The following is a 41384-nucleotide window of genomic DNA, read 5'->3' on the forward strand; positions in this document are numbered from 1 at the left end:
CGTCACCGCCGTGCCCGTAGCGGCCCGTGATTTCGCGAGCGTTTCTCAAATGAGGCATGCACCCCGTTTCGCGAGCACTATTGGTGAGTCTCGTCGGGCCATTGCGCTCAAGGCCGCCCCGCGGCCATAGTGGTGGGCATGACGAGTGCGAGGACCGGGCAGCATCCGCCACCGTCAATACTGGCGGGCCCGGCCCGCCGCCGGGGTTAATCCGGTGGCCGGCACGCTCCGTTCGTCGTGGACCATCATCGTTCCGCTGGCCGGCCTGATAGTGCTCGCCCTGACCTGGCAGGTTTCGCCGGGGCCGCTTCTGGCGGCCGGCATCGCGGCCGTCCTCGTGGGCGCTGTCCTCTCCGCTGTTCATCACGCCGAGATAGTTGCCCAGCGCGTGGGCGAACCGTTCGGATCCCTTGTGCTGGCTGTTGCCGTCACGGTCATCGAAGTCGCCCTGATCGTCACCCTGATAGCGTCCGGCGGACCCGGCAGCCATTCCCTGGCGCGCGACACTGTTTTCGCTGCCGTCATGATCACTGCCAACGGCATCGTGGGACTGGCACTGCTGGTCGGGGCAATCCGCCACGGCGTCACCCGCTTTAATCCTGAAGGAACCGGCGCAGAACTGGCAGTCGTCGCCACACTCGCCACCGTGACGATGGTGCTGCCGACCTTCACGTCCTCCCGGCCCGGGCCGGAATTCTCGCCGCTGCAGCTCGGATTCGCCGCCATTGCGTCGCTGGCCCTGTACGGCGTATTCGTCCTGACCCAGACCGTCCGCCACCGGGACTTTTTCCTGCCGGTCGCGTTACCGGGCGAGACCCCGGAGGACGTCCACGCTCCCCCGCCTACGGTTCGTGCCACCGTGACCAGCCTTGGCCTGCTGTGCGCAGCACTCATCGCCGTCGTCGGCCTGGCGAAAACCGTGTCCCCGGTAATCGAGGCCGGCGTGACCCAGTCCGGCATCCCCGAGTCTTTCGTGGGGGTGGTCATAGCGCTGCTCGTGCTGTTGCCGGAGGGCCTGGCGGCCACGCGCGCGGCCGCCGCGGGCCGAATGCAGACGAGCCTGAATCTGGGCTACGGCTCAGCGATTGCCAGCATCGGGCTGACGATTCCGGCGATCGCCGTGGCCACTGTGTGGCTTGAAGGGCCCCTGACGCTGGGGCTGGGCGGGACGCAGATCGTCCTGCTCGTCCTGACCGTGGCGGTGGGCATTCTGACGGTGGTCCCGGGGCGGGCCACCCGCCTGCAGGGCAGCATTCATCTCGTGCTGTTCGCCGCCTTTGTCTTTCTCGCCATGTTTCCCTAGCGCCTCTACCGGCCGTTCCGGGTGCGGCGACCCAGTCGGCAGGCGATTTACTGCGCCTTTCGGACGTACTGCCCCTTCCGGAGATAAAATGTGGGTGGCTAAGGAGCAGTCGGAGATGGACGGCAAGGTTCATCATTCGGGGCTGGTTTTCCCCGCGTGGAACATCGGCAACTGCCCGGTGCCCGCGGCCGGCGAGCGCAGGCGGTAGACGTAATGGCGGCATCGGCGCGGCGACTCCTGACGGCACTCATTGTTGGCCTTGCCCTCCTCCTCGGTTTCGTTCCCGCGGCACACCGCGCGCAGGCCGTTCCGCTGAACGGTCACGATATCTCCTGGCCCCAATGCCCGACGGCGGTGGGCGGCTTTGGACTCCCCCTTCCGCCCGCCTCGTCACGGTTCGTCGTTATCGGCCTGACGAAAGGGCTGCCTTTCACCGAAAACCCGTGCCTGGCCAGCCACGTGGCCTGGGCAAGGACGAACGGCAAGCCGGCGCAGGCCTACACCATGGCGGCCTTCCCCACCCCGGCGCAGCTTACCGCCTACCGGGCCCAAGGGCCGTGGGCTTCCGGCACCCGGGCCGGACAGCTCTCCAACGTCGGCTACGCGGAGGCGCGCTTCGCGGTGGCCAGCCTTACGCGGGCCGGCTTTGCGCCGCGGATGGTGTGGATCGACGTAGAGCCCCGGCCTGCCCAGCCATGGCCCACCGCCACGGCCCTGCAGCAGCGTGAAAACCGCTACCTCATCGAGGGCCTGATGCGGGGCCTGCGCGACGCCGGATTCTCGTACGGCGTCTACTCGTTCGCCTCCGGCTGGGCTGGCATCACCGGCTCCTGGCGTCTCTCCGGCATCCCGGTCTGGGCCACCGCAGGCCGCCTCGATTTCCCCTCTGAAGCCTTGGATCTCTGCCGGAAAGCCAGCTTCTCCGGCGGCCGCGTCTACCTTTCGCAGTGGTACGACGACGTGCGGGACTACGATCTGACCTGCGACCCCTACGCCTTCACTCCGCTGCCCGTTCCGGCATCCACTCTGTCCAGGGCGACGGCAGACTTCAACGGTGACTGGAAGAATGACGTCCTCGCCCGGGTAACCGCCACGGGCGATCTGCGGATGTATCCCGGGACAGGGCTGGGCGGCAGGCTGCCCGGCGTCCGCATCGGCAACGGCTGGAACGTGTTCAACTCACTTGAAACACCAGGCGACTTCAACGGCGACGGTCCGCTGGACATCCTTGCCCGGGAGACATCCACGGGAAAGCTGTGGCTCTACCGCGGCAACGGGACCGGAGGATTCCTGCCCCGCGTCCAGGCGGGCAACGGCTGGAACATCTTCAGCGCCATTCTGGGTCCCGGTGACTTCAACGGCGACCAGCGCGTGGACGTCCTTGCGCGGGAGAGCGCTACGGGAAACCTGTGGCTGTACCCGGGTAACGGCACCGGCGGATTCCTGCCCCGCGTCCGGGCGGGCAACGGCTGGAACATCTTTAACGCCCTCGTGGGTCCCGGCGACATGAACAACGACGGAGCCGCAGACGTGCTGGTACGGGAGGCGGCCACCGGCGTTCTCTGGCTGTACCGCGGCAACGGCACCGGAGGCTGGCTCCCCCGTGTCCAAGTGGGCAACGGCTGGAACGCCATGACCGCCGTCGTGAGCCCCGGCGACTTCAACGGCGACCGCAACCCCGACCTTCTGGCGCGCGACGGCGCCGGCATTCTGTGGCTCTACCCCGGCAGCGGATCCGGCACATTTCTTCCAAGGGCGCAGGTGGGCCCCGGCTGGAACGGCCTGGCTCCGATTTTCTAGGCCCGCGGGGGGTCTTAATGCCCGTCTCATTGAGGGGTATGCGCCGTTACGAGGCAATGTTTTTCCAAGCCCTGCCCTCCACAGTTGTTGCGCGGGGCAACGACAAGCGCAGCCGACTCCCGCAAGGCAAGAACGTCCCGGTGCAGAAACTGCCGGGCAGGACCTTCAGGAGACAGAAACCCGGGGCCAGCAGGCCGTCTTTATTGCCCCGTGAAGGAGGCGCATTCCCATGCGAGAAGAATCCGCAGGAACAAACCATGTGTCCCGCCGTGCCCTCTTGCGGCTGGGAGCTGCCGGAGGAGCCGGAGCCGCGCTCGTGGCCGCACAGGGCTGGGCCGGTCCGCTGCTCGCGCAGAAGGGCCTGCTGTCCCCGGACGGCGCCTTCGCCGCTTCGTCCACGGCACTCGGTGATCTGCTGTTTTACATCGAGGCATTCCCCACGAGCCCCCTGATCCTGACCCCGTTCCAGGACCGGCTGCCCATTCCCTGGGCCCTGGCCCCGACGCCCAAGGTGGGCGACAACTTCGTCAAGGGCTACACCGAGTGGAATGATCCGCCCGGACCCGGGCAGGGCCAGCAGAACTCCATGCGCAACGAGCGGCACCAGATCTGGCCGGACCAGATCGGCTCGCCCGACCCCCTGGTGTACAAGATCGACCTGCTGCTGAGGCAGCATGCGTTCACCACCTCGCAGGTTCTGCCCATCGACGCCAACGGCCGGCCCGCCGTCTCTTTTGACGAAAAGCGCAAGACGTACCCCGCAGGCACCAAGCGGACCCTGCCGCTCAGCACGATCTACGGTTTCAACGGGACCTTCCCGGGGCCCATGATCAACGCCGAGTACGGAAAACCGGTCCTGGTCCGGTTCGAGAACCACCTCGACGAGAACCCGCTGAACCTGGACCGCCAGGACTTCGGCTCTCCCGACTGGTCGTTCCTGACCCACCTGCACAACGGCCACACCGCACCCGAGAGCGACGGCAACCCGCACTACTCAATGGCGGCCGGACCCAAATACGAGGGCTGCCTGCCGCAGACCTTCTGCGACAACCTTTACCTCAATTGGCCGGCCGGCAACGACGACCGCGAGAAGCAGAGCTTCTTCTGGTTCCACGACCACCGGATGGACCACACCGGATCCAACGTCTACAAGGGCATGGTGGGCCTCTACCCCATCTATGACCCGAAGAACGGCATGGACATGGGCGACGAGCGGCAGGGGCTGCGGCTGCCCGGCGTGCGCAAGGACAACCCGGACGGATCGTTCGACGTCGACTACGACGTTCCGCTCGCCTTCTACGACTGCCGGCTCGACGACGGCGTCACCATGCACAAGGACATCCACGATGTCCACGGCGAGTTCCCGGCCGCCAAGAACCCCGCAAAGCACCCGGAGTGGTGGGGCAAGACCTTCCACAAGCACTTCCCCAACCACGGGTTCGTGGGCGACATCTTCACCGTGAACGGCACCGCCTACCCGGTGATGGAAGTGAAGCGGCGCAAGTACCGTTTCCGCTTCCTCGACGCCTCCCTGGCCCGGATCTACGAGTTCAAGCTGATGAGCTCCACCAAGGGTCCCAAGACCGCCGCGTCCCCAGCTACAAGGGCGACGAACTCGAGGGCCAGTACAGGATCCCGGACGGCCAGCAGTGCATGCAGTTCACCCAGATCGCCTCGGACGGCGGGCTGCTGCCGTTCCCGATCAAGCGGAATTCCTTCGAACTGTGGCCGGCCAAGCGCCGCGAGGTGGTGGTCGACTTCAGCAGGTACCAGGACGGCACCCCGACCACCAAGGGCGACGTCATCTACCTCACCAATGTCATGAAGATGCCCAACGGACGGATGTGGACCAACTCGTCGCGGTTCTCGCCCGACCCGGCCTACAAGGTGCCGGTGCTCAAGATCGTCATCGGCGACGACGCTCCGGACGACAGCGTAATTCCGACCAAGATGCGTGACCTTCCGCCGCTGCCCGGCAACTGGCAGAGCATGCTGGACAACCGCCTGATCTTCGAGGTGGAGCGCGGCAGCGCCGGCGGTGAAACCGAGTGGCTCATCAACGGAAAGCCCTTCACGCCAAACACGGTCTCCACAAGCCTGAAGAACAGTGCCGGCCGAACACCCCTGGCCCAGCAGAAGAAGGGCAGCTTCAACCTTTGGGAGATCCGCAACGGCGGCGGCGGCTGGGTGCATCCGTTCCACCTGCACATGGAGGAACACCGGACGGTGATGCGGAACAGCCGTGACGTGACCCGGGGCGACGCTTCCCATCCTGACGACGTCTCCAGGGAAGACCTCGTGGCCCTTGACCCGGGCGAGTCGGTGATCATTTACCGCGGCTTCCGGGACTTCGTGGGACCGTACGTGGCCCACTGCCACAACCTCGCCCACGAGGACCATGCCATGATGTTCGGCTGGGAGATCACGCCGTGACCACGGAACACGCGAATGCCGCGACCGGAACCCGCGCCGCCACCCGGGAGCGCCCGGCCGTACCGTGGCCGGCCGTGGTGCTCCTCGCGGCGGCAATGTCCTACGCCGACGGCTTCTGGATAATGTCGCTGCGGGGTGCCGTCGGTGCCATTGAACGCACGCAAGAGCCGTTCTTGAGCTGGCTGCGCGAGTCCACCGCCGCCTTGCCCGTGTTCGTGCTGGCGGTGCTCGCCGCACTGGCCTTGGCCCTGCGCTGGTTCGGCCCGGAGCCGTCCAGGCCGCGGACCGTGATTGCCACCGGGCTCCTGGTCGCGGCGGCAGGCACGGTGGCCGGGATCGTGGAGACTGCCGCCAGCTCGGCGTGGGACTACGTCCTTCAGCTGCGGCTCATGGAGGCCATGCACCACAACTCCACCGGGGACGCCGTGGCTGAGCTGGGGCAGGCAACGCTCGGCCTCCAGTTGGCCGCCGTCGGCTACGGCGGCGCGATCATCCTCGCCACCAACGTGGTGGTGGTCGGCTGGCTGGTAGCCATCCGGGGCGGCCGCCTGGAAGCCGGGGCCGCACCGCGTGCGGCGCGCAGGCCGGCGCTTGACCACCGCGTGCTGATTCTGGCTGCCGCGCTCCTTGGCGCCGCCGCCATTCACGCCGCCGTCATCCCGGAGCATCTGGATCATTGGGCGGCCGCCAGCGCCTTCTTCCTGGTCCTAGCCGTGTCGGAGCTTGCCGTCGGCCTCATTCTGCTGCGCGGCGGGCGGCATCCCAAAGGCCTCTACGCCGCTGCGGCCGTCTCGATCCTGCCGCTGGCTGTGTGGCTGTGCTCCCGCACCATCGGGCTGCCGTTCGGTCCCGACGCCGGCATCCCCGAATCAGTGGGCCTGGCCGACGCTGCCGCCTGCACGCTTGAGCTCGGCACTGTTCTGATAGCCGCCGCCCTGCTGCGCCGCACTGCCCGGGCCCACCCCGGCGGCAGTTCGGCCGGACCAACGCCGGCCTCATCCCACATCCGCTCGCTCGCAGTGGTGGCCGCCATCGCCGTCGGCGTCATCGGCCTGACAGGAACGGTGCCGGGCTGGTTCGGCGATGCGGGAAGCTCCGGGGACATCACGCACAGCGCCTCGCACTAGCCCCCGCGGACCCCCACAGACCCCCGCGAACACGCGGCGGTGACAAGCATTTTACGTACTCGAAACCCACCGCAGTTTCCCGCGCTCTATGTTGTGTGGACAACGGCATTCGTCGGTCTCAGCAAGATGCCTACCCCGATAACGAGTGGAGTTCCCGTGAACGCTGGAGATGTTGCCTGGATCCTCGCAAGTTCCGCCCTGGTCTGCATGATGATTCCCGCCCTCGCCCTTTTTTACGGTGGCATGGTGGGATCGCGCCGGATCCTGAACATGATGATGATGTGCTTTGGCGGGGCCAGCCTGGTGGCAGTGCTGTGGGCCCTGTTCGGTTACTCGATGGCCTTTGGCAATTCCGTGAACGGCATGGGCCTGATCGGGGACATCACGCAGTACGCCGGCCTCGAACCCGTGCTGGCGGATGATCCCGAGGCGGCCCTTCCCGTGGCGCTTTTCACCGCCTTCCAGCTGTTCTTTGCCTGCGTCACCACCGCACTGGTCGCCGGGGCCGCCGCGGGCCGGATGAAGTTCGGCGCCTGGATGGTGTTCGCCGGCGTGTGGGCCACGCTGGTGTACTTTCCCATTGCCCACTGGGTCTTCGCCTTCAATTCCGCGGACGGCTCTGTGACGGGAGGCTGGATCGCCAACGGAATCAAGGCGATCGACTTCGCCGGCGGAACAGCGGTGCACATGAATGCCGGCGCCGCGGCGCTGGCCCTGGCCCTCGTTCTGGGCCGGAGTTCCGGATGGCCCAAGATGGAGCACACCAAGCCGCACAGCCGGCCCCTGGTGCTGGTGGGCGCAGGCCTGCTGTGGGTCGGATGGTTCGGATTCAACGCCGGATCCGCCCTGAGCGCCGGGCACTCCGCGTCGGTCGTGTTCCTGAACACGGCCGTGGCGGCGGCGGCCGGCCTCCTCGCCTGGGCAGCGGTTGAGCGCATCAGGCACGGCGCAACCACGAGCATGGGCGCGGCCTCCGGACTTGTCTCGGCCCTGGTGGCCATCACGCCCGCCTGCGGCGCCGTCAGCCCGCTCGGAGCGGTGGCCATCGGCGCCATTGCCGGAGCTGTCTGCTCGCTGGCCATCGAATGGAAGTTCCGCCTCGGGTTCGACGATTCCCTGGACGTCGTCGGCGTGCACCTGGTTGGCGGCATCATCGGCACGCTCCTAATCGGCGTTTTCGCCACCGACAGCGCGCCGAACGGGGTCAGCGGCCTGCTGTACGGCGGAGGGCCGGGGCAGCTGGGCATCCAGGCTATCGCCACGGTGGCCGTGCTGGCCTATTCCTTCGGCCTGACGTGGGTCATCGCCAAGGTCATGGACGTCACCATGGGACTTCGCATCCACGAGGCGGACGAGCTGCGCGGCATTGACCTGGCCGCCCACTCCGAGTTCGCCTACCTCACGGACGAGGACCCGGTGAACCTGGGTTCCTCCGCCCGCACCTGATCAACTGCCCGTTCCGGATGCCCGTCTCAGTTGCCCGTCCCGGCTGGCAGCGGCGAACTACGGTCCGGTTGAAGCCAATGGCGGATACCGATAGTTTGGTCTCAGCCCCTCCGCATTCCCCCATGTGCGGAGTGGCCACCCAGGAGAACCCCGCGCAGGACTATTTGCGCGGGGTTCTTCGTCTCTTTACGTTGACGCGGCGGACGGACGAGATCCGCCGTCAGCCCGCCAGCTCCTTCGTGAAGGCCAGCGGCCCGATCGTTTCGGGGTCGGCCTCCAGGTCAAAGCGCGGCGTGTACCCGGTGTTCAGGTACAGGTGCCTGGCCTCGGGCTGGCGGGGGCCCGTGGTGAGGTAGACGCTCCGGTACCCGCGCGCTGCCGCCAGGAGTTCCAGCTCGGCCAGGACCCGGCGGGCGAGGCCGCGCCGCCGGTGGGCCGAATGCGTCCAGATGCGCTTGAACTCGGCCGTCTGCGCGTCGTACCGGCGGAACGCGCCGCCAGCCACGGACTCCCCGTTCTCCTGGATGATCAGGAGCGCCCCTGCCGGCGCCTGGAATTCCGCCGCAGGATATTTGCTGAGTTCCGCGGCGGCCGAGCCCCTGCCGAACAGGTCGCCGTAGCGGGAGTCATACTCGACGGCGAGCTCGTCCAGGAGCGGCCGGACCCGCGGGTCGTCCATGGGCAGTTCCAGGACCGTGAGGGCGGCGGCGGCCGGCGGCGGCGGTGCGGTTTCCAGGTGCATGATCAGGCCTTTCCGACGGCGGCGGTAGCGGTTCGTGACGGAGAAACGTCCGCCAGCACGGTGAGGATCCTTCGCGCCAGGGCATCGTTCTCGCGGAATGGTGCGGCGTTGGTGCCCGGCCGCGCGAAGGCACCGGCACCCCACCCGGAGGTTCCGGGCCCGACGCCGAACAGCCGGCTCTGGGGGTATCCTCCGCGCCCCACGAGCAGGTGCGCGGAGGAGACGAGGAGCCGCCCCGTGGAATGCGCGCCGTCCGCCGTGAGCAAGTGCTGCTCGGTGCCGAGCCCGGCGGCATGCAGGGAGCGGAGCAGCGGGTTGGCGGACTCCGCCACAGAGGGTGCAGGAAGCCGGGCCTCGATGAACGCCTTGGCCCGTACCGTGACGCCGGACTGCGGGGACGTGGCCACGAACTTCCCGGCCTCTTCGTCCGCTGCGAGGCTCAGCCCCGGTCCGAGGAACTGCAGCAGCCCGGCCCGGTGGACCGCCAGCATCTCCCGCAGCCGCCGGGGCGGCGGGCCGGAATCCACGAAGCTGAAGAATCCGTGCCACCAGCCGTGCACGTCCTGCTGCGACCTGGCGTTGAGCCGCTCGGGGGGGACGAGCCGGCCCACGTCCATGTAGACCTTGAGTAGCGCGATGAACAGGGCCAGGGTCTCCGGATGGTCGGGGCCTGTCCGCAGCTCAAGGTCGTGCTCGATGTACGCGGTGACCGCGTCCTGCACATCGCGGTGGCCGGTGAACTGCCGCCCGCCGAACGGCCGGTCCAGGCGTTCAAGGTCCAGGTGCAGTTCCTGGTCCGGGACCGCCTCCGCCACCAGTTCCCGGCGGCCGGTGCTGTACCAGTCAAGGGCGGAAAACCGGTCCGAAAACTCGGCCCAGCCCATGGCGGCCCGCCCGTCCTGCCCGGCGGACACAGGGCTGCCGGTCAACAGTTCGCGGTAGTAGCCGTAGCCGGCGTCCTTGGCGATGAGCGGCCACAGCTGCGTGCGGAAATCGAGCTCGCCGTGGAGCGCCAACAACGCGTCAACGGCCTCCGCCGTGAAGAACCTGGGATTCCCGGCAGGTTCGCCGCGGAGGGCCGTGGAAATCTTGGAATGGTAGGGAACGCCGCGCCGTGACCCGGCCCAGAGCCGCGGTTCGGCCCCGGACGGAAGGTAACGGAGGCCGCCGTCGGACGTTTCTTCAAAACGGCCGCCGCGCCCTTCCATCAGCAGCACCAGCAGGTCCACAAAGGCCAGGCCCATGGCGGAAACAATCACGTCCTGCCCGGGGGCAATGGCGGAATAGTCGACGTCGGTGGTGTAGCTGGGTGCCGCATGGAACCCGCCGTGCCGGGCGGCGAAGGCGGACCAGCCTTTCGAGCGGGCATCCGGCTGTGAGTCGGTGTGCCCCAGAGCGGTAACCACGACGTCGGCGAGCAGCGTCCCGCCGCCGGCCAGCCGCACGCTGTACCCGGCGCCGTCGGCTCCGCCGCTGCCCTGATTGGCGATTGCGGGTTCGGCGATTGCCGGTTCAACGATGGCCGGTTCAACGCTGACCGCCGTGTCCCGGTGGACGGTGACCATGACGTCGCTGCCGAGGGCGCGGACTGCCCGCCGGTAGAACCACTCGAGGTACTTGCTCTGCAGCTGCCGGGTGGGAAACGTGGTTCCCGACAGCGAGCGCAGGTGCTCCAGCAGATGGGGCGGCAGCGGCGGAACATCGGTGATGGAGCCGTCCAGCACTCCGGCGGCCCAGCCGGCGAGCCCCGGGCCGTCCACCGCCGGGCCCTCGCAGAGCACCGAGGAGTCGGTGAACATGGTGACGTCCGCGGCCGCCGAGTTCAGCATGAGTCCGGGATGCTGGTCGAAGCGCCAGATCCTGCCGGAACCGGGCTCGTACGGCTCCACGACGTGGATGGCCAGCGGCCCGCCAGCCAGCTCCGGCCTGTTCGCGGCCAGCCGCTCGAGGATTCCGGCGGTGCGCGGACCGCCGCCGATGAAGACCACGGACGGGTGCTGCGCTGGCATCGGGAACTCCTGTTCGGGACGGGCTCGGAGCCCTCAGGCTAGGCGGCTGACGGGGCGCCGGTCGAGGGCCTGGTCACGGCCGTTCACCCCGCGTCACGGCGCGTAAATCCGCGCAAAAATTCGTCTCATGACGCCCCGCTAAGCCGGATGAACGAATGCAACTGGCCGCTTTGCCGGACGTTCCCGGCGCACCTAGATTGGCAGCCATCCAACCCCCGAAAGACCTAAACGAAGAAGCGAGGTGGCGTATGAGTTCAGCAGCAACCACGGTGCCGCAGTCCGCACCGGAGCCGGCGTCTGCTGCGCCAGGCGTCGCCCAGGGCGCAGGACCGGACGCTAGACAGAGCGCCGGACAGGGCGCCGCAGAAGCAAGCGCGGCCCCCGCCGGAATCACAGCGGGCCCCGAACCCGAAACCGGAACCGCGGCCGCGGGTGCAGCCGGCCCGTCCGGCGGAGTGCCCGCATCACGAAAGCCCGCCGCCGACTACGCGGACTACCCCCTCGTCCCGGCTCCCCGGCCTTGGCGCTGGGTGGGGACGGCAGTGGTGGCGCTGGGAGTGGCCGCCGTGGCGTGGTCGCTGGCGACGAACCCGCGCTGGGAATGGGGCGTGGTGGCGCAGTGGTTCACCGCCCAGTCCGTGATAAACGGCCTCGTGGAGACGCTGAAGCTCACGGCCATCTCCGGCGTGCTCGGGTTTGTCCTGGGCTTCATCCTGGCCCTTATGCGGCTCTCCTCCTCACCGCTGCTGCTGTCCGTGTCCTGGACGTTCTCCTGGATCTTCCGGTCCACGCCGCTCCTGGTCCAGATGCTGCTCTGGTACAACCTGGGCTACCTCTACGAGAAGATCAGCCTGGGCATCCCGTTCACCGACGTCCGGTTCTTCGAGGTCCAGACCACCACACTGATCAGCCAGTTTGCGGCAGCAGTGCTCGGCCTGACCCTGAACCAGGCGGCCTACTCCGCGGAAATCATCCGCGGCGGCATCCTGTCCGTGGACCAGGGCCAGCTTGAGGCAGCGGCCGCCCTGGGCATCCCGGCGTGGCGCAGGTCCACCCGGATCGTCCTCCCGCAGGCCATGCGCGCCATCCTTCCCAACGCGTTCAACGAGATCATCGGGCTGGTCAAGGGCACCTCCATTGTCTACGTCCTGGCCTACTCGGAGCTGTTCTACACGGTGCAGGTCATCTACAACCGCACCCAGCAGGTCCTGCCCCTGCTCCTCGTGGCCACCCTCTGGTACGTCGTGATCACCTCGGTGCTCAGCGTCTTCCAGTACTACATCGAGCGGCACTACTCCAAGGGCGCGGTGCGCACCCTGCCGCTCACCCCGCTGCAGAAGGCACGGAAATTCTTCGCCACCCACGCCCCCGTCAGGAGCCTCCGATGAGCACGGCCACGCTTGCACCGCCCGCCACCCGCGGGCTCGTGGAAATCACCAAAGTCCGCAAGTCCTTCGGCGCCACCGAGGTCCTCCAGGGCATCACCCTGACCGTGGAACCCGGCGGCGTGACGGTGATCGTGGGCCCGTCGGGTTCGGGCAAGTCCACCCTGTTGCGCACCATCAACCACCTGGAAAAGGTGGACGGCGGGTTCATAGCCATCGACGGCGAACTCGTGGGCTACCGGGTCCGCGGCAACAGGCTCCACGAACTCCGCGAAAAGGACATCCTGCAGCAGCGCACCGAAATCGGCATGGTGTTCCAGAACTTCAACCTGTTCCCGCACCTCACGGCCCTTGAAAACGTGGCCGAGGCGCCCGTAGTGGCCCAGCGTCCCGGAAAACCGCGCCCCTCCAAGGCGGAGGCCCGCGAGCGCGGCCTCGAGCTGCTGGACCGGGTGGGGCTCAAGGACCGCGCCGGCGCCTATCCGCGCCAGCTGTCCGGCGGCCAGCAGCAGCGGGTAGCCATTGCCCGGGCACTTGCGCTGGACCCCAAGATCCTGCTGTTCGACGAGCCCACGTCCGCCCTTGACCCCGAGCTGGTCAACGAGGTGCTGGACGTGATCCGCGAACTGGCAAAGTCCGGCACCACCCTGATCATCGTCACGCACGAAATGGGCTTCGCCCGGGACGTGGCGGACACCGTGGTGTTCATGGACCAGGGCCAGATCGTGGAACAGGGCGCCCCCAAGGACATTTTCACCAACCCGCAGGAAGAACGCACCCGGAGCTTCTTCTCCAAGGTGATCGAACCCGCCTTCAACATCTAAGGAACTCCCATGGCACTCTTTCCCCGCCAGTCCGCCGTCGTACTCTTCGGTGCAGCGGCGCTCATCGGCACCGCAGCGCTGGCCGGATGCTCCGACCCGGGGGCGGCAGCCGCCGGCGCCTCGGGCTCCGCGGACAAGCCGGCAACGACGGCGGCCCGCAACGGCGTTGTCTACAACACCTCGCCGGACCAGCAGCGGATCCGGGCCGGGAAGGATGCGGCGCTGGCCGCGAAGGTCCCGGAGCTGATCGGCAAGGACGGGAAGCTGACCGTCGCCACCACGGCCGGTTCGATCCCGCTGTCCTTCCACGCCACGGACGACAAGACGCCCATCGGTTCCGAGCTGGACATCGCCCAGCTCGTGGCGGACAAGCTGGGCCTGGAGCTCGACATCCAGGTCACGTCCTGGGAGAACTGGCCGCTGAAAACCCAGTCCGGCGACTTCGAGGCCGTCTTCTCCAACGTGGGCATCAACAAGGACCGGGTGAAGCTGTTCGACTTTGCCAGCTACCGCGCCGCCTACATGGGCTTTGAAGCGAAGAAGTCCTCGTCCTACGACGTCAAGGGCGCCGATGACATCTCCGGCCTGAAGGTTTCCGTGGGCTCCGGCACCAACCAGGAAAAGATCCTGCTGGCCTGGAACAAGGAACTCGAGGCCAAGGGCAAGGCGCCGGCCACGCTCCAGTACTACTCCTCCGACGCCGACACCATCCTGGCGCTGTCCTCCGGCCGCACCGACCTGAACATCGCGCCGTACCCGTCCACCACTTACCGGGAGAACACCCGCGACGACCTGAAGATCGTGGGCAAGGTCAACGCCGGCTGGCCGTCGGAGACGCTCGTGGCCGCCACCACGCTGAAAGGCAACGGCCTGGCCCCCGTCATCACGGACGCGCTGAACTCGGCCATCAAGGACGGTTCCTACGCCAAGGTCCTGGAGCGCTGGGGCCTGTCCGAGGAAGCCCTGCCGGAATCCACGACTGTCACCGAGGCCAACTTCGGGGCCGCGAAGTCCGGGGGAACGAAATGAAATTCCAGGTCCTGGATATCATTCCGCACCTGAAGAATCCGGTGACGGGCGGGATCGTCTCCACCGCCGACCGGCTGAACCAGGTGGTGCGGACCGCCCGGCGCGCGGAGGAGCTCGGCTATGACAGCTTCTCCGTGGGCGAGCGGCATGCGGGTGAGTTCATCTCGTCCTCGCCCACCACCGTGCTGGCCGCGATCGCCGCCGTCAGCCGCACGATCCGGCTGCAGAGCGGCGTCACGGTCCTGTCCGTCCTGGATCCGGTGCGGGTGGCCGAGGACTATGCCACGATTGACCAGCTCAGCCGCGGACGGCTGGAACTGGTGGTCGGCAAGGGCAACGAGGTGCTGCAGTATCCCCTGTTCGGCCTGGACCTGGCCGATCAGTGGGACCTGCTGGCCGAAAAGTATGCGCTGCTGCGCCGGCTCTGGCGCGAGGAGGACGTCACGTGGTCCGGCCGCTTCCGCGCGCCTTTGAGTGCAACCGCCACCACGCCGCGGCCGTTCGCCGGGGCGCCCCGCGTGTGGCACGGTTCGGCCACCACTCTGACCTCCGCCGCGCTGGCGGCCCGGTGGGGCGATCCGCTGTTCACGGCGAACGCCATCCAGCCCCGGGAAAACTACAAAGTGCTCATCGACCACTACCGGGAGGAATACGCGCGCCACGGCCACGATCCCCGGCACGGGTACCTGGGTTCAGGCAGCGGCGCCGGCGGCGTCTTCCTCGCGGACACCACCCAGGAAGCCAAGCGCCAGTTCGGCCCCGTGTACGAGGCCCTCACGGCGGCCCGCAACGTCCCCGGCAACAATTCGCCGTTCCGGGACATCGACCACGCAGTGGCCGAAGGCCCCTCGCTCGTGGGAAGCCCGGAACAGGTGATCGACAAGATCCTCAGCTACCACGAGCTGTACGGGCACGACCTGCAGTCCATTTCCCTCCCCACCACCCTCCCGTTCGAGCAGCAGCTGGACATCCTCGAGAGGTTCGCGCTCGAGGTCATCCCGGTTGTGCGGGCCGCAGCACCCACCACCTTGTGGGAGTCCGCGGACCCGTTCGGCGGCCGTCCCGAGTCCGCGGGAGCCACTGAGCCGGACGCAGCCTCCACCGTCAGCGCCGACCACGACAACTACAGGAGCGACCATGCCCACGTCTACGCACACTGAAAGCAACGGCCGCTGGTCGAGCTTGTCGAGACCGGATCTCGACAAGCTCGATCAGCGGACAGCCGATCAGCCGACGGCCAGCCAGCGGACTTCTGCCGATCACCGGACTGCCGTTTTCGCCGCCGAGTGGAACGAGTGGCATGCCGCCCACGAACGCCACCGGGCTGACCCGCACGGCTTCCTCGCCGTGACCCACCTCCACTGGCTGGGCGCCGAGCCCGCCGGGCTGGACGGCGTTCCCGGCACCTGGAGCGTGGCGGACGACGCCGTCACCGTCGTTCTGGAGCCTGGCGAAAGTCTCCTGCGGGACGGCAGGGAGCTGAACCCTGACGGCGGCAGCGTCACCGTCGCGTTCGGTCCGGTCGCGGAACGGGACGGCATCAGCCTCACGGCCGGTGCCGCCGTCGTCGAACTCGCCAAGCGCGGCGGCGAGTACATCGTCCGGCCCCGCCACCCGGAGAACCCGCTGCTCAGCGAGTACCGCGGCACGCCCGCCTACGCGCCGGATCCGCGCTTCGCCGTCCACGGCACGTTCGCGGCCTTCGACGAGCCGCGCCCCACCACCGTGGGTGCCGCCGTGGAAGGCATCCGGCACGTCTACGAGGCCCCGGGCGAGATCCGCTTCCGCCTGGACGGCCGGGACCTGACCCTCACGGCGTTCAACGGGCACGCCCCCGGCACCCTGTCCGTGCTGTTCACGGACCAGACCTCCGGCAGGACCACGTACGCGGCCAACCGCTCGCTGACGGTCGGCGCCCCGGATGCGGAGGGCAGGGTGACCCTGGACTTCAACCGGGCGGTGAACCTGCCGTGCGCCTACACGGACCTTGCCACCTGCCCGCTGCCGCCGGCCGAAAACCGGCTCCCCGTGGCCATCGAGGCTGGCGAACAGATTCCGCACGAAAGGCAGGCCAGCACTCCCCCGAACGCGGCTCCAACGCCCGCTCCGCGCACTGCACGGCAGGGCTTCCTGGCCCTGGAGCTCGACGGCGACGGCGCGCACCCGGCGGCGTGGCGCAGAGCGCGGCACACCCCGGACGAACTGCTGGACGGAGCCCGGATCCGGGCCACGGTGCTCGCCGCCGAGTCCGCCGGATTCCACGTGGCGACGTTCGCGGACGGGCCAGTGACAGGCGGCCCAGCGACCGGCGGAACCGGGACCAGCGCCCTCCTTCCCGGCGGCCGCGACGTCGCCGGACGCCTCAACGCCCTGCAGCGCGCGGCATTCGCCGGCCCCGTCACCAGCTCCATCGTCCTGGTCCCCGAGGTTGACACGGTCTACACGGAGCCGTTCCACGTGTCCACCCAGCTCGCGAGCCTGGACTACGTGTCCGGCGGCCGCGCGGGCTGGCTTGTTGCGGCGTCGAAGACCGAGGAGGACGCCGCGGCCGTCGGGCGCGACGTCGTCAGCGCGGAGGGGCTGGCACGGGAGGCCGCCGATTCGATCGAGGTCAGCCGCCGGCTCTGGGACTCCTGGGAGGACGACGCCGTGATCCGCGACGTCGCCACCGGCCGGTACCTCGACGTCGACAAGCTGCACTATGCCGACTTCGCGGGGGAAACGTACTCCGTCAAGGGTCCCTCGATCATCCCGCGGCCGCTCCAGGGCCAGCTGCCGGTCCTGGTGCCGGCCGGGCTGCTGGCCCCGGGAGACCTGGCCTCCGGGGCGGCCGATGTGCTGCTCGTGTCCGCGCCAACGCCCGAGCTGCTGGCCGCCGAGGTCTCCGATGCCCGCGGCGGCGCCCGGTTCCAGTCCGACGCCCCCACGACGGCCGGCGCCCCGGCCGTCGTCGCCGAGCTCGACGTCGTCCTCGACGCCCGCGGCCAGACGGCCGCGTCGCGACTGGCCGAACTGGACGCGCACACCCCGTGGCAGAGCCGGCGGGCGCGTTTCGTCGGCACCGCCGCCGAACTCACGGAGCTGCTGGCCGCCCTGCTGGAAACGGCCGACGGCGTCCGGCTGCACCCGGCGGTCCTGGACGTGGAGCTCGAAGAACTGGCCCAGCTGGTGCTTCCGGCGCTGAGGCGCCGCGGACTGCTGGCTCCGGTCCGCCCGGACGGCAGCTTCCGCGAGCTGCTGGGGCTTCGCCGCCCGGCCAGCCGCTATGCCGCCGTTCAGCCGGCGGCGGAGTCTGACGTTCGGCCGGCGGCGGAGTCCGCCGTGCCTTCCGGCGCCGAAATCTAGGGAGAAAAACATGACTGAAACACCCATCGGCGGCGGTTTTGTGCCGTCCGGCCAGCTGCAGCTCGGCGTCTTTTTCCAGGGCGTGAACTCGGGGACCATCTGGAAATCCCAGGATTCCGGTTCCCAGACGGACTTCGAATCGTTCCGCCGCATCGCCCAGACCGCCGAGCGGGGCCTCTTCGCGGCATTCTTCCTCGGCGAAGGCCTCCGGCTCCGCGAGCACCTCGGCCGGCCCCACGCCCTGGACGTCGCCGGCCGGCCGGACGCGCAGACGATGCTGGCCGCGCTCGCCTCCGTGACCTCGCACATCGGCCTGGTGGCCACGCAGAACACCACCTACAACGATCCCGCGGACCTCGCCCACCGGCTGTCCACCCTGGACCTGCTCTCCGGCGGGCGGGCTGCCTGGAACGTCGTCACCACGGACAACGCCTGGACGGGGGCCAACTTCCGCCGCGGCGGTTACCTGGACCATGCTGACCGCTACGTCCACGCCGAGGCGTTCGTGGAGACGGCCAAGCGGATCTGGGACTCCTGGGAGGACGGCGCCGTCGCCACGTCGCAGGATGCCGGTTCCTGGGCCGCCCCCGGTTCCGCCCGGCCGGTGCGCCATGAGGGCCGGCACTACACGGTCGGCTACCGCCCGAGGCTGCCGCGCAGCGCGCAGTACCGGCCCGTCCTGTTCCAGGCCGGCGATTCCCCGGACGGCCGGGACTTCGCCGCGCGGCAGGCCGACGTCATCTTCTCGGCGCACCCCAAGTTCGACGACGCCCTCGGCTTCCGCCGCGACATCGTCCAGCGCACGCTGAAGGCGGGCCGAGGCGCCAACGACGTCAAGATCATGCCGGCCAGCGAATTCATCCTCGCCGCCACGCCGCAGGAAGCGCGGGACAAGAAGGAATGGGTGCGGAGCCAGCAGATCGGCCCGCAGCAGGCCCTCGCCTACCTCGAGCAGTTCTGGGGGCGCGAACTGCAGGAGTTCGATCCGGACGGCCCCCTTCCGGCGATCGATCCGGTGGTGGAGGAGACATCCGAGACCCGCGGAAGCGGCTTCCACGGCGCCAAGGCCAGGCAGCTGGCGGACCAGTGGCGGGCGGAAGCCAAGGAAAAGGGCCTCAGCATCCGGCAGTTCGTCTCGGCCCGGACCAGCCGCGTAGACGCCACCTTCACGGGTTCCTACACCGAGGTGGCGGACAGGCTGGTGGACTACGCGCGGACCGGCGCTGTGGACGGGTTCAACATCTCGCCGTGGCTGGTCCCCACCGGCCTGGACGACATCGTCAACCACCTCGTCCCCGCACTGCAGGAACGGGGGATCTACCCCACCGGGTACGCAGGACGAACGCTGCGGGAGAACCTGGGGCTGGCTTCCCCGCTGAGGGCGGACGCGGCCGTCGAACTGGAGGTGTGAGCCCGTGGGCGGGGCCGGTTCCCCCAGGCCGGCGGCCGGGGCAGGAAGCGCGCACAGCGTTGCCGGGGGTACCGCGGGCCGGCCTGCCCGCGCTGGCGACAGCGATGACACGGCCAGCGCCAGCACGGACAGCGCCGACACCGCCGACACCATCAGGTTGCTGCTGACCCTGCGCGAGCAGCCGGTCTAACCCCATCGATTGCTCCGGAACTGCCGTTCACGCGGCCCAAAACGGCACTTCCGGAGCAGTCGATGGGCAGGCGGACACGCGTCGCAGGGTGGGCCGTTGACGTGCACGTTCTCGAGGACCATTATTCTCCTAGACGACTGGGGGGCGCTAAGGCACACGCAATGGAGCCGCGCCGTGAACGTTGAGTCAGTCAATACAGTTTTCGTTGGTCACCTCGGAGAAAATCTGAAGGTAAATTCGCGCGGGACTTTCCCGGGAACACAGGAGCCGACCCGGCCTAACGGCGGCCGATGGCGCTGGCGCCCTGGCCGGATCCACGTCCAAGTGGTGGCGCAGCAGTCTGCGGGGCAGCGGCCATGATGGCCGCGGTACTTCGCTGGGTTCTGCAGTTCCGGCTCTTGGTCCTCGTGGTGGCAGCGGGCGTCCTCGCGTACGGGTTCACCGCGTTGCCGACCATGTCCGCGGATGCATTTCCGGAATTCGCCCCGCCACAGGTTGAGATACAGACTGAGGCCCTGGGACTGTCTGCCGCGGAGGTCGAACAGCTGATCACCTCCCCCATGGAGGCCGACTTGTTGAACGGCGTGGCCTGGGTGGAAGCTATCCGGTCCAAGTCGGTTCCGGGCCTTTCCTCGATACAACTGGTTTTCAAGCCGGGGACAGACATGTTCCGGGCACGCCAACTGGTGTCGGAACGCCTGACTCAGGCAAAGGCGCTGCCGAACGTGTCGGCCGCCCCGGTCCTGATGCAGCCGCTGTCATCGACCAGCCGGGTCATGATGATTCGGCTGACATCAAAGGACATTTCCGGCATCGACATGTCCGTTCTGGCGCGGTGGACCATGAAGCCCGCACTTCTGGCCGTGCCGGGTGTCGCGAACATCTCCATTTGGGGACAGCGCGACCAGCAGCTGCAGGTGCTGGTGGATCCTGAGCAGCTTCAGGCAAAGGGAGTGACGCTGGACCAGGTCATCAGGACCACCGGCAACTCTGTGTGGGTGTCCCCGTTGAGCTATCTGGAGGCGTCCACACCGGGCACGGGCGGATTCTTGGAGACAGGACATCAGCGGCTTGGCGTCCAGCATGTCCTTCCCATCACCACGCCTCAGGACCTGGGCAAGGTCAGCCTCCAGGGCACGTCCCAGAAATTGCTCCTGGGCGATGTCGCCCGGGTGCAGACAGATCATCAGCCCTTGATCGGTGACGCCCAGGCCGGCAAGAACGCTGAGCTGCTGCTGGTGATCGAGAAGTTCCCGGAGACGAACACCGCAGACGTCACGAAAGGCATTGACGAGACCCTGCACGGGCTCCAGCCCGGGTTGCAGGGCGTCACCGTAGACACCAGCGTGTACCGCCAGGAGTCATTTATTCAGGACGAGGTGGGCAGCCTCGGCGTCGCGCTGCTCGTCACGCTGCTGCTGATCGCGGCAATGTTTGGCCTGGTCTTCCGTTCGTGGCGCACGGCGCTCATTAGCCTGATCGCCATTCCGCTCTCGCTCATCGCGGCAGCCCTGCTGCTTTCCCTGCGCGGCGCCGGACTAAACACCATGGTCCTGGCCGGCATGATCCTCGCCCTCACCGTGATCGTCGGAGATGTGACGGAAGACCTGACCTGCACCATCAGGGCCCATCGTGCATCGCGCGGAGCTGACACCGGGGAGTCACGGGGCGACTTGCTTGTTGGAGCCCTGCGGTCGGTTCGGACTCCCCTGATCTACTCCCTGTTGATCATGTCACTGAGCGTCTTGCCGGCGCTCTTTGTCCCCGGTGAGAACGGCGCGATGTTCGGACCCCTGGTGCTTGCCTACCTGCTGGCACTGGCCGTCTCGATGATCGTGGCTTTGACTGTCACCGTGGCCCTGGCGTTCCTCCTGCCGGAATCCTCCTCCCGGAGACGGGAGGGCCGGGCCATGCAGCGCCTGCGTATTCGGTACGGGCGGTTCCTGTCACGCCGGAGCGGCAAAACCGGGTGGGCCTTCGCCGCCGTCGCGGTCATCGCCCTGGCCGGGCTTGCCCTGGCACCCCGGCTGGTCACCGGTCAGCCTGTGGTGCCCGCGCTCGCAGACAAGACGCTGGTAGTCCAGTGGAGTGCGATGTCCGGCACATCGGACCAGGAAATGAGCCGGATCACCGAATCGGCCGCCCGTGAACTCGGGGCCCTGCCCGGAGTCGCCACTGTCGGAACAGAGGTTGGACGTGCGATTACGTCCGACCAAGTGGGTGACGTCAGCTCCGGGGAGCTTTGGGTGACCATGGCGCGGGATGCCTCCTACCGCAATACCGTTGACGCCGTCCAGAAGGTCGTGGACGGGTACCCCGGCCTGACCGGCAAGGTCTCGACGTATCCTCAACAGAAGATCGACCAGATCCGGGAAGCCGGTGATTCCGGATTTGCGGTCCGGGTATACGGCGTGGACATGGCTACCATCCGCCAAAAGGCAGAGGAAGTGCGGCAGGTCCTCACGCGTACGGCCGGTGTGGTGAATCCACGTGTCGATGCGCCCAACGAACAACCGACCATCGAAGTCAAGGTTGATCTGGCCAAGGCCCAGCAGGCAGGCATCATTCCCGGCGACGTGCGGCGCGCGGCTGCCGCCCTCTTGCAGGGCATCGAAGTGGGCAACGTCTATGAACAGCAGAAGGTCTTCGCGGTGGTGGTGAAAGGAACGCCGTCCACCCGGAACAGCGTTACCAGCGTCCGCGAGTTGCTGATCGACACGCCCAACGGCGGCCACGTGCGCCTTGGCGATGTTGCCCGGGTCAACGTCGTGCCGAACGAAGCCGTGATTCTTCACGACGATACTTCGCGGCGCGTTGATGTAAAGGCCGACATCCAGGGGCGCGGGTTGACTGATGTGCAGCAGGACATCGAACGGGGCCTGCAGGCGATCCAGTTCCCGCTGGCCTACCATGTGGAGATCCTCACCCAGTATGCCCAACAGCAAAACGCCTTCCAGTGGTTGTGGCTGCTGGGCGCGGTGGCTGCCTTCGGCATCCTGGTCCTGCTCCAGACGGCACTGGGAGGCTGGCGGCTCGCCGCCGCGGTCTTCCTTGGACTGATCGTTTCAATGTCCGGTGGCGTTTTTGCCGCGTTGGCTGCGGGCGGAACCAATTCCCTGGTGGCAGTTGTCGCGCTTTCGGCCGTCCTGGGAATCGCGGCCCGAAGCTGCCTGCTTCTCGCCGGCCAGGTCCGAAACCTCCGCTCCAGGACGGGCGCCGCTCCCCCGCCGGCCGCGGTGATCGCTGCCGCACGGGATCGGTTGCAGCCTACCCTCGCCTCCCTGGTGATGACGGGCGTGGCCCTGGTTCCGCTGGTTCTTTTCGGCGGAGTCACCGGGGCGGAGATCATACAACCGCTCGCAATCATCATCTGGGGCGGGCTGCTGACAACCGCTCTCTACACTCTGTTCGTCCTGCCCGCCACGCTGCTCCGGTTCTCGCCCGCCCAGGCACCGATGGATGACACTTTTGGCGATCGCCGGGCAGCATCTGAAAGCCGGGATCCGTCATGATGGGGAAATCGCCGCGGCCGTGCCGCCTCATGGTTCTACTGGCCCTGATCCTCCTGGCGCTGACCTTGCCGGGGTGCAGCCAGCCGCCGGCGGAGGCTGTAGCGGCCGGCGACGCTGCTGCGAGCCTTCAAGAGATTCCCGGATCTGACGTCAAGCGCATTGTCCTCACCGAGCGGGCTGTTGGGAACATCGGGCTGCAGACGTCGACGACGTCAACGGATCCGAAGAGCAGGAAACTAACTGTCCCGTACCTGGCCATCCTGTATGACAGCCAGGGAAAGACCTGGGTCTACACGAATCCCGAGCCCCGGGTCTACGTCCGCCAGCCCGTCACCGTGGCGCGCATCGACGGGGAAGTCGCCCAGCTCAGCGGCGGCCCGGCACCCGGCACCACGGTGGTCACTCTTGGGGCCGAGGAACTGTTCGGCGCAGAGCTGGATACGGCGAACTGACATGCGCTGGATCATAGGAATCAGCCTCAGGTTCAGGACGATCGTCGTTGCGCTGGCGTGCGTGGTGATGCTGCTGGGTTCCCTCCAGCTCAGTTCGGCCTCAATCGACGTCTTCCCTGAATTCGCGCCCCCACGCGTTGAAATCCAGACGGCGTGCCTCGGTCTGACCGCGCAGGAAGTCGAGGAACTGGTCTCGGTGCCAATTGAGGCTTCACTGAGCGGCATGCCCGGCCTGGACGAGCTCCGCTCGAAATCCGTGCCCCAGCTGTCCTCGATCGTGCTGGTGTTCAAACAGGGCACGGATCTGCTCAATGCCCGCCAGCTTGTATCGGAACGCATGGCGTCGGTGACGGCGGCGCTGCCGACCTGGGCTGCTCCGCCGGTAATGCTGCAGCCGCTGTCGTCCACCAGCCGCGTCATGAAAATCGGCATGACCTCGTCCAACCGGTCCATGATCGAGATGTCCATGCTTTCCTACTGGACCATCCGGGCCAGGCTGCTCAGGGTCCCGGGCGTGGCCAACGTCGCCATTTGGGGCGAACGGCTGCAGATGCTGCAGGTCCAGGTCCAACCGGAGCGGCTCAAAGCCGAGAATGTCTCGCTCAACCAGGTCATGGAAGTCACCGCCGGGGCCGTGGACGCGGGACTGCTTCAGTACTCCCCCGGGAAATTCATAGGCACCGGCGGCTTCGTCGGAACCCCGAACCAAAGAATGAGCGTCCGCCACGTCCAGCCGATCACCAGCCCCGCGGATCTGGCCCGCGTCACCATCCGGGAAAATCACGGCGTCGCGCTGCATCTGGGCGACGTGGCACGGGTCGTCGAGGACCACCAGCCGCTGATCGGCGACGCCGTCATCAACAACGGGCACGGGCTCATGCTCATTGTCGAGAAGCTTCCGTGGGGAAACACGCTGGACGTGACGAAGGGGGTCGAGGAAGCCCTTCACGAACTCCAGCCGGGAATGAGCGGGATCAGCTTTGACACCACCATCTTCCGCCCGGCCAGCTTCATCGAAGAGGCGATCTCCAACCTGAGCCTGGCCCTGCTCCTGGGCTGCCTGCTGGTGGTCATGATTCTCAGCGCCTTCCTGTTCCAATGGCGCACCGCGCTGATCAGCCTGGTCGCCATTCCGCTCTCCCTGCTCACGGCCGTAATGGTCCTCTATGCCACCGGCAGTTCGGTCAATACGATGGTCCTGGCCGGGCTCGTCATCTCGGTGGGGGTCGTCGTCGACGACGCGATCATCGATGTCGAAAACATCATGCGCCGGCTGCGGCAGTACCGCGCAAGGGGCAGCGACGAATCCACGGCTTCGGTGGTCCTGAAGGCATCCCTTGAAATGCGAAGCCCCATTGTCTACGCGACCCTGATTATTGTTGTGGCCGCCCTCCCCATCTTTTTCCTGAACGGGCTGACAGGCGTCTTCTTCAGGCCGTTGGCCGTCTCCTACACACTCGCCGTCCTGGCGTCGATGCTGGTGGCGCTGACGGTCACGCCAGCCCTGGCCCTGATCCTGCTGGGCGGGGCCAAATTGGAACAACGCGATGCGCCGCTGGTCCGCGTCCTTAAGCGCGGATACCATGCCGTCCTGTCCCGCATCATGAACCGGCCGCGCTATGGCTATCTCGGCTTCGGGGCATTGGCGCTTGCGGGACTCGTGGCCGCTCCCCTACTCGGCCAGTCCCTGTTCCCGACCTTCAAGGAACGCGACTTCCTGATGCACTGGGTTTCCGAGCCAGGCACGTCGGCGGCGGAGGAATACCGCATAGCCCAGAGGGGCTGCGCGGCATTCCTCAAAGTGCCCGGTGTCCTTAATTGCGGGACGCACATCGGGCAGGCTTTCATGGCGGACGAGATAGTCGGTGTCAACGCAGGTGAACACTGGATCAGCATCGACCGGCACGCCGACTATGACAAAACAGTGGCAGCGGTCCAGGAGGTCGTCGACGGTTACCCGGGCCTGCACCGTGACGTGCAGACGTACCTGAAGGAGAGGATCGAAGAAGTACTGACCGGCGCCAGCGAGCCGATTCTCGTGCGCGTCTACGGGGACGACCTCAACGTGCTGCGTGAGCAGGCACAAAGAATCCAGCAAATACTCAGCAATATCGAAGGCACTGACGATCCCCATATCTCCCTGGAAGTTGAAGTGCCGCAGATTACCGTCAAGGTGAATCTCGCGGCGGCGGAAAAGTACGGACTGAAACCCGGAGACGTGCGCCGGGCGGCTGCAACGCTTGTGGCCGGCGAAGAGGTCGGGGACGTCTTCCGGGATGGAAGGGCCTACGACGTTCAGGTCTGGAGCACCCCGGAGACCCGCACCAGCGTCACGAGCATCCAGGATCTGCCCATCGATACACCAAGCGGGCAGCGTGTGCGCCTTGCCGATGTCGCCGCGGTCAGCGTGCAGCCCACCCCGAACCTCATCGACCGGACCAACGGGTCGCGCCGGGTCGAAGTCGGTTCCTTTATCGATGCCGGAGCGGACCTGGGTCACGTGGTCTCACAGCTGCAGCAGCGGCTGGAATCCCTTGACCTGCCCGAAGGCTACAGCGTCCAGCTTCTCGGCGAATACACCGAGCGGCAAGCTGCCACCGAACGCCTGACAATTTTCGCGGTGGCGGCCCTGGCGCTGATCTTCGTTTTCCTGCAGGCATCATTCCGGAGCTGGCGGCTGGCCGTCCTCGCTCTCCTCACATTGCCCATAGCGCTGGTGGGCGGGGTGCTGGCCGCGTATTTCTCCGGGAGGGTTCTGTCGCTGGGATCGCTCGTAGGATTCCTGACGGTCATGGGAATCGCGGCCCGCAACGGCATCCTGCTCATCAGCCACTGCCAGCACCTGGAAAGGAATGAGGGAGTGCAGTTCGGCGGCCCGCTCGTGTTGCGCGGCGCGGGGGAAAGGTTGTCGCCGATCCTCATGACCACCCTCGCCACCGGGCTTGCCCTGGTGCCTTTGGTCATCATGGGAAATGTGCCGGGCCACGAGATCGAGCACCCGATGGCCATCGTCATCCTGGGCGGCCTCTTCACTTCAACGCTGCTCAACCTCTTCATTGTGCCGTCCCTCTATCTGCGGTTCGCCAAGAGGAAGCGCTCCCGCAGCCGGCAAAAGGGAACTACTGATCCGGAGTTGCGGCCGGCTCAATGATGCGGCCAAACTGACGACGGCGGCATGGTCTCGCCGGAGCAGGCACTCCGCCCGACGGTAGTCACTGAAGCTGCCCGCCGGCGACGGCGCGGTAGCGCGCGAGCACGTCGGGGGCCGGGTCTGCGGTGACGACGCCGGTTCTTGCGGTCTGCCACTCGGGGAAGGACCCCAGAAGCACACCGGCCGCCTGCCGCGCCGCGCCGTCGGCCACGTACTCCCCCGGCTCCGGCACCACGACGGGCACGCCGAAGATGGCGGCCGCCACCTGCTGCACGGCGGCGGAGCGCGCGCCTCCGCCAACCAGGAGGATCCGCACGGCGGAAACCCCCAGGTCCGTGAGCGCCTTCAACCCGTCGGCGAGGGAGCAGACAATTCCCTCGACGGCGGCGCGGGCCAGGTTCTCCGGCGTGAAATTCTGCAGCGTCATCCCGTGCAGCGAGCCCGTCGCGTCCGGGAGGTTGGGGGTCCGCTCACCCTCGAAGTACGGCACGAAGGCCAGGCCGCCGGCGCCCGGACGGGCCGAAAGCGCGAGCTCAGAGAGCCGCGGCAGGCTCACCGAAAGCAAGGCCGCGGTCGCGTCGAGCACCCGGGAGGCGTTGAGTGTGCACACCAGGGGCAGGTAGTGGCCCGTTGCGTCAGCAAAACCCGCAACCAGGCCGTGGGGATCAGCCGTGGGCCTGTCGGCGACGGCGAAGACCGTGCCGGATGTCCCGATGGAAACCACGACGTCGCCCACACCGGCGGCCACGCCGAGCGCCGCCCCTGCGTTGTCCCCGGCGCCGGGGCCGATCAGGGCGCCGTCGGGCGTGGCGAAGTCGCTGGCGAGCGGCGCGAGCACCGCAGGCAGGACGGGCGCGTGCCCGAGCGTGTTCTCCAGCACTTCGGGGAGGTAGGCGCCCGTGGCGGGTGACCAATAGCCAGTTCCGGAGGCATCCGAACGATCCGTCCGCAGCGCGGCCAGGCCCTCCGCGCCGCTTCCGGGCCCGAACCCGGCCAGCCGCCAGCTGAGCCAGTCGTGCGGGAGGCAGACGGCGGCCGTGCGGGCTGCGTTGTCCGGTTCGTTCTCGGCCAGCCAGCGCAGTTTGGTGGCCGTGATCGAAGCGACGGGTACTGTGCCGGTAGTTCGGGCCCAGTGGAGCCGCCCGGCGTCGTCGCTCCCCTGTCCGGCTTCCTTGATCAGGGCCGCTGCGGACGGGGCGGAACGCGTGTCGTTCCACAGCAGGGCGGGGCGGACCACCTCGCCGGACGCGTCCAGGCAGACCATCCCGTGCTGCTGGCCGCCCACTGATATCGCGGCAACGCCGTCGAGGCCGCCGGCCTGGGCGATCGCGGTCTGCAGGGCCTCCCACCATGCGTCGGGGTGCACCTCGGAACCCCCCGGGTGCGGGGCTGACCCGTGGCGCACCAGCGCCCCGGTCTCTGCGTCACGGATGACGACCTTGCAGGATTGGGTGGAGCTGTCGACTCCGGCGACCAGGGGCATGGGCTGTTCTTTCAGTCGGGGCCCCTGCCGGGGCGCGGGGGCTGGACCGCCGGGCCCGCAGGAGCGGGCCCGGCAGCGGTTCAGGATTCCAGTATCAGCGGGCGCCGAGCAGGTGCTCGATGGCGAGCTGGTTGAGCCGGACGAAAGCGAAGGAGCGCTCGGCGGCCTTGTCGGCGTCGAACGCCTCGAAGGCCGAAGCGTCAGCCAGCAGCTGGTCCGTGGTCTCGCCCGAGGCGAGCGTCGGTTCCGCCAGTTCGAAGACGCCGGAGGTCGTCAGTGCTTCCTGGACCTCCGGGTCCGCGCGGAAGGCCAGGGCGCGTTCCTTCAGCAGCAGGTACATGGACATGTTGGCCTGGGCGGAGGCCCATACGCCGTCGTAGCCGTCCGTACGGGACGGCTTGTAGTCGAAGTGGCGCGGGCCGTTGTACCTGGGGCCGCCGTTGGGGAAGCCGTTCTCCAAGAGGTCCACGGTGAAGAAGGCGCTGGTCAGGTCGCCGTGGCCGAACACCAGGTCCTGGTCGTACTTGATGCCGCGCTGGCCGTTGAGGTCGATGTGGAACAGTTTGCCCGCCCACAGCGCCTGCGCGATGCCGTGGGTGAAGTTCAGGCCGGCCATCTGTTCGTGGCCGGTCTCCGGGTTCAGGCCGACGATGTCCCCGTGCTCGAGCTGGGCGATGAAGGCCAGGCCGTGGCCGACCGTGGGCAGGAAGATGTCGCCGCGCGGCTCGTTGGGCTTCGGCTCAAGGGCAATCCGCAGGCCGTAGCCCTTTTCCTTGATGTAGCCGGCTGCGGTGTCCACGCCCTCCTTCATGCGGTCCAGTGCGGCCGAGAGGTCCTTGGACCCGTCGTATTCGCTGCCTTCGCGCCCGCCCCACATGACGAAGGTTTCCGCGCCCAGTTCAGCGGCGAGGTCAATGTTGCGCAGGACCTTGGCGAGGGCGAACCGCCGGACGGACCGGTCGTTGGAGGTAAAGCCGCCGTCCTTGAACACCGGGTGGCTGAAGAGGTTGGTGGTCACCATCGGCACCTTGAGACCCGTTTCGGCAAGGACCGCCCTGAAGTTCTTCAGGATCAGCTCGCGCTCGGAGTCCGTCGCATCGAAGGGGATGAGGTCGTTGTCGTGGAACGTGATGCCGTAGGCGCCGATGTCGCTCAGCTTGTGGACAGCCTCCACCGGATCCAGGGCCGGGCGAGTGGGCTGGCCGAAAGGGTCATTGCCGGTCCAGCCGACAGTCCACAGGCCGAAGGTAAAGCGGTCTTGCGGGGTTGGCGTAACAGCCATTGTGAGCACCTCATTGGGCTAGCAGGAGTGTTGTTTCGGAAAGGAAACGAATTAGTATGGAATCTGAACTATATGGCCTGTGATGAACTTGGGTCAACAGTTTTTGGCACTGAGCCAAGAAGACGCCGAAAAGAACAGCGGAAGGGCGAAAGATGCGCGGGGTAAACAGTGCAGGCTGAGGCTCCCGGCCGGGTGCAGGATGTGCGGCGGCAGAACCTGGCCGTGGCGCTGGGCGCCATCCAGCGGACGGAACGCTCCACCCGCGCCGAGATCGCCGCACGCACGGGCCTGACCAAGGCGTCGGTCTCGAGCCTCGTCGCCGGCCTGCTGGAAACCGGGCTGATCGAGGAAGTGGGGGTAACCCGCGACGGCGAGCGCGGCCGGCCCGGAAGCGGGCTCGTACTCAACCGGCAGCGGGGAGCGTTGGGCGCGGAGGTCAACGTTGACTACCTGGCCGCCGGCGTCGTGGACCTGCTCGGTGAAGTCCGCGTCCACGAAGTGGTTGAGCGGCCGCCGGGCGGCAGCCCCGAAGAGGTGCTGGGGGAACTCCGAGCACTGGCGCGGCGGGCCACCACGGCGGCCGAGGCTGACGGGATGGTGCTGCTCGGCGGAGGGCTGGCGGTGCCCGGCCTCGTGGATCCGGCCCACGGAACCGTCCTGACCGCACCGAACCTCGGCTGGCGGAACGCCGCGCTGGCGCAGCATCTGGAAGCCCTGCTCCCGGGGGCGCCGCTCGGCGTCGTCCTCTCCAACGAGGCCAACAGCGCAGCCCTGGCCGAACTCTGGTACGGCCATGGCTCCTCCTTCCGGGACTACCTCTACGTCTCGGGTGAAGTCGGCGTGGGCGGCGGGCTCATCTTCGGGTCCGAGCTCTTCGCGGGCCCCGGCGGACACGCCGGCGAGGTCGGGCACCTCGTGGTCCAGCCCGACGGCCAGCAGTGCAGCTGCGGCGGCCGCGGATGCCTGGAAACGGTCGCCGGACAGCACGCGATCTTCTCCGCCGCGGGCATCGACGGCACCTCGACCGCCGACCGGATGGCCGCGCTGCTGGGAGCCCTCGACGCGGGCTCACCGGAGGCGGCCCGGGCCGTGGAAACGGCCGGCCACTACCTGGGCGTGGCACTCGCGTCCGCCGCCCGCATGGTCAACGTGTCCGCGGTGATCCTGGGCGGGCATTTCGCCGGCCTGCAGAAGTGGATCAGGCCGAGTCTGCTGCGGAGCCTGGACAGCTACGCCCCGGGGGTGGTGCCCCCGGACGGCGTCGCCTTCTCCGGCCTCGGGCAGACGGCGGCGCTGCGCGGTGCGGCAGGAAGCAGGTTGCGTGAGGTCTTTGCCAGTCCGCACGATCTGCTGAACTGACCAGTCAGCGGGGCGGAGCAGTCGACTCGCGGACCACCAGGTGGGTGGCCAGCTCCACGCGGCGGGAGTCCAGCAGCTCGCCCCGGGCCTGCCTCAGCACGAAGCGCAGCGCAGCCCGCCCCATCTCCTGCAGGGGCTGCGCCACGGAAGTCAGTGCGGGCACGGCCTCCTCGGCCTGGAACGTGCCGTCGAAACCCGCCAGGCTCAGGTCGTCGGGAATGCGGATGCGCTGCCGGCGGGCCTCTGCAAGCACACCCAAGGCAATGCTGTCGCTGGCCGCGAATATAGCCGTGGGACGCTCATCCAGCGCCAGCAGCTTCCGCAGGCCGCGTACGCCATGCTCCGGACGGAAAACGCCCGGGATGATGTATTCGTCATTCACCGCCACCCCGCTTGCCATCAGGGCGGCCATGTAGCCGTGCAGGCGGGCCTGGCTGCATTCGGCTTCCGCCGGACCGCCGAGGTAGGCAATCCGGCGATGCCCAAGTTCCAGCAGGTGGGCGGTGGCGGATTTTCCGCCGGCCCAATTGCTCGCGCCGACGCTCACCACGTCGCCCGGCGGCGGGTTGAGGGGATCGATGACGACGACGGGAATGTGCCGCCGGTAGAACGCGTCCAGCTGCGCCTCGCCAAACGCAGAGGTCACAACGATCAGCCCCACGCGGCCTTCGTCCAGCATGCGCTGGGCCCGCCGCTCGGGAGTCAGCTTTGATGCCGACTGCTGCCCGGTGACGTTCAGCATGACCTGGACATCCTCGGCGGCGGCGTGTTCCATCACGCCGTTGAGGACCTCGACGGCGTATGCGGAGTTCAGGGAATCGAACACCACTTCCACGGTCGGCGTCCGGCCCTCGGCCGTCTTGCGCTGCAGGGGAGACTGGTATCCCGTCAGCTCAAGCGCGGCCAGGACCTTGGCCCGCGTGCCGGCCGCAACGTCTTCCCGCCCGTTGATGACCTTGGAGACAGTAGGAGACGAGACTCCGGCTTCCCGCGCGACGGCAGCAAGTGTTGGCCTGCCTGCACCCTGAACTGTTGACACAAAGACTCCCAGAAGTTTCGAAAAGTTTCGATGCGAACAGTTTGCCCCGTGCATCCCACTGGGTCAACAGTGCAATAGTCAACGTTCTGAACTTTTTTCCGTTTTGGGCTTGACCGGTGATCTGCGTCACCGTTACTTTGGGTTGCACGAGTCGCAGGTTTTACGAAATTTTTCGAAACCGAAGACCTCACCCAATCATCATCAGCGGCACGCAGCCTCCCGTAGGACGGCTAGCCTGCCACCTCTCACACCCGGGCAATCAGCGCCGACCCCGGAGGACGGATGAAACCCAGATGAATACCCGTAAGTTGCGCACCGCCGCCCTGGCCATCTCTGCCGCCGCACTGTCCGTCAGCCTGGCGGCGTGCGGCTCCAGCGGCCCCGCAGGTTCCAGCTCCGCAAGTTCCGGCACCGCCACGATGTGGGGGCTGACCGGCGGTAACCAGCCGGTTCTGCAGAAATCGGTGGCGGCATGGAACAGCGCGCACACCGACCAGACCATCAAGCTCGACTTCTTCGCCAACGATGCCTTCAAGACGAAGGTCCGCACCGCCGTGGGCGCCGGCGAAGGCCCCACCTTTATCTACGGATGGGGCGGCGGAGTCCTGAAGTCCTACGTGGACGCCGGTCAGGCGGAGGACCTCTCCGCGTTCATCAAGGAAAACCCCGAGGTGAAGGACCGCTACCTTCCTTCCGTCCTGAAGAACGGTGAAATCAACGGCAAGACCTACGCCCTGCCCAACAACAACGTCCAGCCCGTCGTCCTGTACTACAACAAGGAAGTGTTCGACAAGGTCGGAGCCCAAGCGCCCAAGACCTGGGACGACGTGATGGCCCTCGTGCCGAAATTCAAGGAGGCCGGAATTGCACCGTTCTCCCTGGGCGGGCAGTCGAAGTGGCCTGACCTGATGTGGCTGGAATACCTCGTCGAGCGCATCGGCGGCCCCGAGGTCTTCGCCAACATCGCCGCAAACAAGCCCAATGCGTGGTCCGACCCCGCAGTGGGCCAGGCACTGACCAAGATCCAGGAACTGGTTAACGCCGGCGGCTTCATCAACGGCTTCTCCTCCATCGCGGCTGACAGCAACGCGGACCAGGCCCTGCTCTACACCGGCAAGGCGGCCATGGTCCTGCAGGGCGGCTGGATCTACCAGGGCATGAAGAAGGACGCCGCCGACTTCGTGAGCAGCGGCAAGCTCGGCTTCACCACCTTCCCCACTGTTGCGGGCGGAAAGGGCGACCCTGCCAACATCGTGGGCAATCCCTCCAACTTCTGGTCGATCTCCGCCAAGGCCACAGATGAGCAGAAGAAGGCGGCACTGAACTACGTCAAGGACGGAATGTTCACCGACGCCGACACGGACGCCCTGATCAGCTCGGGAGCTGTTCCGGTGGTCAACGGCATCGAAGGCAAGCTCGCAGCGTCACCCGACAAGGACTTCCTGACCTTCGTCTACGGCCTGGCCAAGGGGGCCCCGAGTTTCACCCTCTCCTGGGACCAGGCGCTGAGCCCCGCACAGGGCGATGCGATGCTGTCCAACCTTGAGCAGATCTTCCTCAAGAAGATCACCCCCGAGCAGTTTGTCTCGACGATGAACGCCACGATCGGAAAGTAGAGCCGTGGCTGCAGACAGTTCCATCCGCCGGGCGGCCCGCGACGCGGGCCCCTCGGGGTGGCTGGCATTGCCGGCCCTCGTATTCTTCCTGGTCTTCGCCGTCGTACCCCTGGCGGGCGTGGTTTTCCTCAGCTTCACGAGCTGGGACGGGCTGCGTGAGATCCGCCTTGACGGCTTGAGCAGCTGGGCGACCGTCCTCACCGACCCGGTCACAGGCAACGCCCTGCTGGTGACCGCCAAGATCATGTTCTTTTCCTTCATGGTGCAGGCACCGATCAGCCTCTTGCTGGGGGTGTTCACGGCCGGCGGCCAGAAATACCGGGCAGCACTCGCCGTCCTCTACTTCCTGCCGCTGCTGCTGTCGTCAGCCGCTGTTGCCATCGCGTTCAAGGCGCTCCTGGACCCCAACTTCGGCCTCGGCCCGGGGCTCCAGGTGCCCTTCCTGATCCAGGACTGGCTCGGAAACTCGGACCTGGTCCTGTTCGTGGTGGTGTTCGTCATCGCCTGGCAGTTCGTTCCGTTCCACACGCTCATCTACCAGGGCGGCGTGCGGCAGATCCCCACATCGCTGTATGAGGCGGCAGAAATCGACGGCGCCGGACGCGTCCGGCAGTTCCTGAACATCACCCTGCCCCAGCTGAAGTACACCATCATCACCTCCTCCACCCTCATGGTGGTGGGAAGCCTGGCGTACTTCGACCTCATCTTCGTCCTGACCGGCGGCGGCCCGGGCTACAGCACCAGGCTGCTGCCGCTGCACATGTACCTGACCGGTTTCAAGGCCAACGACATGGGCGCCGCAAGTGCCCTCGGCGTCATCCTGATCGTCATCGGACTGGGTCTCGCCCTGCTCCTGCAGCGCCTGGGCGGCAAAAACCGGAACGCCAGCCAATTGGAAGGAGCCTGATGGCCTCCACGACACAGCTTCCGGTTCCCCCGGAGGCACCCGTCCGCACAGCGGCGGCGCCCCGTCCGGACGTCAGGCGTGGCTCACGTTTCCGGCCGAACCTCCTCGGCGGCCTCGGGGGCTGGCTCTGGCTCGGAGTCATTATCCTGCCCATCTACTACGTGGTGGTTACGAGCCTGAAGAACCAGGCCGGATTCTTCGCCACCAATCCCATGCTGCCGCCGGCCGAGCCCACGCTGGACAACTACAAACTGGTCCTGGAAAACGACTTTGTCCGGTACTTCGCAAACAGCGTCATAGTCACGCTGGGCACAGTCATTCCGGCGCTGTTTGTCTCGTTCATGGCCGCCTACGCAATCGTCCGCGGCAAGGGCCGCTTCGTGAACTGGACCAACAACCTCTTCCTGCTGGGGCTGGCCATTCCCCTGCATGCCACCATCATTCCGATCTACTGGATGATCACCCGCGCCCACCTGTACGACACCCTGCTGGCACTCATCCTGCCGTCCATAGCGTTCGCCATTCCGGTCTCGGTGCTGATCCTCTCCAACTTCATGCGCGACGTGCCCAATGAACTTTTCGAGTCAATGCGGCTGGACGGCTGCTCCGACTGGGCCATGCTGTGGCGCCTCGCCCTGCCGATGACCAAGCCGGCCGTGATCACGGTGGGCATCTACAACGCCCTGCACGTCTGGAACGGCTTCCTCTTCCCGCTGATCCTGACCCAGAGCCCGGACACCCGCGTGCTGCCCCTCTCGCTGTGGACCTTCCAGGGCGAATTCAGCGTCAACATCCCCGCAGTGCTGGCGTCCGTGGTGCTGGCCACCCTGCCGCTGCTGGTGCTCTACGTTGTCGCCCGGCGCCAGCTGATCAGCGGCCTGACCGCAGGCTTCAGCAAGTAAATGCCCGGTGGTCGAGCTTGTCGAGGCCCGGTTTCGGCAAGCTCAACCACCAGAACCTCGACCACCGAATAACCGAAAGGACATTTTGATGACCACCGCAAAGCCGTTGCGGGTCGGCATGGCCGGTTACGCATTCATGGGCGCCGCCCACTCACACGCCTGGCGGACGGCGCCCCGGTTTTTCGACCTCCCCTTGCAGCCGCAGCTCACGGCGGTTGCCGGCCGGAATGCCGACGGCGTCCGGGCTGCCGCCGGGAAACTGGGCTGGGAGTCGGCCGAAACCGACTGGCGGCGCCTGATTGAACGCGACGACATCGACCTGGTCGACATCTGCACCCCCGGCGATACCCACGCCGAAATCGCGATCGCTGCCCTTGAAGCTGGCAAGCACGTGCTGTGCGAAAAGCCGCTGGCCAACTCCGTGACGGAGGCGGAGCGGATGACTGCTGCAGCTGAATCGGCGGCAAAGCGCGGGGTTTTCGCCATGTGCGGATTCAGCTACCGCCGCACGCCGGCGCTTGTGCTGGCCCACCGGATGGTGGAGGAAGGCCGGCTGGGAACCATCCGGCACGTACGCGCCCAATACCTGCAGGACTGGCTGAGCGACGAGACCGCGCCCATGACCTGGCGGCTGGACAAGGGCAAATCCGGGTCCGGCTCCCTCGGCGACATCGGCGCGCACATCATCGACACCGCCCAGCGGCTCACCGGCCAGAAGATCACGGGCGTTTCGGCGCTGCTGGAAACGTTCGTGCCCGAGCGGCCCCTTGCCGGGAACCTCGTGGGGCTCGGCGGGCAAGGTGACGCCGGCGCTGACGCGCCTCGCGGGGCCGTCACCGTTGACGACGCCGCGATCTTCAGTGCCCGTTTCGACGGCGGCCCGATCGGCGTCTTCGAAGCCACCCGCTACGCCCTGGGCAGGAAGAACGCCATGCGCCTGGAGCTTAACGGCACCAAGGCATCCCTCGCCTTCGATTTCGAGGACATGAACATTCTTTCCTTCTACGACGCGGCCGAGTCCCCCGACGCCGGATTCCGCCGGATCCTCGTGACCGAACCCGAGCACCCGTATGTCGGCAAATGGTGGCCCACCGGCCACGGCCTGGGCTACGAGCACGGCTTCACCCACCAGGTGGTGGACCTCGTCAACGCGCTGGCGCAGCAAAGGCAGCCGGAACCGTCGTTCGCGGACGCCCTCCAGGTCCAGCGGGTGCTGGCCGCCGTGGAATCCAGCGCCGCTAATTCCAGCCAGTGGCAGAAGGTCTAAGCGCGTGACTACAGAACAGGAAAGCATGATGACCCGACCTATTACGCTGTTCACCGGCCAGTGGGCCGACCTGCCGTTTGAGGAGGTGGCCCGGCTCGCTGGCGAGTGGGGCTTTGACGGGCTGGAGATCGCCTGCTGGGGTGATCACCTGGATCCGCGCCGCGCCGCCGAGGACGATCGCTACCTCCAGGACCGGCTGGACATCCTGGAAAAGAACAACCTGCAGGTCTTCGCCATCGCCAACCACGTGACCGGCCAGGCAGTGTGCGACGACCCGATCGACGAACGCCACCGGGACATCCTCACTCCGGAGGTCTGGGGGGACGGCGACCCGGAAGGCGTCCGTTCCCGCGCCGCGCGCTCCATGATGGACACTGCCCGGGCCGCGGCCCGGCTTGGGGTGAAGACCGTCACCGGCTTCACCGGCTCCTCGATCTGGAAAGCCGTGGCGATGTTCCCGCCCGCGTCCGGGGCCATGATCGACGCCGGGTACCGGGACTTCGCGGACCGCTGGAACCCGATCCTTGACGTGTTCGATGAGGTTGGCGTGCGCTTCGCGCTGGAAGTCCACCCCTCCGAAATCGCCTATGACTACTGGACCACCAAGCGTACCCTCGAGGCCATCGGGCACCGGCCGGCCTTCGGGCTTAACTTCGACCCGTCACACTTCATCTGGCAGGACCTGGACCCGGTGATGTTCTTGCAGGACTTCGCCGACCACATCCTGCACGTCCATGTGAAGGAATCCGTGCGCCAGCTTGACGGCCGCAACGGCCGGCTGGGCTCGCACCTGCCCTGGGCCGACCCGCGCCGCGGCTGGGACTTCGTGACCGCCGGGCACGGGGACGTGCAGTGGAACAGGATCTTCCGGACCCTGAACGCGATCGGCTACGCCGGACCCACCAGCATCGAATGGGAAGACGCCGGCATGGACCGGCTCACGGGCGCACCGCAGGCCCTGGCCCTCGTGAAAGGCCTGGCTGCCATCGCCCCGCCCGCCGCGGCATTCGACGCCGCCTTCGCCACCCGCTGACCACCCTTCCGCCGGCCACCCGCCGGCGCCCATCAAAGGAACCCCATGACAGAACGCAAGACCGCCCTTGTGGTCCGCGGCGGCTGGGACGGGCACCAGCCCTTCGAAGCCACCGAACTTTTCATCCCCTACCTCAAAGACAACGGCTATGACGTCCGGGTCGAGGAATCGCCCAAGGTCTACGCCGACGCGGCCTTCATGGCCGGGGTGGACCTGATCCTGCAGTGCATGACCATGACCACCATCGAAAAGGAGGAGTTCGCGGGCCTGCGGACCGCCGTCGAAAACGGCACCGGCCTGGCGGGCTGGCACGGCGGGATCGCCGACTCCTACCGCAACAACTCCGACTACCTGCACCTGGTCGGGGGCCAGTTCGCCTGCCATCCCGGCAAGCACCCGGACGAATGCACCGGAGAGCAGTCCGACAACTACGTGCCCTACACCGTGAACATGCTTCCGGCCGCAGCCAGCCACCCCATCACCGAAGGCATCTCCGACTTCGACCTGGTCACCGAGCAGTACTGGGTGCTCTCCGACGACTACATCGACGTCCTCGCCACCACCACCCAAAAAGTCCGCGAATGGGACCCCTGGCACCGGGAGGTCACCTCGCCGGCCATCTGGACGCGGCAGTGGGGCGAAGGTCGGATCTTCGTCGCCACCCCCGGCCACCGCGTGGAAATCCTCCAAGACCAGAACGTACGCACCATCATTGAAAGGGGCCTGCTGTGGGCAAGCCGTTGAAAGTAGGAATCATTGGCTGCGGCGCCATCATCGCCCAGTACCTCACCAATTTCCGCCGACTCGACCAGATCGAGCTGGTAGCCGTAGCGGACCTGGATCCCGCGCGCGCCGAGGCCGTCGCCAGGGACTACGACGGCGTCCGTGCCGTCTCCGTGGAGGAACTGCTCGCCGCGGACGACGTCGAACTGGTGCTGAACCTGACCATCCCCGCCGCGCACGGCGAGGTTGCCCTGAAGGCCATTGCCGCGGGGAAGAGCGTCTACGGCGAGAAGCCGCTGGCGGCGGCCACCGCCGAGGCCCGGCAGGTCCTGGCGGCGGCCCGCGAGGCGGGCGTCGCCGTCGGCTGCGCTCCTGACACGGTGCTCGGCACCGGGATCCAGACCGCCCGCAAGGCGATCGACGACGGGCTGATCGGCGCACCGGTCTCGGCCACCGCCACCATGGTGACCCCCGGCCATGAGCGGTGGCACCCCAACCCGGACTTCTACTACCAGCCCGGCGGCGGTCCCCTGCTGGACATGGGCCCCTACTACGTCACCGCCCTGGTGACCCTGCTCGGCCCCGTGGTGTCGGTCATGGGCGCCGCCAGCCATACGCGCAACGAACGCACCATCGGTTCCGGACCGCGCCAAGGCGAAAGAGTCCCCGTTGACATCGACTCCCATGTCACCGGGGTCCTGGTCCACGCCTCCGGCGCGCTCTCCACGTTGTTCATGAGCTTTGACGCGGTCAAGTCCAAGTCGTCCAATATTGAGATCCACGGCGAACTCGGATCGCTGGCGGTGCCGGATCCCAACCACTTCGACGGCGACGTCCAGCTGTTTCCGCTGGGCGCCGACGCGTGGGAGACCCTGCCCGTGTCGGCCGGCTACGTTGACTCCGGCCGCGGCTTCGGCATCGCCGACCTCGCCTCCACGCCGCCGGGCGCAGAGCCGCGTGCAGGCGGGACGCTGGCGTACCACGTCCTCGACATCATGGAATCGGTCCTGGAGTCTGCCCGCAGCGGCGCGGCGGTCTCCATCCAGAGCACTGCCGAGCGGCCGGCCGCCGTCGAACTGACCGTGCTGTCCAACGACGCCGTGCTGTCCAACTAGACGGCGAGACAGACCGCCCGCGCACTCCGGCGGGCCGCGGATCCCGCGGCCCGCCGGAGGGTTCAGCCACCGGCAGGGTTCACCACCGGCGGAGGTACGTCGGCGGGCCTACTTCTTGGGCAGGCCCGCCGGGTTCAGGTCGGACTTCTGCACGGCCTCGGAGGAGAGGCCCCAGCGGTCCAGGATCTTGGCGTAGCTGCCGTCTTCGATCAGGTGGTTCAGTCCGGCCTGGGCTGCAGCCGTGAAGCCGTTGCCCTTCTTCGTGGTTGCCGCGATGCTGGCCTTCAGCGGCCAGCCGCCGTCCACCAGCCCCACGAGCTTGGTCTTGGCATCGCTGGCGGCCTTGTAAGCGGCGGTGGCGTTCGGTCCGAACGTGAGGTCCGCCCGGCCCGACTGCAGGGCCAGGTTCGAGGCGGAGTCGTCGTCGTAATACTGGAACTCGACCGGCTTGAGCCCCTTTGCCTTGTTCTCCTCGTCCCAGCGCAGCAGGATGGCTTCCTGGTTGGTGCCCGAGCCGACGATGATCCGCTTTCCGGCCACGTCCGCCGCGGATTCGACCTTGGTCACGCCGCTGTCACTCTTGGCGTAGAAGCCCAGTTTGTCGTCCCGGTAGCTCGCGAAGTCATACTTGAGCTTGCGTTCCTCGGTGACGGTGACGTTGGAGAGGACGGCCTCGTACTTGCCCGACTCCACGCCAAGGGGCCAGTCCGCCCACGCGGTCGGCACGATTTCGGCTTCCAGGCCCAGCGTCTGGGCAAGCGCGACGGCGATGTCCACCTCGTTGCCCACCGGCGTCTTGTTGTCGGTTGCGTAAACCGCCAGGGGCGGTGCGAACGGGCTGACAGCCACGGTCAGCTTCCCGTCCTTCTTGATGGCCTCCGGAACGAGGGCGGCCGCCGCCTCGTCCACGGTGACGGGGACGCGGTCCTGCTGCGGAGACAGGTTGAAGGTCTTGGCTCCCGAAGAGGACGAGGAGGCTGTCGGGGTATTTCCGGCCGCCGCGGCACCCGGATCCGAGCAGGCGGACAGCGCCAGCAGGGTGGTGGCCGCAAGAGCCAGGCTGACGCCCGGCTTGAGCGCGCCGGCGCCGGATTTGAGAGTGTTGCGGGCCATGATTTTCCCCTTGGAAGTAGCGGCTGAGGTTCTTGTGGCAGCAACTATCCGGCAGCGGAAAAACGCGGTCAAAGCGCCCCGAAACGGTGGGATACACGGCGTAACGGCGGTTCATCCGGCGTCCGCAACCGTCATGTCCCCTGTCCGGCCGCCGGCAAACGGATCTAGGCTCGAAACTATGAACAATCACTTCACGGACGAACGGGACAGCTACGGCAGGCTCCTGGTGGACAGGGAAGTGTGGCGGCAGGCCACCACGCTTGCCGCCGCGGGCGAGCTGACCGCCCGCTGGCTGGAAGGCAAGAGCCAGTACCAGGCAGGAACCCTTGCCCCCAGCTTCGACGCCGAAACCGGTCCCATTGCCGGGCAGCTGGCCGAGATCAACCGCAGCGGGCTCTTCACCAAGGAATCCCAGCCCGGCCTTCCACCCGAGGCGAGCCACGCCCAGCGACAGTACGTGACGGGCTTCTGCTCCTCCGAATCGGCCCGGCTCCTCCTGCAGCTCTCGACGCAGACCGAGCTCGTTGCCGTCGCCCACGCCCCGGGAGAGATGAGCAGTGCGTCCATCCCGGTGACGCTTGACGGTGACGAGGTGGTCACCGTCCTCGGGACCAGCGAAAGCCCCATTGAATCCGAACAGATCCGGGACTGGGCGGAGGAAAGCAACGAGACGCTTGCCCTGGTCCTTGCCGACTCCTGGTACATCGAGCTGCTCGATCCCGTGTGGGGGCGGAACGACCGCCTCCTGCCTGCCGTCCTGGGCACCCTGAAGTCTGCGCCGGACGCTGTTTGACACTTGGGACCCGCGGTTTGGCGCGTGCAACGTCCGGTGTGGCGCCCGCGGCTCCCGGTGGAATTTGACGGTTTGCGACTCCCGGTGAACGTCCGCGACGCCCGGTGAATCTCTGCTACGGCGGCCGTTGTGGGCGGCCTGAGGCTCTACGTAACGTCAGTCCAACACCCCCAACACAGCCCCGAAGGAAACACTATGTCGACCTCAAAGGACAACCCGGGATCCACCCGCATCGCCGCGGGTGAGACCCGCAGCCCGAAGTACACCCGCCGGCTCAAGATCGGCATCGCCGTCGGCGTGCTCGCCGTCCTCGGCGCCGGCGCCGCCGTGGCGTCCACGGCCGCCCGCAATACTGAACCGGCAGCCGCCAACACCGCCGCCGCCACGAGCCCGGCTGCGGAGTTGAAGCTGGGCTACTTCGGCAACATCACCCACGCCGCCGCCCTGGTAGGCGTGAAGCAGGGCTTCATCAAAGAGAACCTGGGCAGCACGAAGCTGTCCACGCAGGTGTTCAACGCCGGCCCCGCGGCGATCGAGGCGCTGAACGCCGGCGCGATCTACATCACCCTGGCGCGGAATCCGGACACCTGGTC

At 67.3% G+C, this 41384-nt stretch carries 31 protein-coding genes and 2 pseudogenes; 27 read left to right on the forward strand and 6 right to left on the reverse strand.

The features are described from left to right. The first annotated feature begins 214 nt into the window (after positions 1–214). The 6 genes from ASG92_RS16150 to ASG92_RS16170 all read left to right on the forward strand — a co-directional run bounded on the left by ASG92_RS16150 (position 215) and on the right by ASG92_RS16170 (position 8109). Complete coding sequence (locus tag ASG92_RS16150; protein WP_056630326.1) at positions 215–1303, forward strand: ionic transporter y4hA; 1089 nt, start codon at positions 215–217, stop codon at positions 1301–1303. A gap of 213 nt (positions 1304–1516) precedes the next feature. After that, entirely contained in the window at positions 1517–3103 is a 1587-nt protein-coding gene (locus tag ASG92_RS16155) for an FG-GAP-like repeat-containing protein (RefSeq protein ID WP_056630329.1), read from the forward strand. Between the two features lie 229 nt (positions 3104–3332). Then, positions 3333–4928 carry a multicopper oxidase domain-containing protein gene (locus ASG92_RS16160; protein WP_240987162.1) on the forward strand — a complete coding sequence of 532 codons (1596 nt, stop codon included), beginning with the start codon at positions 3333–3335 and terminating at the stop codon, positions 4926–4928. Next, a complete protein-coding gene (locus ASG92_RS29895) occupies positions 4853–5536 on the forward strand; it encodes a multicopper oxidase domain-containing protein (protein WP_240987163.1) in 684 nt (227 codons plus the stop codon). The genes ASG92_RS16160 and ASG92_RS29895 overlap by 76 nt, the downstream gene beginning before the upstream one ends. Continuing rightward, positions 5533–6663 (forward strand): hypothetical protein, encoded by a 1131-nt coding sequence (locus ASG92_RS16165; RefSeq protein WP_056630332.1) that lies wholly within the window; start codon positions 5533–5535, stop codon positions 6661–6663. The genes ASG92_RS29895 and ASG92_RS16165 overlap by 4 nt, the downstream gene beginning before the upstream one ends. Before the next feature lie 156 nt (positions 6664–6819). Continuing rightward, positions 6820–8109, forward strand: coding sequence for an ammonium transporter (locus ASG92_RS16170; RefSeq protein WP_056630334.1), 1290 nt, complete (start codon positions 6820–6822; stop codon positions 8107–8109). A 220-nt stretch (positions 8110–8329) separates the two neighbouring features. On the opposite strand, the gene ASG92_RS16175 is transcribed toward ASG92_RS16170, so the two are convergent. Both ASG92_RS16175 and ASG92_RS16180 read right to left on the reverse strand, forming a co-directional pair. Further along, complete coding sequence (locus ASG92_RS16175) at positions 8330–8851, reverse strand: GNAT family N-acetyltransferase (RefSeq protein ID WP_056630337.1); 522 nt, start codon at positions 8849–8851, stop codon at positions 8330–8332. A 2-nt stretch (positions 8852–8853) separates the two neighbouring features. Next, positions 8854–10860: an FAD/NAD(P)-binding protein gene (locus ASG92_RS16180; protein ID WP_056630340.1), complete on the reverse strand. Its 2007-nt coding sequence runs from the start codon at positions 10858–10860 to the stop codon at positions 8854–8856. Positions 10861–11108: 248 nt separating this feature from the next. Between ASG92_RS16180 and ASG92_RS16185 the strand changes: the two genes are divergently transcribed. The 11 genes and pseudogenes from ASG92_RS16185 (at position 11109) to ASG92_RS16235 (ending at position 26159) form a co-directional block, all read left to right on the forward strand. Next, positions 11109–12248 carry an amino acid ABC transporter permease gene (locus ASG92_RS16185; RefSeq protein WP_200951995.1) on the forward strand — a complete coding sequence of 380 codons (1140 nt, stop codon included), beginning with the start codon at positions 11109–11111 and terminating at the stop codon, positions 12246–12248. Then, a complete protein-coding gene (locus tag ASG92_RS16190) occupies positions 12245–13069 on the forward strand; it encodes an amino acid ABC transporter ATP-binding protein (protein ID WP_056630343.1) in 825 nt (274 codons plus the stop codon). The genes ASG92_RS16185 and ASG92_RS16190 overlap by 4 nt, the downstream gene beginning before the upstream one ends. A gap of 9 nt (positions 13070–13078) precedes the next feature. Next, positions 13079–14098 (forward strand): ABC transporter substrate-binding protein, encoded by a 1020-nt coding sequence (locus ASG92_RS16195; RefSeq protein WP_056630346.1) that lies wholly within the window; start codon positions 13079–13081, stop codon positions 14096–14098. Continuing rightward, positions 14095–15258: an LLM class flavin-dependent oxidoreductase gene (locus ASG92_RS16200; protein ID WP_056630349.1), complete on the forward strand. Its 1164-nt coding sequence runs from the start codon at positions 14095–14097 to the stop codon at positions 15256–15258. The genes ASG92_RS16195 and ASG92_RS16200 overlap by 4 nt, the downstream gene beginning before the upstream one ends. 115 nt (positions 15259–15373) lie before the next feature. Next, positions 15374–16168: pseudogene (locus ASG92_RS16205) on the forward strand (DUF1684 domain-containing protein); the annotation flags it as partial. Between the two features lie 132 nt (positions 16169–16300). Continuing rightward, positions 16301–17443 (forward strand): LLM class flavin-dependent oxidoreductase, encoded by a 1143-nt coding sequence (locus ASG92_RS16210; RefSeq protein ID WP_240987166.1) that lies wholly within the window; start codon positions 16301–16303, stop codon positions 17441–17443. 10 nt (positions 17444–17453) lie between these two features. Beyond that, the gene (locus tag ASG92_RS16215; RefSeq protein WP_056630352.1) at positions 17454–18854 is read left to right on the forward strand and encodes an NtaA/DmoA family FMN-dependent monooxygenase; all 1401 of its coding nucleotides are present in this window, start codon (positions 17454–17456) and stop codon (positions 18852–18854) included. A 4-nt stretch (positions 18855–18858) separates the two neighbouring features. Next, the gene (locus ASG92_RS16220; RefSeq protein WP_056630355.1) at positions 18859–19044 is read left to right on the forward strand and encodes a hypothetical protein; all 186 of its coding nucleotides are present in this window, start codon (positions 18859–18861) and stop codon (positions 19042–19044) included. Positions 19045–19400: 356 nt separating this feature from the next. Beyond that, entirely contained in the window at positions 19401–22556 is a 3156-nt protein-coding gene (locus ASG92_RS16225; protein WP_240987164.1) for an efflux RND transporter permease subunit, read from the forward strand. Continuing rightward, positions 22553–23008 (forward strand): hypothetical protein, encoded by a 456-nt coding sequence (locus tag ASG92_RS16230; protein ID WP_056630358.1) that lies wholly within the window; start codon positions 22553–22555, stop codon positions 23006–23008. The genes ASG92_RS16225 and ASG92_RS16230 overlap by 4 nt, the downstream gene beginning before the upstream one ends. Before the next feature lies 1 nt (position 23009). Next, a complete protein-coding gene (locus ASG92_RS16235; protein WP_056630361.1) occupies positions 23010–26159 on the forward strand; it encodes an efflux RND transporter permease subunit in 3150 nt (1049 codons plus the stop codon). A gap of 61 nt (positions 26160–26220) precedes the next feature. Here the strand turns inward: ASG92_RS16235 and xylB are convergent, their stop codons facing one another. Both xylB and xylA read right to left on the reverse strand, forming a co-directional pair. Next, positions 26221–27642, reverse strand: coding sequence for a xylulokinase (gene xylB / locus ASG92_RS16240; protein ID WP_056630368.1), 1422 nt, complete (start codon positions 27640–27642; stop codon positions 26221–26223). A gap of 94 nt (positions 27643–27736) precedes the next feature. Continuing rightward, positions 27737–28924 carry a xylose isomerase gene (gene xylA / locus ASG92_RS16245; protein ID WP_056630371.1) on the reverse strand — a complete coding sequence of 396 codons (1188 nt, stop codon included), beginning with the start codon at positions 28922–28924 and terminating at the stop codon, positions 27737–27739. A gap of 168 nt (positions 28925–29092) precedes the next feature. On the opposite strand from xylA, the gene ASG92_RS16250 reads away from it, so the two are divergent. Next, positions 29093–30283 (forward strand): ROK family transcriptional regulator, encoded by a 1191-nt coding sequence (locus ASG92_RS16250; protein ID WP_240987165.1) that lies wholly within the window; start codon positions 29093–29095, stop codon positions 30281–30283. A 4-nt stretch (positions 30284–30287) separates the two neighbouring features. Here ASG92_RS16250 and ASG92_RS16255 read toward each other — a convergent pair whose 3' ends face one another. Further along, the gene (locus ASG92_RS16255) at positions 30288–31322 is read right to left on the reverse strand and encodes a LacI family DNA-binding transcriptional regulator (RefSeq protein ID WP_056630373.1); all 1035 of its coding nucleotides are present in this window, start codon (positions 31320–31322) and stop codon (positions 30288–30290) included. Between the two features lie 293 nt (positions 31323–31615). On the opposite strand from ASG92_RS16255, the gene ASG92_RS16260 reads away from it, so the two are divergent. The 7 genes from ASG92_RS16260 (at position 31616) to ASG92_RS16290 (ending at position 38885) form a co-directional block, all read left to right on the forward strand. Beyond that, the gene (locus ASG92_RS16260) at positions 31616–32938 is read left to right on the forward strand and encodes an extracellular solute-binding protein (protein WP_056630375.1); all 1323 of its coding nucleotides are present in this window, start codon (positions 31616–31618) and stop codon (positions 32936–32938) included. 4 nt (positions 32939–32942) lie between these two features. After that, a complete protein-coding gene (locus ASG92_RS16265; protein ID WP_056630378.1) occupies positions 32943–33845 on the forward strand; it encodes a sugar ABC transporter permease in 903 nt (300 codons plus the stop codon). Beyond that, a complete protein-coding gene (locus ASG92_RS16270; protein ID WP_056630379.1) occupies positions 33845–34747 on the forward strand; it encodes a carbohydrate ABC transporter permease in 903 nt (300 codons plus the stop codon). Before ASG92_RS16265 ends, ASG92_RS16270 begins: the two co-directional genes overlap by 1 nt. An 88-nt stretch (positions 34748–34835) precedes the next feature. After that, positions 34836–36014 (forward strand): Gfo/Idh/MocA family oxidoreductase, encoded by a 1179-nt coding sequence (locus ASG92_RS16275; protein WP_056630383.1) that lies wholly within the window; start codon positions 34836–34838, stop codon positions 36012–36014. 28 nt (positions 36015–36042) lie between these two features. Next, entirely contained in the window at positions 36043–37047 is a 1005-nt protein-coding gene (locus ASG92_RS16280; protein ID WP_056630386.1) for a sugar phosphate isomerase/epimerase family protein, read from the forward strand. 45 nt (positions 37048–37092) lie between these two features. After that, positions 37093–37791: a ThuA domain-containing protein gene (locus ASG92_RS16285; RefSeq protein ID WP_056630389.1), complete on the forward strand. Its 699-nt coding sequence runs from the start codon at positions 37093–37095 to the stop codon at positions 37789–37791. Next, entirely contained in the window at positions 37776–38885 is a 1110-nt protein-coding gene (locus ASG92_RS16290) for a Gfo/Idh/MocA family oxidoreductase (RefSeq protein WP_056630391.1), read from the forward strand. Before ASG92_RS16285 ends, ASG92_RS16290 begins: the two co-directional genes overlap by 16 nt. A gap of 108 nt (positions 38886–38993) precedes the next feature. Here the strand turns inward: ASG92_RS16290 and ASG92_RS16295 are convergent, their stop codons facing one another. Next, a complete protein-coding gene (locus ASG92_RS16295) occupies positions 38994–39998 on the reverse strand; it encodes an ABC transporter substrate-binding protein (protein ID WP_056630394.1) in 1005 nt (334 codons plus the stop codon). 178 nt (positions 39999–40176) lie between these two features. Between ASG92_RS16295 and ASG92_RS16300 the strand changes: the two genes are divergently transcribed. Continuing rightward, on the forward strand, positions 40177–40791 hold the full coding sequence (locus ASG92_RS16300; protein ID WP_056630395.1) for a hypothetical protein: 615 nt from the start codon (positions 40177–40179) through the stop codon (positions 40789–40791). A 195-nt stretch (positions 40792–40986) separates the two neighbouring features. Further along, a pseudogene (locus tag ASG92_RS16305) lies at positions 40987–41384 on the forward strand (sulfonate ABC transporter substrate-binding protein); the annotation flags it as partial.

It is taken from the genome of Arthrobacter sp. Soil736, assembly GCF_001428005.1.
Lineage (GTDB): Bacteria > Actinomycetota > Actinomycetes > Actinomycetales > Micrococcaceae > Arthrobacter.

Coding starts and splice junctions, on each gene's coding strand:
- ASG92_RS16155 (WP_056630329.1), top strand. CDS start 1,517: ATGGCGGCATCGGCGCGGCGACTCCTGACGGCACTCATTGTTGGCCTT.
- ASG92_RS16160 (WP_240987162.1), top strand. CDS start 3,333: ATGCGAGAAGAATCCGCAGGAACAAACCATGTGTCCCGCCGTGCCCTC.
- ASG92_RS16175 (WP_056630337.1), bottom strand. CDS start 8,851: ATGCACCTGGAAACCGCACCGCCGCCGCCGGCCGCCGCCGCCCTCACG.
- ASG92_RS16180 (WP_056630340.1), bottom strand. CDS start 10,860: ATGCCAGCGCAGCACCCGTCCGTGGTCTTCATCGGCGGCGGTCCGCGC.
- ASG92_RS16185 (WP_200951995.1), top strand. CDS start 11,109: ATGAGTTCAGCAGCAACCACGGTGCCGCAGTCCGCACCGGAGCCGGCG.
- ASG92_RS16190 (WP_056630343.1), top strand. CDS start 12,245: ATGAGCACGGCCACGCTTGCACCGCCCGCCACCCGCGGGCTCGTGGAA.
- ASG92_RS16195 (WP_056630346.1), top strand. CDS start 13,079: ATGGCACTCTTTCCCCGCCAGTCCGCCGTCGTACTCTTCGGTGCAGCG.
- ASG92_RS16200 (WP_056630349.1), top strand. CDS start 14,095: ATGAAATTCCAGGTCCTGGATATCATTCCGCACCTGAAGAATCCGGTG.
- ASG92_RS16215 (WP_056630352.1), top strand. CDS start 17,454: ATGACTGAAACACCCATCGGCGGCGGTTTTGTGCCGTCCGGCCAGCTG.
- ASG92_RS16225 (WP_240987164.1), top strand. CDS start 19,401: ATGATGGCCGCGGTACTTCGCTGGGTTCTGCAGTTCCGGCTCTTGGTC.
- ASG92_RS16230 (WP_056630358.1), top strand. CDS start 22,553: ATGATGGGGAAATCGCCGCGGCCGTGCCGCCTCATGGTTCTACTGGCC.
- ASG92_RS16235 (WP_056630361.1), top strand. CDS start 23,010: ATGCGCTGGATCATAGGAATCAGCCTCAGGTTCAGGACGATCGTCGTT.
- xylB (WP_056630368.1), bottom strand. CDS start 27,642: ATGCCCCTGGTCGCCGGAGTCGACAGCTCCACCCAATCCTGCAAGGTC.
- xylA (WP_056630371.1), bottom strand. CDS start 28,924: ATGGCTGTTACGCCAACCCCGCAAGACCGCTTTACCTTCGGCCTGTGG.
- ASG92_RS16260 (WP_056630375.1), top strand. CDS start 31,616: ATGAATACCCGTAAGTTGCGCACCGCCGCCCTGGCCATCTCTGCCGCC.
- ASG92_RS16270 (WP_056630379.1), top strand. CDS start 33,845: ATGGCCTCCACGACACAGCTTCCGGTTCCCCCGGAGGCACCCGTCCGC.
- ASG92_RS16275 (WP_056630383.1), top strand. CDS start 34,836: ATGACCACCGCAAAGCCGTTGCGGGTCGGCATGGCCGGTTACGCATTC.
- ASG92_RS16280 (WP_056630386.1), top strand. CDS start 36,043: ATGACCCGACCTATTACGCTGTTCACCGGCCAGTGGGCCGACCTGCCG.
- ASG92_RS16285 (WP_056630389.1), top strand. CDS start 37,093: ATGACAGAACGCAAGACCGCCCTTGTGGTCCGCGGCGGCTGGGACGGG.
- ASG92_RS16295 (WP_056630394.1), bottom strand. CDS start 39,998: ATGGCCCGCAACACTCTCAAATCCGGCGCCGGCGCGCTCAAGCCGGGC.
- ASG92_RS16300 (WP_056630395.1), top strand. CDS start 40,177: ATGAACAATCACTTCACGGACGAACGGGACAGCTACGGCAGGCTCCTG.